At 51.1% G+C, this 57,671-nt stretch carries 45 protein-coding genes and 1 tRNA gene (1 of these 46 running past the window's edge); 13 read left to right on the top strand and 33 right to left on the bottom strand.

Annotated elements, in window-relative coordinates:
• Nucleotides 1-235: the 3' end of an RNA 2'-phosphotransferase gene (locus tag HY774_09585; GenBank protein MBI4748731.1), read on the top strand. It extends 317 nt beyond the left edge of the window; the window shows 235 of its 552 coding nt (coding positions 318-552); its start codon lies beyond the left edge, outside the window; it ends in the stop codon at nucleotides 233-235.
• 276 nt (nucleotides 236-511) lie between these two features.
• Here HY774_09585 and HY774_09580 read toward each other — a convergent pair whose 3' ends face one another.
• The 7 genes from HY774_09580 to HY774_09550 form a co-directional block, all read right to left on the bottom strand.
• Nucleotides 512-1,294, bottom strand: a complete 783-nt coding sequence (locus tag HY774_09580) for a hypothetical protein (protein MBI4748730.1) — start codon at nucleotides 1,292-1,294, stop codon at nucleotides 512-514.
• 183 nt (nucleotides 1,295-1,477) lie between these two features.
• Entirely contained in the window at nucleotides 1,478-1,789 is a 312-nt protein-coding gene (locus tag HY774_09575) for an SCP2 sterol-binding domain-containing protein (protein ID MBI4748729.1), read from the bottom strand.
• Between the two features lie 26 nt (nucleotides 1,790-1,815).
• Complete coding sequence (gene moaA, locus HY774_09570) at nucleotides 1,816-2,859, bottom strand: GTP 3',8-cyclase MoaA (GenBank protein ID MBI4748728.1); 1,044 nt, start codon at nucleotides 2,857-2,859, stop codon at nucleotides 1,816-1,818.
• Nucleotides 2,860-2,879: 20 nt separating this feature from the next.
• Nucleotides 2,880-3,512 (bottom strand): GTP cyclohydrolase II, encoded by a 633-nt coding sequence (gene ribA, locus HY774_09565; protein ID MBI4748727.1) that lies wholly within the window; start codon nucleotides 3,510-3,512, stop codon nucleotides 2,880-2,882.
• A 297-nt stretch (nucleotides 3,513-3,809) separates the two neighbouring features.
• Nucleotides 3,810-3,886: transfer RNA gene (locus HY774_09560), tRNA-Val, on the bottom strand.
• A 99-nt stretch (nucleotides 3,887-3,985) separates the two neighbouring features.
• Complete coding sequence (locus HY774_09555) at nucleotides 3,986-4,576, bottom strand: hypothetical protein (GenBank protein MBI4748726.1); 591 nt, start codon at nucleotides 4,574-4,576, stop codon at nucleotides 3,986-3,988.
• Nucleotides 4,577-4,727: 151 nt separating this feature from the next.
• The gene (locus HY774_09550) at nucleotides 4,728-5,345 is read right to left on the bottom strand and encodes a hypothetical protein (GenBank protein MBI4748725.1); all 618 of its coding nucleotides are present in this window, start codon (nucleotides 5,343-5,345) and stop codon (nucleotides 4,728-4,730) included.
• A gap of 286 nt (nucleotides 5,346-5,631) precedes the next feature.
• Between HY774_09550 and HY774_09545 the strand changes: the two genes are divergently transcribed.
• Complete coding sequence (locus HY774_09545; protein ID MBI4748724.1) at nucleotides 5,632-7,053, top strand: insulinase family protein; 1,422 nt, start codon at nucleotides 5,632-5,634, stop codon at nucleotides 7,051-7,053.
• Between the two features lie 142 nt (nucleotides 7,054-7,195).
• Nucleotides 7,196-8,395, top strand: a complete 1,200-nt coding sequence (gene lepB / locus HY774_09540; GenBank protein MBI4748723.1) for a signal peptidase I — start codon at nucleotides 7,196-7,198, stop codon at nucleotides 8,393-8,395.
• Nucleotides 8,396-8,449: 54 nt separating this feature from the next.
• Here the strand turns inward: lepB and HY774_09535 are convergent, their stop codons facing one another.
• On the bottom strand, nucleotides 8,450-9,199 hold the full coding sequence (locus HY774_09535) for an enoyl-CoA hydratase/isomerase family protein (GenBank protein MBI4748722.1): 750 nt from the start codon (nucleotides 9,197-9,199) through the stop codon (nucleotides 8,450-8,452).
• 112 nt (nucleotides 9,200-9,311) lie between these two features.
• Nucleotides 9,312-10,862 carry a PDZ domain-containing protein gene (locus HY774_09530; protein ID MBI4748721.1) on the bottom strand — a complete coding sequence of 517 codons (1,551 nt, stop codon included), beginning with the start codon at nucleotides 10,860-10,862 and terminating at the stop codon, nucleotides 9,312-9,314.
• Between the two features lie 287 nt (nucleotides 10,863-11,149).
• Between HY774_09530 and HY774_09525 the strand changes: the two genes are divergently transcribed.
• The 4 genes from HY774_09525 (at nucleotide 11,150) to HY774_09510 (ending at nucleotide 15,247) form a co-directional block, all read left to right on the top strand.
• Entirely contained in the window at nucleotides 11,150-11,524 is a 375-nt protein-coding gene (locus tag HY774_09525) for a 6-carboxytetrahydropterin synthase (protein ID MBI4748720.1), read from the top strand.
• Between the two features lie 87 nt (nucleotides 11,525-11,611).
• Nucleotides 11,612-12,151: a hypothetical protein gene (locus tag HY774_09520; protein MBI4748719.1), complete on the top strand. Its 540-nt coding sequence runs from the start codon at nucleotides 11,612-11,614 to the stop codon at nucleotides 12,149-12,151.
• A gap of 159 nt (nucleotides 12,152-12,310) precedes the next feature.
• The gene (locus HY774_09515; GenBank protein MBI4748718.1) at nucleotides 12,311-13,915 is read left to right on the top strand and encodes an FAD-dependent thymidylate synthase; all 1,605 of its coding nucleotides are present in this window, start codon (nucleotides 12,311-12,313) and stop codon (nucleotides 13,913-13,915) included.
• Between the two features lie 162 nt (nucleotides 13,916-14,077).
• Complete coding sequence (locus HY774_09510; GenBank protein MBI4748717.1) at nucleotides 14,078-15,247, top strand: DUF1343 domain-containing protein; 1,170 nt, start codon at nucleotides 14,078-14,080, stop codon at nucleotides 15,245-15,247.
• 51 nt (nucleotides 15,248-15,298) lie between these two features.
• Here the strand turns inward: HY774_09510 and HY774_09505 are convergent, their stop codons facing one another.
• Complete coding sequence (locus HY774_09505; protein MBI4748716.1) at nucleotides 15,299-15,979, bottom strand: Uma2 family endonuclease; 681 nt, start codon at nucleotides 15,977-15,979, stop codon at nucleotides 15,299-15,301.
• Nucleotides 15,980-16,196: 217 nt separating this feature from the next.
• Here HY774_09505 and HY774_09500 point away from each other — a divergent pair, with 217 nt between their 5' ends.
• Complete coding sequence (locus HY774_09500) at nucleotides 16,197-17,096, top strand: FHA domain-containing protein (protein ID MBI4748715.1); 900 nt, start codon at nucleotides 16,197-16,199, stop codon at nucleotides 17,094-17,096.
• 220 nt (nucleotides 17,097-17,316) lie between these two features.
• Here HY774_09500 and HY774_09495 read toward each other — a convergent pair whose 3' ends face one another.
• The 4 genes from HY774_09495 to HY774_09480 all read right to left on the bottom strand — a co-directional run bounded on the left by HY774_09495 (nucleotide 17,317) and on the right by HY774_09480 (nucleotide 21,400).
• The gene (locus HY774_09495; GenBank protein ID MBI4748714.1) at nucleotides 17,317-19,245 is read right to left on the bottom strand and encodes a hypothetical protein; all 1,929 of its coding nucleotides are present in this window, start codon (nucleotides 19,243-19,245) and stop codon (nucleotides 17,317-17,319) included.
• Nucleotides 19,246-19,310: 65 nt separating this feature from the next.
• Complete coding sequence (locus HY774_09490; GenBank protein ID MBI4748713.1) at nucleotides 19,311-20,336, bottom strand: SPFH/Band 7/PHB domain protein; 1,026 nt, start codon at nucleotides 20,334-20,336, stop codon at nucleotides 19,311-19,313.
• 62 nt (nucleotides 20,337-20,398) lie between these two features.
• Complete coding sequence (locus HY774_09485) at nucleotides 20,399-20,881, bottom strand: NfeD family protein (protein ID MBI4748712.1); 483 nt, start codon at nucleotides 20,879-20,881, stop codon at nucleotides 20,399-20,401.
• 186 nt (nucleotides 20,882-21,067) lie between these two features.
• Nucleotides 21,068-21,400 carry a hypothetical protein gene (locus HY774_09480; protein ID MBI4748711.1) on the bottom strand — a complete coding sequence of 111 codons (333 nt, stop codon included), beginning with the start codon at nucleotides 21,398-21,400 and terminating at the stop codon, nucleotides 21,068-21,070.
• A 566-nt stretch (nucleotides 21,401-21,966) separates the two neighbouring features.
• Here HY774_09480 and HY774_09475 point away from each other — a divergent pair.
• Nucleotides 21,967-22,332, top strand: a complete 366-nt coding sequence (locus HY774_09475) for a zinc-ribbon domain containing protein (protein MBI4748710.1) — start codon at nucleotides 21,967-21,969, stop codon at nucleotides 22,330-22,332.
• Nucleotides 22,333-22,728: 396 nt separating this feature from the next.
• Here the strand turns inward: HY774_09475 and HY774_09470 are convergent, their stop codons facing one another.
• The 7 genes from HY774_09470 to HY774_09440 all read right to left on the bottom strand — a co-directional run bounded on the left by HY774_09470 (nucleotide 22,729) and on the right by HY774_09440 (nucleotide 29,564).
• Entirely contained in the window at nucleotides 22,729-23,799 is a 1,071-nt protein-coding gene (locus HY774_09470; GenBank protein ID MBI4748709.1) for a PAS domain-containing protein, read from the bottom strand.
• A gap of 23 nt (nucleotides 23,800-23,822) precedes the next feature.
• Entirely contained in the window at nucleotides 23,823-24,527 is a 705-nt protein-coding gene (locus HY774_09465; protein MBI4748708.1) for a response regulator transcription factor, read from the bottom strand.
• Between the two features lie 153 nt (nucleotides 24,528-24,680).
• Nucleotides 24,681-25,391, bottom strand: coding sequence for a phosphate signaling complex protein PhoU (phoU, locus tag HY774_09460; GenBank protein ID MBI4748707.1), 711 nt, complete (start codon nucleotides 25,389-25,391; stop codon nucleotides 24,681-24,683).
• Between the two features lie 273 nt (nucleotides 25,392-25,664).
• On the bottom strand, nucleotides 25,665-25,886 hold the full coding sequence (locus HY774_09455; protein MBI4748706.1) for a hypothetical protein: 222 nt from the start codon (nucleotides 25,884-25,886) through the stop codon (nucleotides 25,665-25,667).
• Nucleotides 25,887-26,028: 142 nt separating this feature from the next.
• The gene (locus HY774_09450; GenBank protein MBI4748705.1) at nucleotides 26,029-27,498 is read right to left on the bottom strand and encodes a HAMP domain-containing protein; all 1,470 of its coding nucleotides are present in this window, start codon (nucleotides 27,496-27,498) and stop codon (nucleotides 26,029-26,031) included.
• A gap of 315 nt (nucleotides 27,499-27,813) precedes the next feature.
• Nucleotides 27,814-28,347, bottom strand: a complete 534-nt coding sequence (locus HY774_09445; protein MBI4748704.1) for a hypothetical protein — start codon at nucleotides 28,345-28,347, stop codon at nucleotides 27,814-27,816.
• Nucleotides 28,348-28,388: 41 nt separating this feature from the next.
• Nucleotides 28,389-29,564: an IscS subfamily cysteine desulfurase gene (locus HY774_09440; protein MBI4748703.1), complete on the bottom strand. Its 1,176-nt coding sequence runs from the start codon at nucleotides 29,562-29,564 to the stop codon at nucleotides 28,389-28,391.
• A gap of 305 nt (nucleotides 29,565-29,869) precedes the next feature.
• Here HY774_09440 and HY774_09435 point away from each other — a divergent pair, with 305 nt between their 5' ends.
• Complete coding sequence (locus HY774_09435; GenBank protein ID MBI4748702.1) at nucleotides 29,870-33,148, top strand: PD40 domain-containing protein; 3,279 nt, start codon at nucleotides 29,870-29,872, stop codon at nucleotides 33,146-33,148.
• Nucleotides 33,149-33,370: 222 nt separating this feature from the next.
• On the opposite strand, the gene HY774_09430 is transcribed toward HY774_09435, so the two are convergent.
• Together HY774_09430 and HY774_09425 are read right to left on the bottom strand one after the other, a co-directional pair.
• Nucleotides 33,371-33,736, bottom strand: a complete 366-nt coding sequence (locus HY774_09430) for a hypothetical protein (GenBank protein ID MBI4748701.1) — start codon at nucleotides 33,734-33,736, stop codon at nucleotides 33,371-33,373.
• A gap of 335 nt (nucleotides 33,737-34,071) precedes the next feature.
• Nucleotides 34,072-34,647, bottom strand: coding sequence for a plasmid pRiA4b ORF-3 family protein (locus tag HY774_09425; GenBank protein MBI4748700.1), 576 nt, complete (start codon nucleotides 34,645-34,647; stop codon nucleotides 34,072-34,074).
• Between the two features lie 247 nt (nucleotides 34,648-34,894).
• On the opposite strand from HY774_09425, the gene HY774_09420 reads away from it, so the two are divergent.
• From HY774_09420 to HY774_09410, 3 genes are all read left to right on the top strand, one after another.
• The gene (locus tag HY774_09420) at nucleotides 34,895-36,328 is read left to right on the top strand and encodes a cation:proton antiporter (protein ID MBI4748699.1); all 1,434 of its coding nucleotides are present in this window, start codon (nucleotides 34,895-34,897) and stop codon (nucleotides 36,326-36,328) included.
• A gap of 289 nt (nucleotides 36,329-36,617) precedes the next feature.
• Nucleotides 36,618-37,034: a hypothetical protein gene (locus HY774_09415; protein ID MBI4748698.1), complete on the top strand. Its 417-nt coding sequence runs from the start codon at nucleotides 36,618-36,620 to the stop codon at nucleotides 37,032-37,034.
• 187 nt (nucleotides 37,035-37,221) lie between these two features.
• Nucleotides 37,222-37,668 (top strand): SRPBCC family protein, encoded by a 447-nt coding sequence (locus HY774_09410; GenBank protein ID MBI4748697.1) that lies wholly within the window; start codon nucleotides 37,222-37,224, stop codon nucleotides 37,666-37,668.
• 13 nt (nucleotides 37,669-37,681) lie between these two features.
• Here HY774_09410 and HY774_09405 read toward each other — a convergent pair whose 3' ends face one another.
• The 10 genes from HY774_09405 to HY774_09360 form a co-directional block, all read right to left on the bottom strand.
• Nucleotides 37,682-38,386 carry an SDR family oxidoreductase gene (locus tag HY774_09405; GenBank protein MBI4748696.1) on the bottom strand — a complete coding sequence of 235 codons (705 nt, stop codon included), beginning with the start codon at nucleotides 38,384-38,386 and terminating at the stop codon, nucleotides 37,682-37,684.
• A 50-nt stretch (nucleotides 38,387-38,436) separates the two neighbouring features.
• Entirely contained in the window at nucleotides 38,437-39,843 is a 1,407-nt protein-coding gene (locus HY774_09400) for an FAD-binding oxidoreductase (protein ID MBI4748695.1), read from the bottom strand.
• Nucleotides 39,844-40,005: 162 nt separating this feature from the next.
• Nucleotides 40,006-40,416: a thioredoxin family protein gene (locus HY774_09395; protein MBI4748694.1), complete on the bottom strand. Its 411-nt coding sequence runs from the start codon at nucleotides 40,414-40,416 to the stop codon at nucleotides 40,006-40,008.
• 269 nt (nucleotides 40,417-40,685) lie between these two features.
• The gene (locus HY774_09390) at nucleotides 40,686-41,171 is read right to left on the bottom strand and encodes a hypothetical protein (protein ID MBI4748693.1); all 486 of its coding nucleotides are present in this window, start codon (nucleotides 41,169-41,171) and stop codon (nucleotides 40,686-40,688) included.
• Nucleotides 41,172-41,294: 123 nt separating this feature from the next.
• Entirely contained in the window at nucleotides 41,295-43,394 is a 2,100-nt protein-coding gene (locus HY774_09385) for a molybdopterin oxidoreductase family protein (protein MBI4748692.1), read from the bottom strand.
• A 12-nt stretch (nucleotides 43,395-43,406) separates the two neighbouring features.
• Nucleotides 43,407-44,909 (bottom strand): glycerol kinase GlpK, encoded by a 1,503-nt coding sequence (gene glpK / locus HY774_09380; GenBank protein MBI4748691.1) that lies wholly within the window; start codon nucleotides 44,907-44,909, stop codon nucleotides 43,407-43,409.
• Between the two features lie 456 nt (nucleotides 44,910-45,365).
• Nucleotides 45,366-49,010 carry a TonB-dependent receptor gene (locus tag HY774_09375; GenBank protein MBI4748690.1) on the bottom strand — a complete coding sequence of 1,215 codons (3,645 nt, stop codon included), beginning with the start codon at nucleotides 49,008-49,010 and terminating at the stop codon, nucleotides 45,366-45,368.
• A gap of 429 nt (nucleotides 49,011-49,439) precedes the next feature.
• On the bottom strand, nucleotides 49,440-50,846 hold the full coding sequence (locus tag HY774_09370; protein MBI4748689.1) for an alkaline phosphatase family protein: 1,407 nt from the start codon (nucleotides 50,844-50,846) through the stop codon (nucleotides 49,440-49,442).
• Nucleotides 50,847-50,976: 130 nt separating this feature from the next.
• Nucleotides 50,977-54,156 carry a TonB-dependent receptor gene (locus HY774_09365; protein MBI4748688.1) on the bottom strand — a complete coding sequence of 1,060 codons (3,180 nt, stop codon included), beginning with the start codon at nucleotides 54,154-54,156 and terminating at the stop codon, nucleotides 50,977-50,979.
• 705 nt (nucleotides 54,157-54,861) lie between these two features.
• Nucleotides 54,862-57,285 carry a hypothetical protein gene (locus tag HY774_09360; protein MBI4748687.1) on the bottom strand — a complete coding sequence of 808 codons (2,424 nt, stop codon included), beginning with the start codon at nucleotides 57,283-57,285 and terminating at the stop codon, nucleotides 54,862-54,864.
• Nucleotides 57,286-57,671 lie beyond the last annotated feature (386 nt).

Raw genomic sequence — 57,671 nt, 5'->3', positions numbered from 1 at the left:
AACGGTTGAACTGATTCTCCGAGATGGACTTTTGAAAATGAATCGCCACCACGTGCATCTCTCAGCCGGGATTGAAACCGCCCGGCTGGTTGGCAGTCGGCACGGGAAACCGGTGGTCTTTGAAGTCGCCGCCGAAGTGATGTATCAAGATGGATTTGTTTTTTTCTGCTCAGCCAATGGGGTTTGGCTGGTTGAAACCGTGCCGCCACAGTATCTGACCCAACTCAAGAATTAAGCTGAATAAATATTCCTCCAAAAATAAAAAGCCGCGGCAAGGAATCACATCTTGCCGCGGAACCACTTGAGAGAGGAGGAATGTACACTATGCCGAGAACAGAAGAAGCCGAAACATCATTCACCAGAAAGGGTCTGCGTCAGGTGTTTGGGCAGCAACTTTTCACGTCACCCTCTCAAACGCGACTAACCTTGAAAAGTTCCAAATCTGCTCCATTTTTTTTCGATATTTTTCCAGTTGAATTATTGAACATTCAAAATATTGAAAAATTTAGACTTAACTTCCCTCCAGCGAACCTCGCAACTGTCTGATCTGTGATCTTACCGACTGAATCTGAGTTGGAATTTGGGACCAAACCCAGGCTACGACTTTATCGGTTGGATACCGCCCCTCACGGTTGTATTCGGTCAATTTCAACTCCGGATAGGTATTCAGCACCAGTACCATTTCAGGAGACTCACCCGATAGTGATTTTCGTTGATCGGCACCAATGCGCATGGCCCAAATCGGTGAGACCATTTCATAGCTGTCAGTAATTTTCCGCATGGCCGTAAAGAGCGATTGTTGCTCGGAAAATTCAGAATGTTTGGCAATGAACGATTCAACCGCCACCTTGGCTTCAGTCACCTTCTGAGTGTATTCACGATAAGTCAGCGCCTGGTCCCCCGTGGCATCAGTCAGCGCTGACAATTTTGCCACCACTGAAATAGCTGATTCTGCATCACTTATAAAACTGAAATCAATTTTTGGTTTGGGTGGTTCGCCAATGGCCAAAATGGCAATGCGTTCAATCGCCACTGGAATTTTATCGCCTACCGCATTTTCATAGGTCAGCTCACGGGAATCAATTTTGACAAATTTACCAGTGATTTGCCCGCCATCGGTCAATGTGATTTGAATTTCCTTCCCAGCAATCGGAGATGAAGGCTCACTGACCGCTTTCTTGGGTGGACGACGTCCTTTTTGGGCTAAAACAGTTGAACGATCAGATGGTACGCCCACCAAAACAGCGACTACGCCCAAACAGAGGAAGAAAGAAAAAGCACGCGTTCTATACATAAAGTCCCCAGACAGATAAATGAAACATAATCGAACAGGATCAAAGAGCGAGTGAGTAACAAGGAAATCCTCCCAGGTTCTGTGTTCAACCCGGTGACCCGCTCTTTGGTCCAGAACTGGCAATAAACTTTGGAATACTTTAAGAAGAAGTGAAGAGAGGTTTTGAACTTGCAGGAGGTTGCTTTAGTCAAACGCTTCCAGGAATGCTTTCAAGGCACTCGGATCATTTGACTTGACGCGCCCTGACATAAAATCGCCCATCCCTGGCGTGTGTTCGCGATTCCACATTTTGACAAAGAGTTCCGGTGATGTTTTGAGCACGCAATCAGCCTGCTCAATGGTTTTCCCGGCTTCGACAACACATTTCTTGGGACCCAGAGTGACGGTCCACTTCTCATCGCCAAGCGAAAAATAAAATGACTTTTCTTCTTTGAAAGCGCCCTTTTTATAGGCGCTTTTCATTGTCTTAAAAATCTCACCGACCGTTTGAGCCATAATCCCCCTCCAAAAAATTGCCCAGGCTAGCCACCAATACAGGACATCGTCCGGTCTGGTGGTACAAAATCCGGTTGGTTAATCCGATGGCCGGCTTCTTTGAGCCGAACCGCTTCGCGAATGAGTTCAATCAATTCCTGACGGGTTGCCCCGCGACGTAATGGTGCGCGTAAGTCATACTCAGTCAGCGAAAAAAGGCAAGTGCGAAGTTTTCCGTCAGCGGTTAATCGGATCCGGCTGCAGGCGCCGCAGAAGGGTTCAGTAACCGGAGCAATGATTCCGATTTCACCCTGGGAACCATCTGCAAATCGAAACCGTCGAGCCGTTTCGCTGGCATCTTGTCCTGGCAATGCAATCAGCGGAAATCGGGTGTGGATCCGTTGATAAACTTCCTGTCCTGGGACCACTTTTGTTCGATCCCATTCGCCAGGCCCATCGAGCGGCATGTATTCGATAAAGCGCACGGAGATGCCCCACTCACGGGCAAAAACGGCAAAATTTTCGATTTCACCATCATTAAAGCCCCGAATGAGTACCGCGTTGACCTTCACTGGTGAGAGTCCAGCCCGTTGGGCAACATCTATGGCTTCAAGGACGCGGGGCAGTGCATTGACTTTGGTCAGGGATTGAAATCCCTTGGGATTGAGTGAATCGAGGCTGATGGTGACTCGCTTGAGACCGGCTCGGACCAGATCAGGGGTAAATTCTTTCAAAAAGAACCCATTGGTGGTCAAAGCCAGATCTTCGATTGGCTTGAGTTTGGCCAAATCTTGAATGAGGTTGACCACCCCACGGCGCAAGAGCGCTTCCCCACCAGTCACTCGAATCTTGGTAATTCCAAGTTCCACCAGAATCGAAGCCAGTTCGAGAATTTCCTCAAACGACAGGATTTCAGACTTGGGCTTCCAGGCCAGTCCCTCCGACGGCATACAGTAGGTACATCGAAAATTACACCGGTCGGTCACGGAGATGCGCACATCATGGATAACCCGCCCATGGCTATCCCGGAGGATGCCAGACCGGGCTTGGGTCGCTGAAGTAGAATTGAGCACTGGCAGTGGACGGAGCATAGGCAATCACAGGTCGTGGTTTAAACCAAGTTCAACAAATGGCCCATTTTTTCTTTTTTGGTCTTGAGGTAATTCACAGCCGGGGCACCCGGTTCAGAAGCAACTTCAATCGGAACACGTTCGACGACTTGCAGGCCAAATCTCCGCAACGCATTGATTTTCTGCGGGTTATTTGACATCAGGCGAATCTGGTGAAATCCAAGCTGTTTCAGGATTTCAGCACATTGGGAATATTCGCGGGAATCAACTTCAAGCCCCAACTGGACGTTGGCTTCGATAGTGTCGGCGCCTTGATCCTGAAGGGCGTACGCGCGAATCTTGTTCAAAATTCCAATGCCGCGACCTTCCTGGTGTTGATACACAATGGCGCCATGGCCAGCTTCAGCGATCATTTCCATGGCCCGTTTTAATTGGCGGCCACAATCGCATTTGATCGAATGAAACACATCGCCCGTCAGGCATTGCGAGTGAATGCGCACCAGGCTGGCTTGATGAGGGGTCGGGTTTCCTTTCAATAAAACAACAAATTCTTCGTCACTGATCAGGCTTCGGAAGCCAGCGATCCGAAACGTACCCATTTCCGTCGGCAGGTTTGCTTCAGCAACAAATTCAACGGTTGAGTAACTGTGCGGACTATCTATTTTTGCACTCATGCTTTCTCTCCAAACTACTATTCAAGAAGCTTTTAGCCACTTCAATCAGCCAAAAGTGTAAAGGGGGTTCAGTCCTGGATAGTAAGGTTGATACTGGTGGAGCGCAAGCAAAGTATTCCAACCCGCTGGTATCAGGGAGGTTAAGAATATTGAGTTCGTTTTTTTGGAGGAAAAAAGAAAGACTTTCAGGGAAAAAGCAGTGGCAAAGAAATTGCCCGAAAGGTGATGTTCAAGCGGGTAATCAACGCGATTGAGAAGTGGTCAACGGGGAGACTACAACCAGGAGAAGGATGGGTGTGGTGGGCGGTACAGGACTCGAACCTGTGACCTCTCGCGTGTGAAGCGAGCGCTCTACCAACTGAGACTAACCGCCCATGAGTGAAGGACGCGCATAGTACCAAAGGGACTTCAGGCCGTCAATCAAAAAATCAGCCCGTCCCTACCCACCAGCACGACCTTCTGGCTTGATTCCCTTATTTGGTATTTCGTTGGGGCTGGGAATATGGGACTTGAAGATGCTGAGTGGTGTGCTCAGTAAACATGCCCGGTGTATAAAGCGGCGTTGAAGCGCCAGCCGGCAATTGATGATTCATCCCGCCGGGAACCACCGACACTGGAGACGGGGTCATTTCCTGAGTTGGGTTCCCTTGTTGAATCACAATCACCTGAGGTAAATCGGGCTTCCGCAACGCAATCTTGGTATAGAGCAGCAAAAATATCCCAAATAAAAAAACAGGGATTCCCAAGAGAGCCAGTTCACCTGTATCAAACATAAACTCTCCCAGAATGGCCAGTGTCGGAATCAAAAAAGGGCCGCCAAGTGTCAGAGCCCAGGCAATTTTCATGAGCTTTTGGCGGGCTCGCTCCTGCTCCATGTAAGGAAGTGATGGAATTTCAGTCAAGGAAATCGGTTGATGGACCGTGGCCTGTGGAAAGTTGGGGGAAGTTGTCGGCGCCATGGCGACTTGATTGGGAATCATCATCGCTGATGGTGGTGGCGCCGGCATGTAGGGGGCTGGAACACCTGGCCCCGGCCCCGGAGCACTGAGCACTTGAGAAACCATACTCAGGTTGGTACCACAGGTTTTACAAAACTTTTGATCAGCAAGCTGAGGTTGGGTTCCACAGTTCGGGCAGTACATAAAAAACCTCTGATTCCATCAAGTAATCCGCACGCATTTGGACTTGAAAATATGATCTGAAAGGTTCCATCACTTACTGAGTATCTCGTGGAGATGATGGATACGGCACTTTAAGCTGATGTGTGGTATGCTCCGTGACGCTTGGTGACTGGTAAAAGTATGAATCAACCGATGCCGGCGGGAGTTGTCCAGGTTGCGCCCTGACTGGACCTGGACCTGCCTGGGGAACCTGATTGGGATTCAAATTTCCAGTCATCTGCGGCGATTGAACCACAATCACTGGCGGCATTTGGGCTGGTTTCAAAATAAATCGGGTATATAGCACCAGAAAAATCCCCGCCAGACAAATCAACGCCCCAATTCCATCCAAAGCTGAAATTGCCCGCCCAAGCGGGTTAATGATATGCGCAATGGCATCACCCAAGGTATCTAAAAAGATGGCAAATAGCAGGCCACCGCCAACCATCATCCAGCCAAGTTTTCGCAATTTTTGACGTTTCAGTTCTTCTTCAACAAAGGGCAATGAGGAGAGATTGGCAAGTGGAATCGGTCCCATTGGATTGGTATGCGGCGCCACTGGCGGTGATGGATAGAGAGGCAAACCCGGTGCATTTCCTGGCATCCCGCCATAGGGCGAGACAGGAGCCGAAGTGACCTGAGGCGGTGTTCGGAGTGCCTGTGAAACAACCATTAAGTTTGTCCCACAAATCTTGCAAAATTTTTGATCTGCAAGCTGCGGTTCAGTCCCACAGTTTGGGCAAAACATAGCTAAAACTCACACAGACCTGTCTCTTCAAACCTTGAAGTTGACGACTGAAGAGGAAATTCGTTGAGAGAGAAGAGAGTTAGAGGAGCGTTCGTCCAGAGTATCATAAAACATGAGTTGACGCTTCTCTTTTTTCATCGTTAGACTTTGGAGGATCAGGCCCTCTACAGGCCGGAAATCAACCCCGCCCTAAACGTTAAGGAGTTATAGATTGTTTCACTTACAGAAGTTTCTCGCACGTCTGGTTTTGATCCTGGTGGTGGTGTTCAGCGGTGCAGCTTCCGCATCGGCCCAATCGGCCCCCCAGCCAGAAGCCCCTTCCTCAGACCCGATTCCAGTGACCCAGCGTGAGTTATTGTTAAATGACTTACCGATTGTTGTGGCATCGCGTCCTGGCAAAAGTCAGGTCACAATTACGGCTCTGGTTAAAATCGGAGCCACCTTTGATCGGGCTGGGAAAGCCGGATTGGCGGCACTGACGGCCCAAAGCCTGCTCGCTGGATCAAAAAACCGGGATGGATCACCCGTAACGGTCATTCAGCTCAAGGATGAGCTTGAAAGTGTCGGCGGTCAGATATCCATTGCCACCAGTTGGGATGACACCCGACTGACCATCACGGGCCCGGCTCGCAATGTGACCACCTTGATTGAAATTCTGGGTCGGCTGGTCACGCTCCCCAGTTTTTCAGAAGATGAATTCAATAAAATCAAACAAGCTCAGATCGCAGCTCGCGAAACGTCATCTCCTCAGGATCAGGCTGACGCTCGCTTTGCCCAGGACCTGTATGGCGGACATCCCTATCACCATGTGCTTGACGGCACACCTGAAAGTCTGCGCAGCATTTCCCGGTTTGATGTGATTGATTTCCATAAACGGCATTACCTGTCAAATAATGCGGCCCTGGTGATCGTTGGCGATGTCACCATGGCGCAAATTCTGCGCTCGGCTCGTCAAAGCTTTGGAGTTTGGATTAAAGGCAAACCGGCGCCCTACACGTTTCTCCCTCCCAATGAATTTCAAGGCACGAAAATTGTTTTTCATCCCAACCCGACCCAATCTCAGGTTCAAATTCGGGCCGGCGCCTTTACGGGATCAACATTTAATGGTTTGCTGCACTGGAAGTTGGTTGACAAACTCTTGAAAACACAATGGTCACCGGATGCAGCCCTGGCTGAAACCCGCCACCTCCCAGATAGCCCCTGGATGGTTCGGTTGACCGCCTCGCCTGACCAGGTGGTTTCGACCATTGAAACATTGCAAAAAACCCTGAAAAATCTCCGGGAACCACCGCTTCCAGCCGACACATTGAACACTGCAAAAGAAGCAGTTCTCAAAGACTATCAGATGAATTTTCAAAGCAATGCGAGCATTGCCAATCTTCTGATTGACATGGAGCGCTATCAGATTGGTCGCCGGTCACTGGCGGAATGGCCACAACAACTCCAGGCACTGCCAGTTGCGGATCTTCAGCCGTATCTGGACTGCCTGGGTGGAAAACAACTGCTGGTCGTGGTACAGGGTGGAAAGCCAGAGCTGGCTGAAAAACTCCGGGCTCTCGGTACCGTCGAGGTCGTGTCACCATCATCAACCTCAACGGCAAAACCATCAGCGCCACAACCTGAAGCAAAATAAACATTTTTTGCCAGGATCAAGTATAGTGAACACTCAACCGTGCATCTTTCCCGGCACACCATACAAGCTTAAATTTTGACGAAGCGAGGACCGATCAAGAAGATTGATGTTTGAAAACCATATCTTCGAGTCATAACCAACTATGCAAGACCAGGAACTGTCACTTACGTGGGAACCCCAAGAAAAAAGCCACCCAGTTGAAGACTCTCTCCCACTGGTGCTGCGAACCGAACCTGTCATCAATGAAATGGCTGATTCGGAACTTCAGGTGATGGCTCATCCATTGCCTGCTGTTGAAGCGACCAAGGAAGTCATTGAAGTTCAGGCAGATCGTGAAACCGTTCCAGTCACGGAAATGGTGGATCTCGTACCGACACTTGAGACTGAGGATCATCAGCCAGCCAAGGTAGAGACAGTGGTTCACGGTGAACCATCAACCGAGGTGGTCACCGAAGTTGAACAACCCGCATCTGAGGCAGTTCTGGCCTCATCGTTTGCAGAAGATCCACCTGCGACCCTTTCAGATGATCTCTTCCCTCACCCCGTCTCCAAAACAGTGGTATCCGAAGAACCTCCCCCACTCAGCCGACTCTACCGTCCGATTTATACCGTTGACCGTTTTCATCCACAATCGGGATTACTGGTTGAAGATGACGAGCAAATTACCGTCACGATTCCCAATCCGGTCCGCTCAACCGAGCCAGCAGGGGTGTTTGACCGGCTGGTAACCGGAGTTGGGTTGACAACTCCGGACCGGGCTCGTCACTGGATTCGTGAAGGCATTCTCCTGAGCCGCGACCTGCTTTTTGCCATTGCCGCGATTGTGGTCATTTTCTGCTATGTGCTTCAGCCGGTGAAGGTTGAAGGCACCAGCATGCTGCCTCACCTGCACGACGGACAACGTATTTTTATCAATAAATTTATCTATAAACTGGAACCAATTGAACGCGGCGATATTGTGGTGTTTTGGTACCCGATGGATCCAGAGAAGTCATTTATCAAGCGTGTCATTGGATTGCCTGGGGATGAACTCAAATTGCTGGGTGGGAAACTCTATATCAATGGCAAACTGGTCTCAGAACCTTATCTTTCGGCTGAATTTACTAAAAACGGAATTTTCAATCGGACCTGGGAAGTTGAGCCATATCACTACTTTGTGATGGGTGATAATCGTGATGCGAGCAACGATAGCCGGTCGTGGGGATCAGTTCCGGAGATGTATATCTATGGCAAGGCGGTGTATCGCTACTGGCCATTTGATGAGGCCGGCAAACTCCTCAGCGATGACGAAGTCCATGATTTGAGAGATATTCCACATCGCTTGCCAACCGGGCTTGATTAAAGTCAGATTTGAGTCAGTTTGATTTTTCCCAAAAACAAACCGGGCCGAAGTGAATCAACTTCGGCCCGGTTTCTGTCTTCGGCTAAAAGCTGCCTCCGCTCGCCAGAGGTCCCAGGTTCGGGCTTCAGCCACATTTGCCTGCGGCACTGGAAGATGCGCCACCTGGTATGCCAGTTCTTTGGCCATGGCCGCGAAATTGGATGGACTGACAGCAATCGTTTCAGCCATGGCACAGGCACGGTCCAAAATTTCCGCCGAAGAGTAAAGCTGGTTAACCAACCCCCACGCCAAAGCGGTTTGCCCGCTTATCGTTTCAGCCGCCGCCAGAATTCGGCTCGCCGCTGTTTCACCAATTGTTTGCGGTAACCGTGAGGTTCCCCCAAATCCAGTGATGATCCCCAATTTGGCGCCAGGGTGGGCAAATTGGGACCGATCCGTTGCCAGTCGAATATCACAGGCCAGTGCCAGATCCAGCCCACCTCCCAGACAAAACCCATCAATCGCCGCAATATAAAGCTGTGAAGATTCGCGCATTCGGCGAAAAAGGGATTGGCCCAGAGTGGCATAGGAGGGCGCATTTTCAGGTGTTACGTGCTGTAATTCGCGGATACTGGCGCCAACCGCAAACGACCGGGCAGGCACGCCAGTTATGACAACGGCGGCCAGATCCGTTCTCAACTGCCAGAGCTTGGTGTGGTGATGCAGGGCTTCCAGGGTTTGGAGTTCCAGGCGATGCAACCCCTCATTCCCAGTCAACCGCAAAACCAGATAGCCAGTGTGTTCGATGATTTTGAGTTCGGCCATAGAGAGGGATGGGGCTTGGGGCTGAGGGTATGAAACCCGGTTCTTCAGCCCCAAGCCCGTTTTCTTCAGCCCTCAGCCCTCAGCCCCAAGCCCGAAGTTTTCAGCCCTGGTTTTAAAAGTTCACCGTCAAAAACAACATGGTGGCGCGTCCACCAACCACTCGCTCCACCTGGAGCACGGCGGTGCTGCTGGCAGGGAGTTCTTTCACAATTCGGATCAGGTCGTCAGTATTGGCCACTGGTTGGCGATTGATCGTGTGAACAACATCTCCGCGCTGTAATCCACTTTCATCAGCCGGGCTCCCCGGAGTGACCGATTGAATCAAAGCACCGTTGGCAATCCGCAACTTCATTTGTTGCGCCATTTCAGCGGTCACAGGCGTTGAAGAAACGCCAAGTTTGGCTTCCTTCCCTGGGGAATCAGGTGTGATCCCACGCGCCATCTGGTCATCATCCGGACGTTCAGCCAGTTTCACTTTGGCCGATTGTTCTTTTCCGTCACGCAGGAACTTGACCTCAACGTCACGACCGACTTCGGCATCGGCCACCTGACTGGTTAAATCACGCCCAGACTTAATCGGCTTTCCATTAAATTCAACAATAAAATCGCCTGACTTGAGACCAGCTTGAGCAGCGGGTGAATTGTCCGCCACCAGATCCTGAATCAACGCCCCTTCGGCATCAGGTAATCCAATGGCTTTTGCTTCGTCCTCTGTCAGGACGCGCGGATAGAGACTCACCCCCAGCCAGCCGCGCTGGACACGGCCTGTGGTCATGAGTTTCCGGGCAATCTTGGTTACCAAATCAGACGGAATGGCAAACCCGACCCCTTGATTTCCACCAGACTCAGTAAAAATCATCGTGTTCATGCCAATCACTTCACCGCGCAAATTGATCAATGGTCCGCCTGAGTTGCCAGGATTGATTGACGCATCGGTTTGAATATAGCGGCTGTATTGTGAACCTTGTGGTAAATCACGTCCGGTGGCACTGACAATGCCCGCCGTAATGGTCTGCTCTAAACCAAATGGAGAGCCTATCGCAATCACCCAGTCGCCCTGCTCCATGCTATTGACTTTGGCGGCTTCTTCTTCAGGTGAACTGAGCGCAACGTGTGGTAACGATTCTTTCGGGTTGATTTTGATGACGGCAACATCCGTGTTGGCATCAGCGCCGATGAGCTTTGCCGTGTACGTTTTGCCATCAGAGAGCCGAACTTCAATTTTCTCAGCTTTGCCGACCACATGGTTGTTGGTGATGATGTAGCCGTCTTCACTCACGATAAAACCAGAACCGGTGCCCCGGCGCAGCGGTTGGGCGCCATCTTCATCAAGATCAGGAAATCCAGGAATCGCCGGATGGTTTTTCCCGAACCGAAACATCGAAGCCGTATCAACTTTTTCCGTGACATTCAAACTCACGACCGCCGGCTTTAAGCGTCGGCTGACGGTTCGAAAAACATTTGAAAGCTCGGTTGGAGAATTGATCGGCGGAAGATCGGAGGGCGACTGGGCACCAACTGAAAAGAGGCTGCTGCTTTTGAAGTGAGCCCCATTTCCTGCCCGGGTGGTTACCATGTGATAGCTCACCACTCCGGCAAAAACCAGAATGAGAGCCAGAACGCCATGAAGGGTTTGTCGAAGTATTTTGCGATCAGAACTCATAGCTTTTTGTTTTCTCCTCGAAGTTGGATAGTCCTGCAACACCAAGCCTCAAGGCTCGTGATGGGTCAATATTCAATTGGAATGAATGTGAAACAAGTCAAATGTGAGGCGTTGCCAAAGACAACTGCCATAACGGTTTCAAGCCACCAGGGTTCGCCGGGAAAACCGCAGTGGATAGACTTTCGAGTGAATTTTCATTATTGTACCCGTTTCCGAGTTCAATCAAGCTCACATTCCATCCAAATCACTCAACCGCACTGCATTTTTCTGCGGAATTATAAGCATCTATGTTTGAAGTAATTATCGAGGCTTCTTTTTCAGCCGCGCACCGATTGCGTGGTGAAGAAAATGCCGAACCGCTCCACGGCCATAACTGGCGCATTGAAGTTCACGTGCGTGGCCCAAAACTTGACGATAAACACATGCTGGTGGACTTTCGTGATGTCCGGGCAGCCACGCAAAAAGTCATGGAATACCTGGATCACAAGTACCTGAATGATTTACCGCCGTTTGCCAACGAAATGAACCCATCAACCGAAAACATTGCGGTGTTTGTGCTGCACGAGGTGGCTGCCCAGATCAATACTGACCGCTACAAAGTCTGTAAAGTTCGGGCCTGGGAAACGCCAAACACGTCGGCATCCTACGAAGTGGCTTATTGACCTCCGACACGATATCAGCAACAGCCTGTTCATTCTGTAACTGTTACCTCAAAAGAATTTTCCATCAATAAACTTCTGGAGGCACCGATGAGATTTCGATCATCCTGGGCAGGCGGAGTTTTTTTGCTGATGACCACAATCGGGATTGGATTGTCTCAGGGAAGCGTTCAAACCGGTGCTGCCGTGTGCAGCCAACCGGATGCACTCTGTCCAACGGGAGGAGGAAGGTTCGACCCGTGGGATCTGGCATTCCCGCTTCCGAAAAACCTGAAGTGGCAGACGGCTTACTATTCAGCGCCTTTTTTTGCAATTTTGCTCAAGAGCATCAAAGCTGAGCCTGATGACGGCCCTGGAAGCGATAAACCCTGTGCTGGGTATTTCAAAGAAGACGAACGTCAACGGGTACAGCGGCTCTTTCAAGATCGCAAAGTGTTTGCTTCTCGCTATGGATGTTCTGAGTTTCTCACCGGTTACACAAACGTGAACGCTGAGTACAACTTTCTGGCAGTGTACGGAGGGAAAACTCAGGCTGAAGCTGAAAAGATGCTGGCTCGCGTCAGAGCAACGGGTCAGTTTCCAGACGCCAACATCCGTAAAATGCAGGCGATCTATGACAATGGCGATTGATACCAGACTGGGAGCGCCGGCATCCTGCCGGCAACTGATTAGAAATTAATCATTTAGTGCCGGCAAGATGCCGGTGCTCCCAGGAAATATTTATCTAAAAACTATTTAAGCCATTTTCCTCCAATCATTTAGAACCTCTACCATCCCTCGGATTGCCAGGTGCGCGACAACAAGCACCTCCATTCGGTTTTTATGCACCCAGTTTCCCAACGTACTTCGGCTTTTCTCTCGCCAGCTCCGGCAGTCAGCCTGGAAAAAGCATTTCCGACACCATTCAAAAACGTGGTGGCTACGGCACGGACCTGTTATTCAAGCAAAGGGATTATCCGGGACGAAGACATTACCTCAGGGTTTGAGCCGCTTGCCCAGAGCATCTATCAGGCTGGCCACCATACGACCTATCAGCACGCTCATTTTCAGTTTGCGATGGTCAATATTTCGCGCCAGTTCATCTGGAGCTTTTTGCATTCGCATCCTTTTTACAACAGCGAGCAAGTCAGCCAGCGCTATGTCGCCGTCAAACCCGGATCATTTGCCATTCCGGCGCTGACAGGTGAAGCACTCACGCGGTACACCACGGCGATTGACGAACAGATGGCCGCCTATGAGCACCTGACCGAACTCCTGATGCCGGTAGTGGCCCGCGAGTACAACAAGCTGTTTACCAAGCACAACACGGCTGACAAAAAAATCCAGGCCAAGCTCCGCAAACGCGCGTTGGAAGCCGCCCGCTATGTGCTTCCGGTGGCGACATTTGCCTACATGTACCACACCGTCAGCGGCATCACGCTACTACGCTATTACCGGCTCTGCGAGCAATTTGATGCTCCGACCGAACAACGCGAAGTGGCCACGGCGATGGTTCAGGCGCTCCTGGCCCACGACCCGCTCTATAAAACTGTGCTCGAAGAACCGATTCCACTGGAAGAGACACCTGAATTTCAATTCTTCGAAAGCCACCACACAGCCACTCAATCGGCATCTCGCCAGCAGTTTTTGACCGAATTTGATCAGAGCCTGGATGGATACACGGCCAAACTCATTGATTACAAGCCCAATAATGAGAGTATTTTAGCCGCATCCGTCCGTGAAGTGCTCGGCCTTCCATCCTCAGTCCTGAATGATAGCGATGCAATTGAACTGGTGCTGAGCCCGACTCAAAATCGGTTGCTTGGCGAATCACTCAACCTGGCGACAATGTCGAAACTTGGCCGGACACTGGTTCATCCGCATTACACGTTCCGCAAAAAATTGAGCCACACGGCGGATTCTCAGGATCAACGCCACCGGATGACCCCAGCCTCACGACCAGTCCTGGCAGCACACTTCACGGGTGAACCTGATTACATCACCCCGGAACTCATCAAACAGGAACCCCATATCGAACAGTTTTATCACGACACGATGGCGCGCTCGTGGGAACGAATCCACCAACTCAAAGCTCACGGCGTCTCAGACGAATTTGCCCTCTATCTGCTCCCAAATGCAGTTTCCGTGCGCTTTACGGAATCTTCTGACCTCGCCAACCTCCATCACAAACACCGGATGCGGCTGTGTTATCTGGCTCAGGAAGAAATCTGGCGCGCATCGGTTGAAGAAGCCCGACAGGTCCGGCAAGTCAACCCACACATCGGCTCGCACCTGCTGCCTCCCTGTACCCAGCGGCTTCAGGCCCGCTCTAAACCAATCTGCCCGGAAGGTGATCGCTTCTGTGGCGTGCGGGTGTGGAAACTGGACCTTGACGAATACCAGCGAGTGTTTTAACAGGGTTCGGGGTTTCGGGGTTCAGGGTTTGAAAACAGAGTTCTGGAAAAACAACCAAAAGGACGAAAAGGACAAAAAAGACCTAAAATCGAAGACCCGGAACCCCGAACCCCGAACCCCGAACCCGGAACCCGGAACCCCGAACCCGGAACCCTAACTCTTATGCAAACTGGACTTGAACGAATTTTTGACCATCATCTGGACTGGTTGCGTGGAAAACGCGTTGGATTGATTGTCCATCCGGCGTCGGTTGACCTGTGTTACCAGCACGCGGCTGACCTCTTTCACGCCCGCCCGGAATTTGAACTTACGGCGCTGTTTGGCCCCCAACACGGTATTCGTGGTGAAACCCAGGACAACATGATCGAATGGGAAGGCTGGCCGAAAGACAGCCGAATTGGTGCTCCGGTCTATAGTCTGTATGGGAAAGCGCGCAAACCAACACCGGAAATGCTTGAGAATGTAGATGTTCTGGTGTTTGACGTTCAGGATGTCGGCACGCGGGTCTATACGTTTATCTACACCATGGCCCTGGCCATGGAAACCGCGAAGGAAAAAGGAATTCCCTTTGTCGTCCTTGACCGCCCCAACCCAATCAATGGACGCGACCTCGAAGGACCAATCCTGGATCCAGCCTACGCCTCATTTGTCGGGATGTATCCGATTCCCATGCGCCACGGCATGACGATTGGAGAACTGGCACGACTCTTTAACCACATCGGCAACATTGGGTGTGAACTCTATGTCTCTGAAATGGCTGGTTGGAATCGAACACTCTGGATTGATAAAACCTGGCAGCCGTGGGTGATGCCCTCCCCCAATATGCCAACCCTTGATACAGCAACGGTTTACCCAGGTATGGTGATGTTTGAAGGCACCAATGTTTCTGAAGGTCGTGGCACAACCCGCCCCTTTGAAATCATTGGAGCGCCGTTTATTGATCCGTATCAACTCACTGACCATCTGAATTCGCTGGGGTTGGCCGGTGCTTACTTCCGCCCGATGTTTTTCCAGCCGACGTTTCACAAATTTGTTGGTGAAATCTGCGGTGGACTGCAGATTCACATTCAGAATCGGGCCAGCTTGCGGTCGTTTCAGATTGCAGTTGAAATCCTCAAAGCCCTGCATCGCTTTTATCCGGAACACTTTGCGTGGCGACAATCGCCCTACGAGTATGTTTTTGACAAGTGCGCCTTTGACATCATCGTGGGAAACAACACGCTCCGACAGCAAATTGAAGCCAATCTTCCCTGGGAAGAAATCAGCGCGACGTGGCAGGATGAAGTGGAAACGTTTATTGAACTGCGGCGGGAATTTCTTTTATATGAATAAGTTAGACAGTAAAAAAAACCACTGAATAACATTCCTTTTAGGACCAGTGCCTCACATTTGATCAGGATCAACACCTAACGCGCGCAGTCGTTCAGCTAATAGCTCAGCCCGTTGTCGTTCAGTTTCAGCCATCTGAACCGCCTGTTCTTTCTCGTGTCGGGCTTGATCACGCTCAAGAAAAAGTTCCTGAACCGTCAAAAACCGTTCGCCATCTGGTCGGTACAAAACAAGTTGCGGGTGATTTACCTCAAATCGGATCCCCAACCGTGGACTCACCCAACCGTCAGGGTTTGGCTGCAAATGAAGCCGGTTATCACGTCGAACCCAGACTTCGAGCACATTTCCCTGTGGATTGTAGACATAATATTCCTCAACTCCATACTGCTCATAAAACAATCGCTTTTTCTGCATCTCAAGGTAAGTATTGCTCGGCGAAAGGATCTCAAACACAACGGCTGGGGCAACGTTATTTTCTTCCCATTGACGATAGCTTCCCCGGTCTCCTTTGGGGCGTCCGAATGCAACCATGACATCTGGAGCCTGGACGATGTAAGAATTCGCCTCAACCGGATACCAAAACAAATCGCTGGCGACATAATCGGGCAGCATCGCATTGAGGTTTTCCTTGATCGTGACAATCCACCGATATTGCACATCGTTTTCGGCCATTGGTTTCCCATCACTTTCTGGGTAGATTATTTCCGCAGGTTCTTTGTGGGCGAGAATGGACATACAGATCACCTCTCTGATTTCTGGCCAAGACAATATATTACAAAGTTGTACAAATTTTCAACCGGTGAATATTTCTCAGTGTAGCAGTTCAAAGCTTATAATCCAGCAACATAGAAAAATTGCTTGTACAAAGAAGCACTGGTTTGGAATCATGGGAACTTCCTGACTCCTGATCATTGACCACCAACGAATATCAACTGACTCACTCGAAAAACCTATGGCATTCAAAGACATCATTGGCAAATTGCGTGGCTGGATTGACGATGAAGAAGACGTCGAGGTAGCAGAGAAACGCCGGGCACCAAGCCGGTGGGAAGAATTCCTGGTCACGGTGGCGCGTGGCATCGAAGAAGTCATGCAGGCTGAGATGTTTACGCCGCCGGGGGAACCAACCTACATTCCACCGGAATACATCGTGTTTTTGAGCAAGGAAGATGATGCCGACTGGCAAGGCGAAAAACGCCGTGGGTTCGAACGTGGCCTGCACACCGTGATTGCCGAACGGGCTCGCGAACTGGTCGGAAGTGGTCGGCTCCAAACTCAAACCATCGCGCTTGAATTGCGAGTTGATCCAAATCTGGAAAAGGGGAAATTTCGCGTCCAGCCCGTCTGGGATTCAACTCCGGAAATGACCCAGGTCAAACCTCGGACACCACCGAAACCGGCACCAGCACCGCCTTCCCCGACTATTCCAAAAACCGACGCCCTCGATGAAGGTGCCACCGTAGTCAAGCCCCGAGGACAACCGGCTGGGTTGGTGGATGATGAAGCCACGGTTGTCCGTCCTCGGACAGCGCTTTTTTCAATCACGGTGCTCCACGCCGGACACCACCAGTCATCAACTCCGTGTTATAAAACTAAAGTCGGAATTGGGCGTGGATCACAAGAAGATGTTCGGTTGACTGGAGATATGGAGATTAGCCGCTCACACCTGGAATTAGAGCGCACTGACGATGGCAGGTTTTATATCACCTGTTTAGGCCGCAACCCGGTGATTATTGGCGGAAAAGAAGTTCAAACTGATAAGCGGGCTGAAGTAACTCCGGGTGAGCCAATTTACCTGTGTAGCTTTACCCTGCAGATTGATCTGCCGGCAACCCAGCCGCTCAAGAATTAAGTACCTTGTCATAAGTTTCCTGAGATATTGGATTTGGTAAGTGCTTGATTTTTTTCCGTGGTTTCCGTGGTTTCCGTGGTTAAAATGTCTGGAAATTTTCGGTAAGGTACTTAAGAATTAAGAAAAAATTGGTTCCTGGTTTTTGGTGTTTCTTCGAAAGTATTGATTTCTAACCACTAACCACTAACCACTAGGGATTCTCTTCATTCTTCATTCTTCATTATCCCTTTGGTTTCACTTTGGGTGCAGGCGGTGCCGCTGGTGAGAACCGATAGCGAATCACTTCGGTCAGCGCCCGGTCCTTTTGGTTGGATTCCAGGGTGATGTCTTCCACATACCCGGCCACATTGATCAGCGAATTCAAATTTGAACTGAAAAACGGATTTGGTCCGCTGGCGACGTCTCCGGTCTCTTCATCTCCCATTTCGGTCGCAGTATCTGATGGCACAAACTCAAGCTGCTGCATCAAGCGGCGGTAGGCTTCACGACCAGCACCAAGTCGAACAATGGCAAACCGGTCAGCCGTTTTGGTCTCAGGGAGCAGTGCCGGCTGGCTCTTCGCCTGGAATTTAGCGGCAATTGCGGCACAGAACTCAGGCCGGCTGGCAAAAATCACATAATTCCCCACCTGTTGATAAGCCCCACCCTGTTGCACCAGATCGGTTGGAGGCACCCGCACCCCATTGGCAAGCGCCTTCCACTGAAATGAGGCGGCTGTTCCAGGCACGACCAGTCGGCCACCCAAAACCTGAAGCGCGGCGGCCTCAAACCGCGAAGCGTCAAAGGAACTGCCACACTCCACCACAATCGCCTGGTTGATTTGCATAAAGGGCCCACCACTGCTTTCCGGCTTTACATTCCCAAGTTGAACAAAACTTGTCGGTTTAGCCCGGTTCAGGATCTCAGCCAGGTCTTTTTCAAACTGACTGTCAAGCTGCTGCTGGAAGGAGGGAACCGTCAATTTGGCTTTGGTTCCGGTCAATGTTGAAGCCGGGTCATCAACGTCCTGATCAAATCGCTGGTCCAGAAACCGATACCGCTCAAGCTGGTTGGCATCAGACGAATTTGACTCTTCAGAATAACTTGACGGAGAAAATGACAGATTTGAGGGTTCAATCGGTGGTCGAAGCGGTGGGAAGATCAACTTTGCCAGATGTGTGGTGAGTTGGGCTTGCTGAGTGGCTGAAGTAACCGCTGAGGCAGAAACTGACTGCGTCTCATCCGGGACAAACTGCAACAATCCAACCAGGTTAACGGCTCCAGTTTGAGGTGCAGATTGTTTCGCAGCCTCATCTGCCAGCACCACCCAACGCCGCTCCCAGATGCCTCCAGAAGCAAACTCAAGGTCGGCCAGACTGGTGTTCACCTGACTCAAGTTGGCTTGCTTCCCTTGAACCCAGTACGTGCCGAAAAACCGCTGGTCGCGCAGACGCGGTGCATCAACCCAGAGCGTCATATCGTGCGGCGTAAAATCCTGGGCAACCGCCAGCACGGGCGACATACTGACGGCCAGATGATCCGTGGCATCGGTGGCATTTCGGTTGATCAAATTATCCAGCGTCCGCTGCATCAGTGGCTCAGTGGTGGTAAGGATCAACTTCCCATCAGAAGCCGAGAAACACAATCCCTGCCGCAACCGTCCACCGTCGGTTGCCAGCTCCTGGACAAAGTATTCAAAGTTGCCGCGCCGATGCGAATCAAATCGAGGCGATTGTTTAAAGAGCATCGTCGCCGTGGCCTGGGCAAGCGGAAGTTCACTGATGTAAACCAGCTCGACCTTTCCCATATCGTACAGCGTTGCCGCCGATTGACCGCCAGCCATTGAAATGGCCTGATCTTCGGTAAACTCAATCCCGGCACCCTGTTCAAACTCCCGAAGTCGTTCCTGGAGTTCAAGATAGAGCCGCGATTGGGTAAATGCCCGATAGCTGGGTGAGTTGAAATAGTTCTCTTTGGTCTTGGAATCCTGCCAGGTTTTGAGCAATCCGGCCAAATCTTTTGTTTGAACATAGGCCAGTGCGCCACGTGGCATCAGGCGGGCAAACGGAAGCTTATCGGCAGCGGCCAACTGTCCTCGATCTGAAGCCAGCGCCAGCAGACTCACCAGGACAATTCCCCACAATGACCAGCGAAGAAATGATTTCGACATAACGATACCCCACATTTAACAGACGAACACACCAGGGATGTGCCCATTTCAACTCATGTCCCAACTTATCGCTCAACCAGTTGCTTGGTCCGCGCCGGAGGCAAAATTTGCTGGGTAGGAATAGCTGTTCCTTCTTGTGGCTGAGTCTCTTGAAACAGTTCTTTAAAGGCACCGATTGAGGAAAACAACTGTGATGTCTCAACCGGCATAAAGATGACTTTGCTGTTTTGACCGGCTGACATTTCACGCAGGGATTCGATATAGCGCCCCATAATCAGATATTGCGCCGGGTTTGACTGACCGCCCAGGGCACTCGCCACCTGACGTAACGCCTCGGCTTCGGCTTCAACCGCACGCAACCGGGCCTGGGCGGCCCCTTCAGCCCGTAGAATCTGCATTTGTTTGTCGCCTTCAGCGCGGGTAATTGACGCCTGTTTCTCACCTTCGGCACGGGTAATGGCCGCCTGTTTTTCACCTTCGGCCTGGAGCACAACGGCACGCCGGTTTCGTTCAGCCGTCATTTGTTTTTCCATGGTGATGCGGACATCATCTGGCGGATTGATATTGCGGACTTCCACCCGTGTCACTTTGACGCCCCATTTGTGGGTGGCATCGTCCATTACCATGCGCAGCCGGTTATTGATGGTGTCACGCGATGAAAGGGTATGATCCAGATCCATTTCTCCCATCACATTGCGCAAGGCCGTGGTGGTGAGCTGCATAATGCCGCCGGTCAAATCCGCGACTTCATATACGGCTTTGACCGGGTCGGTCACCTGCCAGTAAATCACTGAATCAACCCCAACGGTGACGTTGTCGCGAGTGATGACGGGCTGCATGGGGAGATCGGTGAATTGTTCGCGCAAATCAATCAGTGTCACTCCAGGTCGGAATCCCGCCCAGTACATCCCCCGAGGTCGTTCGATAAACGGCATGACCAGATGCAGACCACTATCAGCCAGCTTTTGGAATGTTCCCAACCGCTCAATGATCATCACACTCATCTGCGGGACGATATATACTGACTTAGCAAGAGTTACCAAAATGCCAATGACAATAATTGCGAGGAAAAACAGAAGCAGTCCTTCCATGAGAAATCCCCCTTTCAGATGTACCTTTCACCAAGCAAAGGCTTATCTGTTTTGAGCAGAGTTTATTTTTCCAACTCGCGCCACGATGGTTCACGACGGGGCTTGCGCACATAGAGACTATTGCCGTCCACACGAGCAATCTCGACCTCTTCACCTTCCTGGAGGAGATCAATGTCCTCTTCAGGGATCGCCTTCCAAATCGAGCCGTAGACCTTGATTTCCCCTTCTCTGAGGGCCCCCTGACTGGGCGTCACCACCACTCCACGCTGGCCAGGTAAACTACCCGTGCCAACTCTGAGCGAAGAGCGATCAGTATCCGTAACCAGATATTTCAAAAAGATCGTGCGCGAAGCTGCCGTCAAGACAATGGAGGTAAATAAGAAAACAAGGGTTTGCAACCCAAGACCACCAACTCCTGCCAGTGCCAGGAGCGCAGCCAGAATCGCCCCAATTCCAAACCAGAGCAGCACAAACCCTGTGGTAAAGATCTCAGCCACAATAAAGGCGACGGCCAGAAGTGCCCAAACCACCCATAAATATTCCATAAGCGGATGATACTGTGTTGGGTTGAAATGATCCTGGTTTGTTGTCAGTTGTCAGTTGTTGATAAACCCAGATTGTTCAACAGGTTGATTGACTGTGAATCAGAACAGATCAGTTGCAATTGAGCTTGAGTCGCAATGGTGAATTGCCGGCTTCATTATGCCTACCAAATTCAAGGCACGTCAAACCTAAAGAAGGGCGGAACTCCGTTGCAGAAAGGTTGCTTGAGCTTGACAGTTTCCGCCCGGATGGGCGACGGAGAGTAGCCGGTGGTTTGCCGCTTTGGGCACACCACCGGATCTTCGGTCTGATTCTGTTCGCGCCCGGATGGGCGCTGGAAAATTGTGCCGGTCAGATATTCTCAATTCTGTAAACCCGTTGAGATTTTGATCCAGCGCCCATCCGGGCGCGAACCTGCCGGGGCTTGGATTCCGGAGGGTGCGCCTCAAAGCAGGTTGCCCACCGGCTACTTTCCACCGCCCATCCGGGCGAAAACCGACCTTTCCGCAACGGAGTTTCATGATGTCTCAGTCCTCAGGCTCAGGGCTGAAAACTTCGGGCTGAAGAATTGGTTTTATTTCATCCCTCATCCTTCATCCCTTCCTTTGCCCCAAGCCCCAAGCCCTGGTTTTTTTAGTTCAGAACACTAGAAAAATTCATTTTTCTTCAAATCTCAAGTGTTACACTAGGTCATCAAGACTAAATATCGAGAAAAAAAGGCGTTACTCTTCACAGCCTCTTTCTTATTGAAAAATCAATTAGTTGCGGCCCATGACAGGTCAAACCAGGGAAAAGCGCCAGACAAAATGCTTGACAATCACTTTAACTTCGGATACATAAATGATTGTCAACAGACACCTTTTCACTCTTTAGTAATCCAACACAAATCGAGCCAGGGGGAATCGGAAAGGTATTCAGACGGGGGTCTGAATGCTTCGGTCGAGGTCTGCCTGTTTTTTGTTTTCAGACAGGTTTCAGATGGCGATCCGGGGACGAAGTCTGCCCGTTTGCACGTGTCTACACCCTGCTCTGCACTTATCGTGTGAGCAAAAGCGCCTTATAGTCATTAGAGGAGTCGAAGAACATTATGGAAGAGATCAAAGAGTACGAAGATAAATCAATTCAGTGCGTCGAATGTGGAAGTGATTTTGTATTTACGGCTGGTGAGCAATTGTTTTTTGCGGATAAAGGACTGAAAAATACCCCCAAACGCTGCAAGTGTTGCAAAATCAAGAAAAACGAACGCTTTAATGCCTTGCTTTCCGCCATGAGCACCGATGGTAGCCGTCCTCGGATTCAGGTGGCGGTCGAATGTGCTCAATGCAGTGTCAAAACGACGGTTCCCTTCCTGCCAACGCAGGGCCGTCCCGTTTATTGCCGTGACTGTTTTTTGAAGATGCAACCGGTCGAACTGACCCCAGTTGCGCAGTTAGCCACCCATCCTGCGGCATAAACCTGCCCAGGTTAACCGTTCTCCTCTCAACTCGGGTGACATTCTTTTGCAGTTCACCCACCGATCTTTACAAGCGGGCACGCCAAGGTAATCAAAAGGCACAATGGGTCCAGGTCGAACACGGGGTTCTTCTCCTAAGGGGTTCATCAAGGCTACGTGGTGCAAGTTAACTCTATTGAAGGGAGAGGCGTGCAGAAATGATATTGCAGCCATAGGCTGTGTGAACGCGATGAGCGACTCACACAGCCTTTTTTCATGGTTGGGGCTGAAGAAAGCGGGCTGAAAAAACCAGGGCTTGGGGCTTGGGGCTGAAGAACTCAGGCTGAAGAACTCGGACTGAAGAATAAACTTTTCGAAAAAGCACCAGCACTTTCTTCATTCTTCATTCTCAATTCTTCACGCCTGTGGCGGGCACAACAACTTGATATGAAATGAAGTTCCTTCGTTGGGAGTGCTTTCGACCGAGATGTCGCCATGGTTGGTGTGAACCAGGTGTTTCACAATTGCCAGCCCCAGCCCCGTACCACCAGTTTCCTGTGAACGTGATTTATCAACCCGGTACAGGCGCTCAAAAATCCTGGGCAGATGGTGGGCGTCCATCCCAATCCCGGTATCCTTCACAGTGATGACCACATGCTCCGGGTCTTCCAACCGGGCACTCAGGGTGATGCTTCCTTTCGGACGATTAAACCGGATGGCATTCACAATGAGATTCATCAGAACTTGTTCCAGGCTTTTGGTATCGGCAAAGACTCGAATACCGGCAGGTACAGCGTTGGTGAACGTCAAATTTTGTTCCTCAACTTCGGCGGAAACCAGTGTGGCCAGATTTTCGACAAAAGCTTTGAGATCAACATCCGTCAATGTAATTGAAACCTCGCCACCTTCAATCGCCGAAAGATCGGCAATATCTTTGACCAGATTCAACATGCGTTTGCCGTGCTTGTTGATGATCTGAAGAAACTCGACATTGTAATCAATGTCATAAATCGCCCCATCGAGGAGTGTTTCCACATACACCAGAATGGAAGTCAACGGAGTGCGCAGTTCGTGTGACAGATTGGCAAAAAATTCGCGTCGGACACGTTCTAATTTCACCAACTGGGAAATATCGGAAAATACACCAATGGCGCCGTTTACTGTATTTCCTGGGGCTAATAACAGTGGAGTTGCTCGAAAGCTATATGTGCGGGTCTGGCTGTTGAGAAATTCGACTTCACCTTCAAACGGGGTGCCATCCTGAAGAACCTTGCGAAACCCCTGATGAATGGTTTTGTTGCGGGTGGCATCAACCAGGCGGAGGAGCCGCCCGGACGCATCCTGCAACCGGAGTTTAAAAATCTCAGAGGCCGCCTGGTTATAGAGAACAATATTGGTATCCTGGTCAATAACCAGAATGCCTTCGCGAAGTGACCCGAGCACCGCCTGCATTAAGGCTGGTGAATACTGGTTTGGTGGCGATTCCATGATAGGTGTGGGTGGGTGGGAAATCAGGTTGCGGCGACGATTGGCTTGCGAACTTCAACAAAGCGATAGCCAATCCCAACTGCCGTTTCAATATAGCCTTCAATGCCCAGCTTTTGTCGCAACCGTCGGATGTGAACATCCAGGGTTCGGGTTTCGCCGTCGTAGTCAATCCCCCAGACGCGATCCAACAGATATTCACGCGTCAGGACACGACCTTTGCTTTGAGCCAGCAACTTCAACAATCCAAATTCCTTGCGTGTCAAATTAACTTCCTGTCCACTACACCGGACAATGAAATGCGCGTAATCAATAAAGAGCGTTCCATCGTCGTAGACTGGTGCGGTGGATTCACCTTCGCTTCGGCGTAAGACGGCATAGACACGGGCGATCAACTCACGGACACTGAATGGTTTGGTGATGTAATCATCCGCCCCAAGACTGAGCCCATGCACCTTGTCGGTTTCGTCCATGCGGGCTGTCAACATAATGATTGGAATTTGGGAGGTCGTTTCTTCGCGGCGCAACCGGCGGCAGATTTCAAAGCCGTTCATCAAAGGCAGGTTGATGTCGAGAATGATCAGGCTGGGTGGATGCTCCAGCACGCTCCGTAACCCGGTTTCCCCGGTTGAAGCAATTCGTACCTGAAACCCGCCTTCTCGTTCCAGGTTATACCGAATGGATTGAGCTATATCCAGGTCATCTTCAATGACAACAATGTTTTTTTTCATAGGTACTTCCAAAATTACAACTGGCTGATTGGGGGGTTATCTGCGGCTACGATGGTTGTCGGCAAACACAACAAGCCGTGAATTCACTTCCTGAAACCCCATAAAACACCAGGCTTTCCAGGTATTCACACGCCAACCTGGTCGCCATCCCCCTTACCAGGCCAGGTTCAATCCGCTGTTTTCCGACTCATCCCCAGAGAGTCGAAGATTATTGCAATGCTTGATGTTGCTGCCTTCGACCATATACACCACCTGTTCACAGATGTTGGTGACATAGTCGGCAATGCGCTCCAGATGCTTGATCACAAACAGCAGTTCAGCCGCCCGGACGACACAGGAAGCATCGTTAGACATAAACAGCAGGAGTTCATCAAAAATGCGGCGATAGAGCCGATCAACTTCCTTGTCATTCAAAATGATACTTCGCGCCCGTTTCGCATCGTGTTGGGCCATCGCATCCAGGGCATCAATCAGCATGTGGTGAACGATGTCAGCCATACGGGGGAGATCAATATAGGGCTTGAGTTGAGGCTCATTGTTGAGCTTGAGCGTATGCCGGGCGATATTGACGGCATGATCGGCGATTCTTTCCACCATTGGTGTCGCCCGGACAATACTCACGATGAACCGTAAATCATCATCCGAAGAATTCCGAAACCGCAACAGGTCAACACACATCTGATCAATTTCGGATTCGATGGTGTCAATTTCGTCATCTTCATCAATCACCAGTCGGGCCAGTCCAGAATCTCGATGAACAAGTGCCTGCGTGGCCTGGGCAATAGCCACTTCAGCCTGGCCGCCAAACAGAAGAAACTTATCGCGCAACTGGTTTAATTCGGCTTGCGTCACGTAGGTATTCATTGGGGGGGAGGATCCTCAAAAAAGAAATTTGTTTAGAGTATACCAAAAGTGGCCGGGTGTCTGCCTTGGGCTAATACCACTTTCCGAACCCTAAAAATCGAACCTCCAAACCTGCCAGCCTGCAAACTGATGGATTGCCACGTGCCTGCTCGTTGTGAGTGATCTGATCGAAAAAATTGTGGTGGGGCACTTTGGTTGCAATCTAAGAAAGTCCTGTTACATCCATGTGACGAAGCGGGAAACCAAATGAAGAATGTGGTTAGTGGTTAGTGGTTAGTGATGCCAGTGAAGAGTTGAAAAAATGAGCGGATTTGAACCCGCGAAGCGGGTGGCAGGCTCGTAGCCCAGGGTGCAACCCTGGGAAAACGTCGCCTCCTCACCCCCGCCCGGCCAGCCGCCGCCTACGGCGGCGGCTGGCCGGGCGGGGAAATTTGGATTGGAGATGACCCGCAGCCGGTGGTGGCGCGTCCAAAGCGACGCTGACCACCGGCTCACCTTACTCCATCCCTTCAGGATGAAAACCAAAAAACACTTCAACCCTTCACTGGCATTAGTGATTAGTGGTTGGTTCTTGGTTCTTGGTTCTTGGTTCTTGGTTCTTGGAAGGTATTGATTTCTAACCACTAACCACTAATCACTAACCACTAGATGGGTTCTTCATTCCTGGAAGTACTACCTCGAAAACCGCCCCGTGTTCACTTTCCAATAATTTCAAGGTTCCATGATGGGCTTGAGCAATCCACCGACAAATAGACAACCCTAATCCAAACCCGCCTTGTTCGTTGCTTCCAGTATGGCAATGACGATAAAACCGGTCAAAGATTCGTTCCCGATCTTCCTTTGGAATACCAGGTCCTGTATCACAAATCACCACCCGAATCCGTGGTTGATGCAATGTATCTTCAGGCATAACCTCAACCTTGAGTTCGATTTGCCCACCAGGAGGAGTGTATTTGAGGGCATTATCCAGCAAATTGAGGAGCAATCTCCGTAACCACTGACGGTCTCCAGGAACCAGGGCTTTTCCGTCGGGCACGATCCGGCGTAACTGTTGTTCGCGAAGTTCCGCCAGCGGCGTGAAGGCATCAATAACTTCTTCACAGAGCACTCCCAAATCAATGGGACTTGATTCCAACGCCAGCTCGCCACTATCTGATCTGGCCAGTGTCAACAGATCATCAACCAGTTTGTTTAATCGCCGAGTTTCTTCAAGCAGGCTTTCAAGGGTTTGCTGGTAATCTTCCGCCGGTCGTTCTCGCTGCAAGGCAAGTTCAAGTTCGCTCCGCATAATCGCCAACGGCGTGCGAAATTCGTGTGACGCATCCGCCGTAAATTGACGCTGTCGTTCAAAAGCAACGTTGAGTCGGGTGATCATCTGATTAAATGTTTCGGCCAGGCGCGCCAGTTCATCGCCTGTTTTCGGCGTCTGAACCAGTTCCCGCAGGTTCCCTTCCCCAATTCGTTGAGCGGCACGGGTCAACTGATCAACCGGCCTGAGCGTCTGCCTCACAAGCAGCCACCCACCACTCCCCAACAACACCAGAATAATCGGGATACTGACGCCGACAACTTCTAAAACCGTGTTCTGGAGCCGGATCAACCCATCTAGCTCCTGCCCAACCGTAATAAATAATTCCAACTGGCCTTCGCTCCGAACAGCCAACGTTGCCAATCGCAGGCGATGACCGCGATCCAGTTCAATCGTTTCAAAATACGGAGTTGAAAGCCGACCCGCCTGCCGCCAGTTACCAAGGGGTCGGGAGGGTGATTTGCCAAGCAACGTCTGTTCTGACTGCTCCAGCACCTGTTGCGACACATTTCCGGTTTCATCTACAAACTGAATCAATTGTGGCGGGAGCACCAGCCCACCAGATTCGGGGGATGCGGGAACAGCCGGTGACTCAGCAAACTCAGTATCATTTTCCACGGTCGGGTTACCGCTGGCATTTGCCGCCAGGGCTTGAACATGAAATTGAAGCGATGAATCAACCAGATTCAGAAATGTTTGTGAGAGGAAAAAATAGAGCACACCTCCCAGGATCAGCAGCGCCGCTCCGACAATGCTCAAATACCAGAGGGTGAGTTTGGTTCGGATAGACCAGGACATAGGAAAACCCAGGAGAATGAAGTTAGTGGTTAGTGGTTAGTAATTGGTTCCTGGTTCTTCTTCGAAAGTACTGATTTCTAACCACTAATGCGAATGAAGAGTTGAAGCAGTTTTGGTTCTTAACCTACGAAGTAGGTGACGGCTCGTAGCCCAGGGCGAGTCTGCGAGCCCTGGTAAATGACCCACATCCGGTGGTGGCGCGTCCAAAGCCACGCTGACCACCGGCTCACCTTACTCCATCCCAACGGGGATGAGGACCAACCACCACTTCAACCCTTAACTGGCATCACTAACCACTAACCACTAACTTCATTCTCAATTCTTTCTTGTTCCTTGAAGCAGTTCTTCGGGTGAGACACTGGCGTCAGCCTGGGAAAGATCAATTTCAACAATTTTCCAATGACGGTCACTCATTTGCTCCATGCCGACAACCGTGGTTGAATCATCTTTTGGGTTGCGCAATGTGACCTGAGCGGTTTTGCCTTGCTGGTTGATCGAAGCCAGCGTCATTTTTCCAAAGGAAATTGACTCAGGGTGTGCCAGACGCTCGTCAATTTTTCGGCGGACAATGGATTCGGCCAGATCCAAAGCGGTGTCCCTTCCCATCAGAGGCAGGTAGCTTTTTATCGTGGGGCTCACTTTTTGTTCCACGGTATGTTCTACGACCCGTCGAACGTCAAAATGATGATAAAACTGGTCACGATCCTGTTCGCGCAATGCTTTTCGAAGCACATAGAGCGAATATACCGGTGTCCCGGTCGCATAATAGGCGGCTCCAGCCACGACGACCACAACGACCACAACAATGGCTATCAGGCTGAAAACAATAATCTTCCAGTAGTTCTTCATAGTTTGTGAAAGCGGTGTCAAGCCACCGCACTCCAACATTGCTACTTCGCACCTCTCGCCTTTTGGCGTTGACGTTCAACAAGTTCCGGCAAAACTTCAATCACGCGGTCAATTTCCGCTGATGTCGTGTAGCGGCTCAGGCTGAATCGAAGGCTGCTCCGGACCCGTTCCCTGGAAAATCCCATCGCGGCCAACACGTGGCTCGGTTCGGTTGATCCTGACGAACAGGCGGCCCCGGTCGAAACCGCAATTCCTTTTAAATCAAGCGCGATCAATAAACTTTCGGCATCAATCGTGTCAAAGCTCAGATTGATCAGATTTGGCAGGCGTGAATTGGGATCACCATTGACCTGAAGCCCAGGGATTTTTTCGATCAGAGATTGTTCCAGATGATCACGCAGGCAAGTAACTTCAGTTATTTCAGCGGCTTGCCGGGAAGCCAGTTCCGCAGCTTTCCCACATGCGACGATTCCGGCCACGTTTTCAGTTCCGGCCCGGCGATCCCGTTCGTGATGACCACCCAGTTGTTGAGCCGCGAGTCGCACGCCTTTTCGCAGGTATAGCGCGCCAACGCCTTTCGGTGCATGGATTTTATGGCCTGAAAGTGAGAGCAGATCCACACCGAGTTCTTTCACGTCAATCGGTACTTTTCCAGCCGCCTGAACGGCATCCACATGGAAATACAGGTGAGGGCGGTGTTCCTGTGCTTCGCGAACCAGTTTTCCAATCTCCGCAACAGGTTGCAGGGTTCCGACTTCATTATTGGCCATCATGATAGTCATTAGAATGGTGTCATCGGTGAGTGCCGCCCGAACATCCTCCAGCCGAATCAGTCCATGTTCATACACTGGAAGCCGCGTCACCCGAAACCCTCGGTTTTCCAGTGCCGCACAGGGGCCAAGCACGGCAGGGTGTTCAAAAACCGTGGTAATGATATGTTGTCCGGGTCTACCATAACTTTCCGCAATTCCCCGAATTGCCAGATTATTGGCTTCAGTGCCACCACTTAAAAAGATGATTTCAGAACTTTCAGCCGCACCGATCAGTATCGCGACCTGCCGCCTTGCCCGCTCAATCGCCGCACGGGCTTCCTGACCAAATGAATGCACTGATGATGCGTTCCCAAACGCCTGGGTCAGATACGGCAGCATCGCTTCGACAACTTCAGGGGCCACGGCAGTCGTGGCTGCATTATCAAGATAAATTTTTGGGGTCATAGGTTGAGAAGAGCGAGTAGCGAGTAGCGAGTCGTTCAAACCCACACTCAATCATGAGAAGAGCGAGGAGCAAGGAGTTCAAGTACACAATAGTGAATAGCATTCCTCAGATAAAGCAAATCCCATCTGCTTAGCTCACGCTAAAGAATAAAACTTTCTCCAATTGCATATTTCAAGAATGCTCTGGTGGGTGTAAAAGGTAGTAACGTACTACTCGCTACTCGCTACTCGCTACTCGCTTTCTCACAATTGATAACCGCTGCATTTTACAACTGAAGATTTTTCTTTTCTGGAGGCTTTACTTCATGCTTGGCAAACGTCTGGTTTGGCTTGCGTTCTTGTTTTTAGCCGGCACGTTTTGTGTGCACGCTGAAGAAGGACGGCTGCTTCGATATCCTGATGTACATCAGAATCAGGTTGTTTTTGTGTACTCCGGCGATTTGTGGATCGCCTCAACCCAGGGTGGTCCTGCCCGCCGATTGACCACTGACGAAGGTCAGGAACTCTTCCCAAAATTCTCTCCCGATGGAAAATATATTGCCTTTACAGGCGAATATGACGGCAATCGCGATGTGTATGTGATGCCGGCCACAGGTGGCGAACCCAAACGGCTGACGTACAGTCTCGATATGGATGCCCTGCCGGACCGCATGGGACCGGATAATCTGGTGTTGGGCTGGACGCCGGACAGCAAGCGCGTCTTGTTTCGTTCACGACGAACCAGCCTCAATGCCTGGACCGGACAACTCTACACGGTTGGTCTTGAAGGCGGCCTGCCGGAACAACTTCCCGTGCCACGCGGTGGCTATGCCTCGTTTTCCCCGGATGGCTCGAAAATTGCCTATAACCGGTTGTTCCGGGAGTTCCGCACCTGGAAGCGCTATCGTGGCGGTCAGGCTGACGATGTCTGGATTTATGATTTGAAAACCGGCGCGCTTGAAAACATTACCAACAACGAAGCTCAGGATGTGTTTCCGATGTGGAGCGGCAACAAAATCTATTTCTGGTCAGACCGCGACAAAACGACAAATCTGTTTGTGTATGACCTGACTTCAAAAGCGACGAAAAAGCTCACCAGTTTCACTGAATATGACGTGAAATTTCCATCGCTTGGCAAAGGCGCGATTGCCTTTGAAAATGCCGGGTATATCCACTTGCTTGATCTGGCAACCGAGCAATCCCGCAAGCTGACCATTGAACTCAACGACGACCGGAAATTGACCCGACCGGAGTTTATCAACCCACGAAACCTGATTGGAAACTACAGCCTGTCACCAGATGGCAAACGCGCCGTGATTACGGCACGGGGCGAGGTGTTTACCATTCCAGTCGAAAAGGGCAATACCCGGAATTTGACCAATAGCTCCGGTTCACGTGAAAAAGACGCAGCCTGGTCGCCTGATGGAAAATCCATTGCCTATATTTCAGATGCCACTGGTGAAGATGAAATTTATGTGATCCCGCAAGATGGCTCAGGACCAGCGGTTCAGGTGACCACGGGCGGCAATGTGACCCGTTACGGCCCATACTGGTCACCAGATAGCAAGAAACTCATTTTCTCAGACGCCACCCAGGCGCTGCACTACATTGATCTCGACACCAAAAAAATCACCCAGATTGACAGGGCCAAAGCGGGTGAGATTCGCGCCTACACCTGGTCGCCGGACAGCAAATGGATTTCCTATGCCCGCCCGGATGCCAGCGAATGGAATTCCAACGGTTTTTCAACTGTTCATCTGTACTCACTGGCGGAAAACAAATCCTATCCGGTCACCGATGCCTTTACTGACAGCGGCAGCCCGGCGTTTGATCCATCCGGGAAATATCTGTTTTTTGTCTCAAACCGTGATTTAAATGCCACGGTGGGCACCTTTGAATGGAATTATGCCTACCTGCGTACCTCACGCATTTTCGCGGTCACGCTCCAGGCAGATGCCCCGTCACCATTTGCGCCGGAAAGCGATGAAGTCAAAATCGGTGACAACGCCAAACCCTCGGATGCCAAAAGCAGCGACAAGCCAGCCGAAGCTCCCAAAGTACCAGATGTCAAAATTGATCTGGATGGAATCCAAAACCGGATGGTAGGGTTCCCCATGCCGCCAGGAAATTATGTCGGGTTGCTGACGGCCAAAAACCGGGTGTTTTATATCAACTTCCCCAACTACCAGATGACCGGGGCACCGACTGAGCGCACGACGCTCCGTATGTTTGAACTCGACAAGCGCAAGGAAACCGAAATCGCCGCCGTTGGCGGCTATGACCTTTCCGCCGACGGTGAAAAACTGATTTACCGGGCTGGCAACGGGCTCTTCTTGATTGATGCCAAAGGCCCGGCCAAACCTGGGGACGGTGCGGTCAACCTGGATGGCCTCCAAATGAAACTGGATCGTCGGGCCGAATGGAAACAAATTTTCAATGAAGCCTGGCGTCTGGAACGCGATTTCTTCTATTCACGAAATATGCATGGCGTGGATTGGAAGGCCATGCGTGACCGTTATGGAGCCATGCTTCCCAACGTTTCGCATCGGTCTGATTTGACCTACCTGATCGGTGAAATGATCGCGGAATTGAACGTTGGTCACGCCTATGTCGGTGGCGGGGATGCCCCCCGGAAAAAACAAGTCGGCATTGGACTCCTTGGCGCTGAATTTGAAACCGTGAATGGCCTGTATCGCTTGAAGAAAATTTATCAGGGCGAAAACTGGCGCGAAGAACGTCGCTCGCCATTGACCGAGCCCGGCATCAACGTCAAAGAAGGCGACTACATTCTGGCCATTGACGGAGCTGAGGTTCGCGTTCCAACCAATCCCTACGCCTTGCTTGAAAACAAAGTCGGCATCGTGGTGACCCTCAAAGTCAATTCCCAGCCCACGTTGCAGGGGGCTCGCGAGGTGAAGGTCCGCACGATTGAAAGTGAAACTGATCTGCGGTACTTCAATTGGGTTGAAAACAATCGGCGCTATGTCGAACAAAAAACCAATGGCCGCGTGGGCTATATTCACATTCCGAATATGGGTGGCGAAGGGTTGAATGAATTCGTCAAGTACTATTATCCGCAGGTTCGCAAAGAAGGACTGATTGTGGATGATCGCTACAACGGCGGCGGCAACGTGTCACAAATGATTCTGGAGCGATTGCGCCGGGTTTTAGGTGCGATGAATGCTCCACGTGATAGTGCCACAACGACCTATCCGACTGGCGTCTTTACCGGTCCGCTGGTGTGCCTCCTCAATGAGCTGTCAGCCTCGGACGGCGATATTTTCCCGGCGATGTTTCGACAATACAAGCTTGGAAAATTGATCGGGAAACGCAGTTGGGGTGGCGTGGTTGGCATCAACGGGCAAACACCGCTGGTTGATGGTGGGTATGTCACGATGCCGACCTCCGGCCAGTTTAATGTGGCCGGTCAATTTCATATCGAAGGCCACGGCGTTGACCCAGATATCGTCGTGGATAACCCGCCAATGGACGAATTCAACGGCAAGGATGCCCAGCTTGACCGGGCCATTGAAGAAGTCCTCAATGAAATGAAAACCAGACCGGCGGCGCTTCCAACTCGTCCGGCGGATCCAGTGAAGAACTAAACCCCAAAGTGTCAGGATACCAACTTCTGATCACTTTTAGGATCAGGATAGCTGAGACCCAGAGATAGGAGATAAAGAAACAAGGTGGACGTTCAAGAGAAAGATATCAAATTGGCCTTTCTGAATCTGAATTATTCCTCTTGAAAACTGTTTTTGAACCAGTTGTTTCTTCTGCTGTCTCTGTGTCTCTTTATCCAGAAGTGCCAGAGGCTCGCATCGCTTTCAGTTGTCGGGGTCAATCAGCTTGGGCAAGATTCCAGCAACTGTGATCATTGACGTAGTAGCTTGCAACACCAGGATCAACAGGAGCCACAGCCCGGCCCGGCTCTGGCCTCCTTTCGCCCACGCAAAACCCACAATTGCTCCATACAAGGGCCAGTGCAGTACCGCAACAATAACAGCAACCAGAAAAGCCATGGATGTGGCGAAATACAGGACAAAAATCGAACCTGGAAAGAAGATGGCGGCAAGACTGAGTTCACCTCTTATTCCCAGGTACAAAGTAGGAACGAGTAAAATGGCTCCAAGGAAACATCCAACACCGATACCAACTCCCATTCCAAGCCAGTATCTTTCATTTATTTCCACTGCACTTTCCTTTCTCTATACCTGATCTTTAGAAAAATCACTGCCTGCGAACGCTGGCAATGTGTTACAGATGATTCTGGAGCGAATGCGCTGGATGTTATACCATTTTGCAATCATATTCTCGATTTACTAGAAGGCTAAACCATTGAAATGATTGTAATTTTCTAAACTCTGAACCCGATACGCTGAACTCTAATTAGTATTAGGTGACATGAATGCGCTACGCGATAGTGCCACAACTTGCCCGGTGGACCCAGTGAAAAAATAGGGTTTCGGATTCAGGGTTTTCGAATAGGTCATCTGCTTGCTTATTCAAACCTTGAGCCTGGAACCCGCTACTGATCCTGGCCTCCAAATACCTGGGCCACGGCTTTCAGGTCAAATTCATTCGGGTCAAATTCATCACCAACCCATACCCGCATAGTCTCGTGTTCAGGGTTGTTTGGATCAGCCAGGATTTCAAGAAGGTTGGCATAGCCCCAAATCCCTCCGCAATCTTCAGGCGGGCAAGCCCGCTTCCCGGCAATACACCGTGGATATGACTGGTTTGGATCAACCGGAAGGATCTTTTCAACTTCAATGGTATGATCCCATCTGTCTCCGAAATCATACTCATAGCGAAATTTTCCTTTTTCCCCGCTGATATAATCAGAGAGTTTAATCCGCGCTTCATCCAGCACGTCATCCTCAAGTTCCGCAACGGAACCAATAAATTCATTGGCCACCACAAACTGGTGTAAATGCGAGTAAGTCCATCTCATGACAATCTGAATCACGTCATGGAGGTCGGCGAAGGTCATATTGTTGAGCACCTGAACCCTCCGCCAGATCGGTGGTTTGCTGCCACGGAGCGTGATTTTAAGTTGAAGCACTGATGGTACTGCTTTTTTGCGTGGTTGATTTTTCGTCATAAATTTCCAATCTCCATTTGAAGAAAAAACAGGAAAGGAACTGAACTCAGGGTCAGACCATATTTAACCGCTATCAAACCAGCAACACCTTTGGAAAACAACAGGCAAAAACGCTTCTCTGTATTGCGCAATTCGCGACTATCGGTTAGATAGCAAGCAACACCCCTCACCCAACCACGTCCCAACCAATCAATTCAGCACATTCCATTGGGCCACTCAAACCGCAGACATCCTGAGGAGGCATACAGTGAGTGTTTCATTTTTTCAGAAATTGGCTCAGTTTCAGAACGAGAAGCTTGCCCCAACCTGGCACGGTATTTTGACTCGGATTGGGTTTATTTTGCTGATTGTGGCTGTAATGGGGTATCTGCGAGCCGAGAGAATATTTACAGTTGATAAGAACCTCGGCGGCTATGCCATTGTCTCGCTTGGATTTATCTTACTGGCGGCTCATAATTTATCCATTGTTCTGGCCATTCTTGGGTTACCGCACGTCACCTCTTACATGTTGATTGGGATTGTTTGCGGTCCCTATTGCTTCAATCTTTTAGCTGAACCACTGGTGGCCGAATTAGGACTGGTCAACAACCTGGCGCTCAGCTTGATTGCCTTTATTGCTGGGGGCGAGTTGCGGCTTCGCACGCTCAGGGAACGCTGGAAATCAGTTCTCTATATCAGCATTTTCGAAACGCTGTGTGTGTTTGGTGGGTGCGCCATCGTCTTTTGGTTTCTGACAGCATATATCCCATTCACGGCTGGAACACCTGTTTCATTCAGATTGGCCATCACGTTACTGCTTGCGGGTTATATCATTGTCAACTCTCCGGCGGTTGTCATCGGCGTGATAAATGAATACCAATCCAAAGGCCCAGTGAGCCAAACTGTACTCGGCGTGGTCGTGGTCAAAGATATTATCGTGGTGCTGATTTTCAGCCTGACAATTGCCATTGCCAAAGCCCTGACATCAGAAACAGAACAGTTTGAAATGCTTCCCTTTGTCACCCACTTCGGATGGGAGATTGTCATCTCTAGCCTGATTGGGATTCTGGTCGGGGTTGTCGTTTCGATCTATTTGAAATACATCAAAACAGATCTGATTATTTTTACCGTTGGAATCGGGTTACTCTGCTATCAAACAGCGAAAGCACTCCAGCTCGATGGAATTCTGCTGTGCCTGGTCGCTGGATTTTATGTTGAAAACTTTACCCGGCAGGGAGATACATTCATTCAGAATATTGAGCACACACTTGGAGTAGTTTTTGCAATTTTCTTTTGCGTTGCCGGCGCCAAAATGAATATCGAAGCCTTGCAGTCGGTCTGGATTGTGGCCCTCATTATGGTTGGGGTTCGGCTGATTGCGCTTTACTGTGGGTGCTGGATCGGATCCAGACAATCAGTATCTTCACTTCGTGTCGAAAAATATGCCTGGCTTGGACTTATTTCACAGGCGGGAGTCGCCCTTGGCTTTGTCGTGGTGATCGAACAAACCTTTCCTAACTGGGGGCACAATCTGTCAACGATCATGTTGGGTCTCATTGCGATATTCCAGTTAATTGGGCCAGTTGCCTTCCGGTTTGCACTGGCTAAATCCAAAGAACTCGATCCCCAACGTGTAAGTGAAGACGAAACCCTGCTGCGGGAGTGGGATCGCTCCATTACCCCGGAAGACTTGATAAAGTAATCGGGGTTCGGGGTTCGGGGTTCGGGGTTCGGGGTTCGGGGTTCGGGGTTCGGGGTTCGGGGTTTTCGAAGGAGGACGCGGTTCAAAGCAACAGCGCCCTTACTTCACCCGGTCACCTTGTCACCCACTCACTTTGTCACCCACTCACCTTGTCACCCACTCACCTTGTCACCCAGTCATCTTGTCACCCAGTCACCTTGTCACCTTTCAGGTTCTTTTGGTTTAATCAGAAACTGCACCCAACCTGTTTCCCGCTTTTCAGCATTTCGCACTTCGGAGTCAGAAGCATATGTTTTATTTCCCGAGAATTTCTTTCACACCTGTGCTGTTTTCACTTGTGGTGGGCAGCCTCTTTTTTGCCTTCAGTAATTCCACCGCTTATGCCCAGGGTTCAGTTGGTATCGGCAAATTGCCACGGACGACCCCTGAGGTCCGGCGCACCCTCAAAACAAAATTGGTTGTCAAATCAGTCAACGCTGAGAAATATACCTTTCAGGCCAAAGATGAAATCACAAATGAAGAACTGACCTACAAGGTTTCTCGCTCGGCCAAAATCACGACGGAAAAGGGCTTTTTCCTCGCCCGCGGCAAAGAACTCTCGCTGGCCGACCTCACGCCTGGAACCCGGCTTGAAGTCAATTACCGCGAAAGCCTGCCAACTCAACTCACTGAAATCAAAGTTCTCAAACCCAAAGAGAAAGAGTGAAGAATGAAGAATTGAGAATGAAGAATGAAGAATTGAGAAAGTGGTTAGTTTTTGGTCCTTGATCCTTGGTCCTTGGCCCTTCGAAAGCATTGATTCCAAACCACTAACCACTTTCTTCATTCTCAATTCTTCATTCTCAATTCTTCATTCTCAATTCTTCATTCTTTTCCCCTTCCCCCTCACCATCATGGATATTTTTGAAGAACGCATCATCATTCGCGCCCTGCCGGACCAGATCATGCCCTACCTGATTGAACCGGAACTGATTGAACTTTGGTCGCCAACCGAAGTCAAAGTCACGCTGCTTTCCAGGCGAAAAACCGGGCCGGGAACAAAATTTCAATTTGAGTTTCTCGAACATGGCCTGGATCCAATTACCTATGTTGTGATTACTCAGACCCCAGCTTTGCTGGTCTGTTCGTTTGAAGGCCGCATGGTGGGAGAGGATCGGTGGGAGTTGACAAAACAGAAGGGGAATTCAACTGAACTGTATAACCGGATGGAGTTTCGGGCGCCTGACACTTTGACCTGGATTGGCTGGAAAGCGGCTGGACGGGCAATTGCCTTTCAGACAGCCCGCGAGAAAATGCCCTTGATCAAAGAAGTGATCGAAGAGGCCATTCAGGGCGACTAATCGCGGTGCTACATCACAATTTTAATCGCTTAAAGACAAATTCTGGAATGTGCTGAATGATGAGCATGATGTAGCGCCAGAAAAATGGCGTGTAGATCACATCCGCCCGGCCATCAATCGCCTTGCAAATATCACGGGCCACCCGACCCGGCGGCGCCACAATTGGCGGGAGCTTTAACCCGTATGTCATGGCAGTGTCAACAAATCCCGGCTTCACCGTAATCACGCGGACACCACTGTGAAAGAGCCGGTTGCGCAACCCCTGCAAATACAGACTCAAGGCGCCTTTGGCTGATCCATAGATGTAATTGCTCTGGCGACCACGATCTCCGGCCACGGATGACACCCCGACAATCACCCCTGAGTTGCGGGCTTCGAACGCATTGGCAAAATACCCAAGAATTGAAGCCGCCCCAGTATAATTTGCCGCAATCATCATTTCCGCCTGGTGAAAATCCTGTTCAGCTTCCTTTTGGTCAGTCATTGTACCAAAGAGCAGGATCACCCCTTCCAGAGTCGGGCCAGATTCAGTCAGAACCTTCTGAGCAAAAGATATATGGGATTTTAGATCCAGAGCGTCAAATGAAATAGCCCTCGCTTGAACCTCATACCGGATCGCAAGATCAGCGGCGGTTCGCTCCATGTCCTCCAAATCACGCCCAGCCAGATCGAGAGCATTTCCACGGCGCGCCAGTTCCTCAGCGACAGCCCGTGCCATCGCCGATGAAGCGCCTAAAATAAGGTATCTTTTATGAGATGATTGGGTAGTCAAAGTATCCGTCCTTGCTCGAAAGCGGCGTCAAGCCGCCGCACTCCACATAAGCCAACGCGGCGGGAAAGATCGGATGAAAAAATACCATCCGGGTCTACCTGATGCTTGATGCGCTTCCATTCGTCAAGTTTCGGATACATTTTGGCCAGATGCGCCGCCGACATCCGGGCATCTTTGCCCAGATAAATACGCCCGCCTTCAGCCACCACCAGTTCATCAAGCTGTTTGAGGGTGTCAAACATGCGCTGATTGCTGATTGGAATATCAAGCGCCAGCGTGTAGCCTGGCATGGGAAACGAGAGCAAGCCTTCCTGGGGGCCAAAGCGTTTGAGCACGGCCAGAAACGAAGCGATTTGCTGCTGGCTCAAAATTTCAAGCACCTTAAACATTCCCTGGCGGCTGGTTTCGAGTGGAAAAACGCATTGATATTGCAGGAAACCCCGTCGGCCATAAATCCGATTCCATTCCAGAACAAAATCCAGCGGGTAAAAATAGGTATCGTAGTCAGTAATGACACCCATCTTATTCTGCGGATGTTTGTGGTAATAGCCGAAATTGAACAACTTAACTGAAAGCGGATTGATTGCCCAGCCGGGAAAATCCATCGGGATGGTTAAGGCTGTTTTTTTGTGCAGTCGGAGTGGATCTTTCGCAAATTTCGCCGGTACCTGGTCACGTCGAGCGTGTTCACCGTGCATCAGGACGCTGCGCCCAATGGATTTCCCCGACGCGAGACAGTCAATCCAGCACACTGCATAGTGATACCGGTCGTCTTCGGATTCGCAGAGGTCCATGGTTTCCGCCAAATCACGAGTCTTGCGAAAATCAACGCTGATATAAGCTGATTCAATCCGCTGCAGTTGGATAGTCACGGTTAACAGGATTCCCGTCAGCCCCATTCCGCCAGCCGTGGCCCAAAACAACTCGCTGTTTTCAGCCGGCGTGCAGCGCACAATGTCACCCGATGCCAGCATCAGTTCGATTTCGTGGGTATGGCGCGAAATCGAGCCGTCCCGGTGATGGTTTTTCCCGTGCACATCACAGGCAAACGAGCCACCAAGGCTTGGAAATTTTGTTCCCGGCGTGACAGGTAAAAACCAGCCGCGTGGTACAAAAACGTCCAGAATGTCTTTCAATTGTACCCCGGCTTCACATGTGAGCAATCCGGTTTGATCGTCAAAGGCAAGTATTCGGTTGAGGCGCTCACTCACCATCACACGTTTCCCGGAATTGAGCGAGGCATCGCCATAGCTCCGACCATAGCCCCGTGCAATCAGGGCTTTGTCGTGCAGGTCCGCCAGAATAGCTGAGACTTCACGAACTCGCTCTGGCCGATAGACTTCAGAAGTTACCACCGGGTAGCGTCCCCAACCGGTGATCGAAAGCGATTTGAAAGAAGACATACAGTGAGGGCTCAGGGCTGAGGGCTTGGGGCTGAAAAAACCAGGGCTGAGGGCTTGGGGCTGAAGACTCGCAAGCTCGGGGCTGAAGAAACTGGGTTCAATACCCTGAGCCGAAGTCTTCTGCCCAATTTCTTCTGCCCCAAGCCCTGAGCCCGAGGATTTTCAATTCTTTTTCTGCAACACGTGATCGAGATCGGCTTTGAAGGCTTCGGCTGAACGACCACCTGTGGTGCCATAGAGAAAATTCCCGGTTGAATCCAGATAGAGCACAAACGGGAGCGACCGGGCGTGCGGCATGTGCTGCCGTCCAATGTGCATCACTTCCGGCTCGGGATGGTCACAATCTGACGCCACACAGACAAAGTGTTCATTGAGCACCGCCGCAATTGGTGGCTGAGGAAGCACTGTTTCAACCAGGGCAAAACAACTGCCACAGGCAAAGCGGCCAAACTCAATAAACACAAACTTTCCAGTTTCTTTGGCTTCCGCCAGGGCATCAGCCAGTTTGGTGTGCCAGCTCAGCGCTCCACGATCATCAAAATGCGGGTGAGGAGTTTTTTTAGGTGTGGACATTGACGGGGATTCCTCTTTTCAGGGGTCAGGGGTCAGGGGTCAGGGGCATACGCGCCAGGATAAGGGGTTTTAGGCCCGAAGGGTCGTCGTTTAATAGCCGTGGTGCGAAGCCCACGGTCACAGCCAGGACGAAACCCAAGCCCGACAAGAGCGTCATTCAATACCAACGGAAAGGACACAAGGTTTCTTATCCTGGCGCTTATGGGGTTCAGGGTTTTCTGAGGATTGTAATTTCCAACCCTCAGCTCCAGGTCCCAGCCCCGGTTTTCTCATCCTCGAAATGATTTCGCAATCACAGTCGTGATGGGGTCAAAGGTGCTTTTTTGGGTTTTGGGATACGTGATCCGAAAAGTTTTGAAGATACCACGTTTGAGCATGGTTTTTTGGTAAAAAATGGTTTCATCTTCAAAACCAGAAACCACGAACCAGTCAGTTTTCAACAGTTTATAGGTTACTGTGCGGTGCGGATGTGCTTCGGTCCGGCGCTGCTCGTCAAGAAAAACGTCCGTGAGCGTCTGGTCAAGCGCGTTGTGGCTACCATAGACGATCAATTCCGCCTTCCCATCTTTTGAAAGAAACCGCTGACCGTCGCCATTGGTGGCTTCGCCCTGTGGAAACAAGATTTTTGCTGGATATGAAATCGAATAGTCAAAGCGGGCGTTGTGATAGACCTTATATTGCAATTGCCCAGCCGATAACACCCCAGTGATCCCAGGTAGCAAAGTGAGCAGAATTCCGAGTATTAATTGCTTCATACACAAGTGTTCTTTGCTTTTGTAGGCAATCAGAACTTCACCACAGAGGACGCAGAAGGACAACGCCATTTTTTGAATTTCTCTGTGATCCTCTGTGATCCTCTGTGGTGAAAAATGAGGCTCCTAATCAAGCACTGCAACTTCAACCAGATTGTCATAAAACGTCGCACCTTCACCCATGTCAGTCACCGCCTGAGAGGTCGTGTAATTGACATTGCGGGCATCTGGGCTGAATTTGGCCCACCAGACACCAGGCGCCATCGCCACACCCGGTCGGGTGCGCTCTGTAACCTTGACCCGGACGCGAAACTCGCCCCGATCATTAAAGACCTTGACCATCATCCCGGTCTCAATCTGGCGGAGTCTGGCATCCCACGGGTGAATTTCGACCACGGGCTCTTTTTCAACCCGCTTGAGCGACTCCTGGTTTACAAACGTCGAGTTCAAGAAGTTATGGGCGGGAGGCGAAATCAGTGCCAGCGGAAAGCGTTCGGCCAAAACCGGGTTGCTCAACCGATCTTCACGTGGCGGCGTGTAGGATGGCAACGGATCATGTCCCTGGCGTTCAAGGCTTTCGGAATAAAATTCGCATTTTCCAGAGGGCGTGTGGAACCCACCTTTGGCAAACGGCAAAAACGGCTGGGGGATGTTTAATCGCACAAAACCTTCGCGGCGCAGTCGTTCCAGGGTAATACCTTCCAGAAATGGATGGTCGGAGGTGATGACCTGTGCGGCCAGTTGTTCATCGGATTCCTGGAGACAGTCGTCAGTGTACCCCATCCGGGTCGCCAGTTCGCGAAACACATCTGAATTGCACCGGGCTTCGGCATAGGCGGGAATCGCTGGCTCGTTGATCATTAAGTACAGGTGACCATAGGCTTTGTGAATGTCAAAGTGCTCTAACTGTGTGGTGGCGGGTAGCACAATATCGGCAAAGTCAGTGGTGTCGGTGAAAAATTGCTCGTGAACCACGGTGAACAGATCTTCCCGCCGGAAGCCTTCAAACACCTGCCCCTGATCAGGGGCCACCGCTGCCGGGTTCGAATTATAGACATAAACCGACTTCACCGGCGGGTCAAACCCGGCTGGCTGACCAAATTCATCCCGGTTGGTCAGTGCTTCGCCCAACCGACTCATATTGATCATGCGTGTTCCCGGCGGAATCAGGTCAGGCCGTTCAAGCGCCGGATAATTGAGCGGAAACGTTCCAGACGTACTGAGTAAAATCCCGCCGCCGACATCACGCCAGGCTCCAACCAGGGCCGGAAGACAGGTAATCGTTCGCATCGCCATTCCACCACCATAATGACGCTGAAGGCCATAATTCACCCGGATAGCTGCTGGTCGCGTGGTGGCGTATTCGCGGGCCAGGCGGACAATCGTCTCTTCCAGCAATCCGGTGATTTCGGCGACTTTTGAAGGCGGATACTCTTGAGCACGGGCTTTGAGTTGTTCAAACCCCAGCGTGTACTTTTCAACATACTCACGGTCTTCCAGGCCCTCGGCGATGATAACGTTCATCATTCCAAGCGCCAGGGCGGCGTCTGTTCCCGGCATAATTGCCAGATGTTCGGTTGAAGCGGCTGCCGTGCGGGTTTTGTAAGGGTCAATCGTGACAACCCGCGCTCCATTTTTGGAAGCCTTCAGAATCTGCGGCCAGAGATGGACATTCGAGGTCAGGGTGTTGCTGCCCCAAATCAGAATCAATTTGGCCTGTGAAAAACTCTCCGGGTCAGTTCCCATCGTGATGCCATTGGTGGCCCGATATCCAACCGAACCAGCAGTCGCGCAAATGGTTCGATCCAGGAGCGAGGCCCCCATCCGATGAAAGAACCGGCGGTCCATTCCCTGGCTCTGGACCAGCCCCATCGTTCCAGCATAGCTGTACGGCAAAATTGATTGTGGCCCATATTCGGCAATCAGGTTTTTCCAACGGCTGGTAATTTCCGTCAGGGCCTGGTCCCACGAAATCCGCTCAAATTTTCCTTCGCCTTTCTTCCCGACACGACGCATCGGGAAGGCCACCCGTTCCGGGTGATAGACGCGCTCCAGGTATTTCGAGACCTTGGCGCATAAAAATCCATTGGTGAAACTATGATCCGGGTTGGCTTCGACTTTTGTAGCCCGCTCACCGTCAACGGTCACCTGAATGGCACAGGTGTCAGGGCAGTCGTGAGGGCAGGCAGCGTGGATCACACGCAATCCATTGGTTTGAGTAGACATACATCGTTCCTGCTATTGTTTTTCAGTTAAGGTTCGAGCAACCGCCTGTTTCCAGGCCGAATAAGCGGTCTCGCGAGCGTCAGTCGCCAGTGAAGGTTCAAACATTCGATCCTTCTCCCAGAGCGAATGCAATTCCCCAAGGTCAGACCAGTATTCAACCGCCAGTCCAGCCAGATAAGCTGCACCAGCCGCAGTAGTCTCGGTTGATTTTGGACGAATGACCGGAACGTTGAGCATATCAGCCTGGAACTGCATCAGGAAATCATTGGACGCGGCACCACCATCAACCCGAAGCTGGGCAAAAGAAATTCCCGCATCGGCTGACATGGCTTCCAGCACATCGCGGGTCTGGTAGGCAATTGATTCCAACCCGGCACGAACCAGATGGGCACGGGTGGTACCACGGGTCAATCCGGTAATTGTCCCACGCGCTTGCTGGTCCCAGTATGGCGCACCCAACCCAACAAACGCCGGTACAAAATACACGCCGCCGGTATCAGTCACAGTTTGAGCTACCGCATCTGATTCAGCCGCATTTCCAATGATTTGCAGGCCATCCCGAAGCCACTGCATCACGGCACCAGCAATAAACACGCTTCCTTCCAGGGCATAGTTCAATTCCCCGGATTCACCTAATTTCCAGGCAACCGTTGTCAGCAGTGAATGGTTTGACGTCACGGCCTGGGTCCCGGTGTTCATCAACATAAAACAACCAGTGCCATAGGTGTTTTTGGCCAGTCCAGGATGGGTGCAAATCTGACCAAACAGAGCGGCTTGCTGGTCACCGGCAACGCCAGAGATCGGGATTCCTCCACCAAAGAGCTGTGGGTCAGTTTCCCCAATCACCAGGCTTGAAGGCACCACCGCAGGTAAAATCGCACGCGGAATATTGAAGAGATTGAGGAGCTCGTCGTCCCACTGCGCCGTGTGAATATTGAAGAGCATCGTCCGACTGGCATTGGAAACATCTGTGGCATGAACACGGCCTCCGGTCAAATTCCAGATCAACCAGCTATCCACCGTGCCAAAGAGCAGGTCTCCGGCTTCAGCTCGTTGGCGGGCCTGTGGAATGTGATCAAGCAGCCACTCAAGTTTACTGGCTGAAAAGTAGGCGTCCACAATCAACCCGGTTTTTTCCTGAATCAGTGCTCTGTGGCGGCTTTGCCTGAGAGAGTCGCATCGGTCCGCCGTGCGCCGGCACTGCCAGACAATCGCATTGTGGATCGGCTGGCCCGTTTTTCGATCCCAGACAATTGTTGTTTCTCGCTGATTGGTCACCCCAATCGCAGCAATATCGGCTGCCGTGAGATGATGGTGACGAAGCAAATCCCTGGCGGCTCCAAGTTGGGACGACCAGATATCATCTGGATGGTGCTCGACCCACCCCGGCTTTGGGTAAATCTGCTCAAATGGTCTCTGTGATATTCCAACCGGTTGCCCTTGCTGATGAAACAGAATCGCACGGGAACTGGTTGTGCCTTGATCAAGTGCCAGAATGTATTTTTGAGAACTCATAGGATAATACCATTGAGGGTTCAGGGTTCAGGGTTCGGGGTTTGGGGAAAACAATGAAAAGGACAAAAAGGACGAAAAGGACGAAAAGGACGAAAAGGACGAAAAGGACCTAAATCGAAGACCCGGAACCCGGACAAAATGACAAGGTGACAAGGTGACAAGGTGATTTTTTTCATCCCTCATCCCTCATCCCTCATCCCTTCTGAAAACCCGGAACCCGCCTATTCTTGGCATCCCGTGAACAGAAATCAACCCAAAAGAAAGATCATCCTTTCCATAGGAGCAGAAAAAAAGCCCGTTGGAGAAAACCAACGGGCTTCACATTTTTTGGAGACAACAAGTTATTTTTGTTTTGATGTTCTCGGTTTTTTTCCTCTCCAGTAGTCCCATTGTTGAATCAGGGCACAGGCCCCTTGAGCAATCGGCTCAAGGGGCCTTCACCCTGAACTCTCACAATTAGAAATTCAACTTCAGCGCAAACTGGACCACGCGTGGGTCAAAGGTTGAGGTGATGCGACCAAAATTGGTGCTGTTGATGTTCTGGTTACCAATGAAGAATTGGGTCCGGTTGAGCACGTTGAAGAATTCAGCTCGGAATTCAACATTGGTTGATTCAGTGATGCTGGTGCGCTTGATCACGCTGAAATCCCAAAAGAACTGGCTTGGACCATTAAAGGCCAACCGTTCGAGGGAGCCCACTGAACCCGCATTTGGATTGAAGAACACCTGACCGGCAAATGGAGAAGTTCCATCCGCCGCCACCGCCCGACCATCACGACCAATCACGGATGGGTTGATGAAGAAGATCCCGCGTTCATTCTGGAAAACGCCCAGCAGGTCTTTGAGTTGATCGTTGGTGAGTGAAGTGTCAGCCGTGTTGTTGGTGCCAGAGCGGCCACCACGGTTGAGCGTTCCACGACCTGACAGGAATGACAGGTTGTTTCCTGATTGATAGGTGATGATTGAGGTCACCTGGAAGCCTTCGACAAATTTCCGCAGAATGCGGTTTCCTGGGTTGAATTTCTTCCCTGGGCCAAACGGCAATTCATACAGGAAGTTGGTCTTGAAGGTGTGCGGAATATCAAAATCAGCCCGTGACCGTTCCAACTGTGGCTGTGCATTGTCAAGAAATGGACTAAAGCGGGTCTGGTTGTCGTTTCCGCCTGATGGTGACGTCGCAACATCCGTCAAGGATTTGCCCCAGGCATAGTTGGCCTGGACCTGGAGTCCCTGTGAGAAGCGGCGGCGGAATTCGATTTGCAGTGAGTGATAGTTTGAGAACCCATCATTTTGCAGCACGTCGGCCACAAAAATGTTCGGGTTTGGCGTGAATTGAACTGAACCATTCAATCCATTGAGAAAGTAGACCTGAGCCAGCGTACCGGCTTCACCACGCTGAATCAGCGGCTGAATCGTACCGGTGTTGGTCAGCAAGCCACCAGCCGTCAGGTTCGGGAACACCAGCAGTTGCTGGCTGCCCGCGATGTTCGGGTTAAACCGGGGATCAAACCGACCGGTTTGGGCCAATGCCAGGAAGCCATTGCTGCGTGCCCGCAGCACGTCTGCGGCAAAGCCGTTGGAGCGGACATCAAGCTGGTTATAGTCAATCCCGCGCACCAGATTGTCCGAGCGGTTGCCAACATAACGAATCGCCAGGCTCATGTTGGAACTGAGTTCACGTTCCAGGCTGACGTTCCACTGATGGTAGTATGGGGTCACCAGTTCTGGATCCACCAAAAACGCAGCCGAAGCTGGATCCAGATTGAAGTTGTCCAGGTAGCTACGTGGGACTTTAAATTCAGGGGTGGCCAGGGATGAACCGATCAAGTTTGAAGCATCTCGGTTCACAAATCCAAAGATTGCGGTATTGCTGACCCCAGCCTGCAAACCATCGTTTCCACTGGCGGCGTTGTCAGCCGCACGGATGATTTCGTCGTTGACATAGGTCAGTGAGTAACCGCCACGCAGCACCGTCTGACGGCCCAACCCTGGGATATCCCAGGCGACGCTCACGCTCGGTGCAAAGTTGTTGCGGTCCGGGCTGCTGTAAAATCCATCCACGAAATCATAGGTGCCGTTTGGATCGAGCACCGTTTCAATCGCACCCCGTCCATTGGTCACCGGCAACAGGGCCAGGTTGTTTTCTTCGCGGAGCGGTGTGTAGTAGTCATATCGCAGACCGGCATTGACTGTCAGGCGAGGGTGAACACGCCATGAATCGGTCACATAGGACGCATAGGAGCGGGTTTGGAAGTTGCGGACTTCGCCCGCACCAGGCACAAACCCTGAGTTCTGTGACGACACGTTAAAGGTCCGGGCAGAATTGGCCAGCACCCCAGCCACGTCAGCCAGCAACCCATTGGCGATTGACAACTGGAACGCATCAATCCCACCTGGGAAATCGCGTGAGGTCAAGGCATCAATTTCAGCATTGGCGCTAAAACCCAACCCAAAGGTTGGAGTGACACCGCCAAAGTTGAAGGATCGCACGCGCGTCCGGTCAAACTGACCACCAAAACGGATGAAGTGGTCGCCTTTGGTAAAAGCGGCGTTATCAATAAAGCTGAGCACGGTGGTGGTCCGGCCCTGTGGCTGGAACTGAACAATCGGATCCGTAAACAGGTTTGACACCGTGAAGAAATCAAATGGATCTTCGCTCGTGTTGAAGTTCACCGCGCTTCGGTTGCCGCCGATGCGGACTTCGTTATTGAGGTTGTTGTTGACCTGCCAGTTCCACGCCCCAACCGCAAAATTCACATTTGAATCAGTGCTGGCTTTTGGAATCTGGTTGATGCTGTCAATGTCGGTCCGGGCATCTTTTTCATTGGTGTAGTTATAGATACCTTCCAGACGATGACTGGCGTTGATGCTGTAATCAACACGTCCGCCGCCCACGTTGCGATTCCGGAAGTCTGACTGATTCAGACGGAACCCAGCCGTGTTGAGTCCATCTCCACCTTCAATGGTATTGGCACCAGGCAGGCGGGAGATGATGTTCTGCATAAATGGATCGGCTGACAGGTCGCGCAATCCGAGCACGTTGATCGTGCGCTGCTGGCCCTGGTTGTCACGATAGGTAAACACACCCTGGCGGGCATTGGGCAACAAGGTCGTGATCAGGCTGGGGTTCCCGGCGCGTTCACGGAAGCCTTCATAAAAACCAAAGAAAAACAGTTTGTCTTTGCCGTTGACGACTTTTGGAATCACGACTGGTCCGCTGAGCGTGAACCCAAACTGATTCCGGATCAATTTTGGCCGTTCAACCTTGTTGGCATTGTTGAAGAAGGTGTTGGCGCCCACAGCATCGTTGCGGTGGTATTCAAACACCGAACCGTGGAGTTCGTTCGTCCCTGACGGGGTCACGCCACGCACCGAAGATGAACCGGCGACTGAGGCGTCCGGGTTCTGGGTGATGACGGTGAATTCAGCCGTCTGGGCAACGCTCGTCCGGTTGGGCGAGAAGTCCAACGCATTCGCGCGGATGAAGTTGTCCTGAATGTTGATCCCATCCTGGGTCAGGGTTGAGGTTGATGTACGGAAGCCATTGATGACGGTTGTGGTGTTCCCGGACTGGTTCACACCAGCCTGCAACTGGATCAACGCCAGCGGGTTACGACCATCAAGCGGCAGTTCCTGCACTTGCTTCTGGTTCACGGTTGAAGCCAGTTCGGCGTTGGTGGTCTGCACCAGCGCTTCACCCGCTGTCACGGTGATGATGTTTTCGGCGACGCCAGGCTGGAGCACCAACACGGCGCCATATTCCTGACCGACGTCAATTTTCAGACCTTCCGTCTGCGTCTTTTGGAATCCTTCTGCTTCAGCAACCACGGTGTAGGTTGCAACCAGCAACTGCGGGAAAATCGCCACGCCCTTTTCATTGGTCGTGACGGTGATCGATTGTGTTGTCCCTTCATTGGTGGCAGTTACTGTCGCACCGGCGACAACCGCGTCAGTTGGATCCTTGACGGTTACCACCAGGCGGCCTGCAGTGGTCTGCGCTGAAGCCGCAAAGCTTGTTCCCAACAGGACTGGTAAACAAAGCAGCGTACTCACCAGCACAAACACACTCAGACACCTGCGTGTCAGATTCGTCGGATTCATAAACTTCTCCCTTCAAGTGTGAGGTGTTTCGACAGTTTTTTTTGTGTTCAGTTCGCTTTGAGATATGACCGATGAGAACCGGATTGGTTGTTGGCCATAGATATCCCGTTGAAAGCGGCAACTCCCGTGCCAGTTCCAACCAGTCTTTCCGACTTTGAAGGGAGGGCTTTTGAATTCAATACTTAGAATTCCCAAGACAGTTTTTTGAAGTTATTCAAATGAATCACTTTCCGGAAATCTTCCAAAAATCTGAATAAAAAATCCAAATTTTCCAATGACTTGCTGTTTTCCTATTTTTCTGAAAAAAAAGAAACCGACACTGTGGAAATCTCTTCCACTAGCATCGGTTTGTTTCCAGAAAATTGGATTTAATAGCCGTCAAAACTCAGAGCTCAGGGGTGAAGACTCAGAGATTGAAGCTCAAAATTTTCAATTTTTTGTCCTTTTGTCCTTTGTGTTCCGGTGTCCCTGAGGTGGATCAGGTGGAAAAACCAGTTCAGCCGCTGAAATGGTGTATTTCCATAACTCTTTTCCTTCGGTGTCAAGTGTCCTGAGCGTCATAACGCGCTCATCTTTCGTCCCGGTCACTTCCATCACACTGAAATTCTGCTGCTCAGTAACCCAGGTTCCAGGCACCCGAAGCGGGTTATTTTCTTCACCTGGATGCGGACCGCTCCCAGAGGTCAGCGGACTGGCCGTCAGGTCATAGAGTGGATAGAGGCCGGGTTCGACCCGTTTGATCAGTTCAGTATGGTGACGATCCCCAGAGATAAATAAAACCCCTTTGATTTTGGCGCGGCGCAGGAAATCAAAGAACCCGTTCATTTCCTGTGGGTATTTGCTAAATGACTCAAACTGGGTTGGGTTGTTCATCATCTGGTTGCCTCCGACGATCACCTTGAACGTGGCTTCGCTTGATGTCAGCCCGTCCATCAGCCATTTCATCTGGGCATCACCAAACATGACCTGGTCAGGGCCTTCCGGAAAGTTATTTGGCGCCCGGTAATAGCGATCATCGAGAAAGAAAAAATCAATATCTGAAAACTCAAACCGGCTGAAGACCCCAGGGGTTTCGGGTGTCCCATAGGCTTGATTAGCCCAGTAGTCCTTAAAGATCTGCAATGACACCGCCTTCCCACGAAAATTCCGGTCCCCATCGTTTGACCCATAATCGTGGTCATCCCAGATCGCATAATTATGGGTTGAGGCCAGCAGCGGTTGCATTTCCGCCGTGGCCCGCGTGTGGGCATACCGATATCGCATGCCGCCTTCAGTTGCCCAGTCGCCTTCACGGTAATAGGTATTGTCCCCAAGCCAGAGCATGGCATCCGGGTGGAGGGCGGCGATACTGGTGAAAATTTGGACTTTGCGGCCATATTCCTGGCCGGGGCGGTCATAGGGCGGGTCGTTGATATAGGCACAGGACCCCATGGCAATCCGAACGGCTGGCGGGTCGCCTCGCCATTTCCACATCCGCTGAGTCTGGAAGGTTGTCTGATAGAGCAAATCCACCCGCAACCCATCTAAATACACTTCATAGTCATATTTGGTGCCAAATTCGAGTTGAGAAATCACAAATCGGGCAATATGGTCACCAGCCGCTGTCGTTTCGATTTCCGAAGTCATCCGTGAGGAAGCCGGCTGGCCCTGCTTCCAAAACCGAATCTGAACCCGGGCAGACCGGATGGTTTGCAGCCAGATGACGGTTTCCGTTAATTCGCTATAGCCGAGCATTGGGCCTGATCGCAACCAGGGTTTGGGATTGGGAAGAATTTGTTGGGCACATACCGGGACCAGACCAAGACAGAGACACAAAACAACCAGTAGGTTTTTCATCCGTTTTTCTTTCTTTTTTTGAAGTTGCGGCAAGCAAAGAAAAGAGCGCCGCTTCTGGTTCCCCGGAAACGACGCTCTTGTGTCATTCACGCACAATTTGATATTTCCCCCGATAAGGAAAACATTCAAATTAGAACTGATAGCGGAGGCCCAACTGCATCTGGAACGGAGTTGACACGGTGTTCCCGGTCAACAAACGACCCAGCGTTGGTGAGGTTGGGATTTGATCGCGCACTTGCATGAAGTTGAGGTTGGTTGGTCCGCGGAACCCGCAGTCGTTGCCGATGGTGCCTGAGCAGAACTGCCGTTGGACTCCGGCATACTGCAAGTTCATGGCATTAAACAGGTTGAAGAATTCAACCGAGAACGTCAACTTGTGGGTTTCCAGGAAAGTGATGTGCTTCTGGACCCGCAGGTCAACGTTGTACCGGCGCAGGTTGCGGAACTGGTTTCGAAGGAATGGCTGATTTGGTCCGCTGTATGGACGGTCGTTATTGACCAGGTCACCGTTGAGGTCCGTTCCGGCAGTCGCATCAAACGGCGTACCGGACTGGAGGCGCACGGCGCTGGCCACATCAAAGCCGAACGGCAGGAAGATCACCGGGTTGGCCACAAACTGATGCCGGCGATCCAACTCGTTGTAGTTGTATTCCGGTTGCAGATTGAAGCTATCGGCATAGGTCACACCGCCGGCGCTGCGTTCGTTGTCGTCATCCGAGTAGTTAAAGCTCAACGTGTAGAACAGGTTGACCTGTCCCCACTTGCGCTGAACTTTGGAGCTCAACGTCAACGCACGATACAGTGACCGGGCTGACGAATCGCGGATTTGAATTTGATTGAGGGTTGGTTCCGGGCGTGGCCGGTTGCGCAGGTCATAGAACGGACGCAAGGCCGGATCAACCGAGCTGGGACGGACGGTTGGCGCCGGAATGTTCAAGTCGGCATTGCGCTCTAAATGGACGGTATTGACATACTGGAAGTCAGCACCGAACGTAACGCCCTGGGCCACTTCACGTTCAAAACCGATACCTGCCTGATAGGCACGTGGGTTTTCAAAGTTTGGCGACACCCCAATGACGCTCGCACCACGGGTTGGATCAACCGCCAATCCAAGGGCGGTCGCAATTTGCTGTGCCTGCTCTGGTGTCAGACGCGGCAGGCCATCAAGCGGGAAGTTGTTGAGGTCAATCCCGATCAATTTAAACTGCTTATACACCGTGTTGTTGGGATTCCCAGCAACAAACAACGGGAACAACAGGGAAACGTCACCGGGTTGGGCGCGGAAGTTGTTCATTGGTGACGCCAGCAAGAGCGCTGGAGTCCGGGCATAATAAATACCGCCGAAGGCCCGAATCACCGATTTGCCGTCATTGAATGGATCCCAGGCAAAGCCCAGGCGCGGCGCCCACTGATTGGTGGCATCCGGAATCTTGGTCGGATCAAAGCTTCCGAGTGGGAACTGGATGTTTTGCACCTTCTTGATCAGCGCTGTATTGTCGGCAAACGGGGTTGGGTTAAATTGACCTTCCCACCGCAATCCATAGTTCAGCGTGAAGTTGGGCCGAATCTTCCACGAATCCTGACCAAAGAAGGCGACTTCATTGGTGCTGAAATTCACCAGACCGTTTCCAATCTGGATGCGGTACTGGTCGTTGCTGGTGTCAAACCGGTTGCCGGATGGCGTGCCACCCGAAATCGTTTGCAGCAACAACGTCACGTCTGAGGTTCGTGAACCAAACACCCCAAACCGGTTGAAGCCGAAATCCTGATCCACAAACGTGTGGTTGTATTCACCACCGAATTTGAAGGTGTGGTTGCCTTTGGACCAGGTCAGGCTGTCGGCGAGCTGAAACCGCCAGTCAAACTGGGTCGTCGGAACAAAGCTGCGGGTGCCAAAGCTGCCAATTGCGACGTCAAAGCTTGGAATTTCAGCATTACCAATACGTGGCCGGCGCTCACGTGAGTACTGAGCCCGCATTTCGTTGACCAGTGTCGGGTTCAAGAAGCTCGTCAACTGCCCGGCGACGGTGTTGATCCGGTCACCTTCCGTTCCGTTGCTGGTCAGCGCCCGGTTGGTGTTTGGCAACAACGCTTCACCGGTGGCAATGGCGTTTTGCGCATCATTGTTGCTGTAGTTATAGCGCACATTGAAGCGATGGCTTGAGTTGACTTCATAGTCAAACCGCCCCAGAAGAGCAATCGCATCATTGGTTTGCTGGAATGCGCCTTCCTGCGATTTAAAGAAATCAAACCCGGCCTGGGTGCTGGCATTCGGAATGAAGTTCTGCAACAGCGGGAAGAGCACCCGCCGTGGCTGGCGCAACCGCTGTTGTTCATATGACCCAAAGAAGAACGCCTTGTTTTGAATGATCGGTCCACCAAATGAACCACCCCACTGCTGCAGGGTCGGGACTGAATCAAAGGCGATATCATCGCGCGGGTTGGTTGGATTCCCGACCCTGATGGTGTCAAAGAACTCATTGGACCGGGCCAGTTCTTTATGGCGCAACAGGTAAAAGGCCGTGCCGTGGTATTCGTTCGTTCCTGATTTGGTCACAGCATTGACCAGACCGCCGGTTGAACGACCGAATTCGGCTGAGTAGCCCGCCGCCACCACCTGGAATTCCTTGATGGATTCCTGCGGAATGGTAAAGGCTGAGTTTGAACGTTCACCGCCGCGCAACCCACCAAAAAACGGGTTGTTGTTGTCGGCCCCGTCAATGGCGATGTTGGCATTGATCCCGCGCTGGCCGGCCAGTGAAATCTGACCGCGCTGAGAATCAACCTGGGCTGAAGGAGTCAGCGTCACGAAATCCTGAAACCGGCGGCCCAGAATCGGCAGATTCTGAATCGCGATTTCGTTCTGCACCGCGTCAGCTTCGCTGCGGCTGGTTTGAACCTGAATCGCACCGGCTGAAACCGTGATGACTTCGCTGGCACCTTGCGCGCCAAGGGTCAAAGGCACGTCCGCTTGACGTCCGACCACCACGACCACACCTTCCGCCGTCACTGCCGCAAAGCCGCTGGCTTCCGCCGTCACGGTGTAGGTCCCAGTTGGCAGCAACACCAACCGATACAGGCCGTCTTCGTTCGTTGTTGCGGTCTGTTCGAGTCCAGTCTGGGTGTTGGTGACTTTGATGGTGGCGCCGGCAATGGCGCTTCCCGTTGAGTCAACTACCCGACCTGAAATATTTCCGGTACTGGCCTGAGACTGCGCCCAGGCACCGGTCGTCATACAACCAACGACCACCAGGGTCAGCGCCAGGGCGCTGACCACTCGGGTCCCGGTTTGTTTAAGTAGTTCCCACATGTGTACCTCCCAGTTACTACAATTCACAAAAACACAAAAAGAATCAATGGGTTAGGCCAGTTGAGAGTCAGTAGTCAGTAGTTCGTCAGGTTGATTCCCCATGACTTACCAGACATCCCGCTTCTGCTGAGAAGATGAGTTCAAACTGACATCACCGCATTGAGATATGAGGAATTATGAAGGATGAATTATGAATTATGAAGAGGCTATCTATTTGATCCAAATAGTTTTAGCTATCTCATAATTCATAACTCATCCTTCATAATTGAGATACGTCAGGCAAAAGCAATGAGCGAGGTTTCCCAATCAACTTCGCGGGTGAATGGGTGCCACGCTTCATCTGTGACCAGGACAAAGTCCGGCCCCACGACCGAAACTCTGCCTCAAACTCCACTCTGTGGTGGACGAGAAAGTATTGAGAATATGCCAGAGTATGAATGACGGCCTGTAAACGACGAATCAGCTAAGTATTTGATATTCAATCAGATACAGAATTCATGATTCATCGTTCATAGTTCATGGTTTCACAGAGACGGCTTTGACCAACCCCGAACCACAGAACGTGGCCAGGGTTGGTCAAGAGAAGATATGAAAGATCGTTCAAGCACAAGAGCGTGACCTTAGGCGAAGTGGGTTACGCGAGTGTTACGGTGTTGGAAAGGGATGGAGACATACCACACCAACTAACCACGAAATTTACCTGAATCATCTAATTTGGATTGGAACAATATCGAATCCAAAGCTTTGAGTATTCTCTACATTCCGAATTTCAACGATCAAAAAACCTGGTCCAGATGGGGCATCCTCTGGAAGAGTCCGTTCGAGATTAAAGGCGGGTGAGTTTAAACTGACAATACTTCCCAAAACGGTTTGTGATTGACTTGAGCCTGAACTGAATGAAACCCGAACTGCAAGCGTTCTTGGTAAAGTGGCAATTTTCGCCCGAACACACCCACTAACACTAACCTTTCCGCCACTATCTACCGTGGAAGGGCTTGAGGTTGCATTGACAGCCACAGAATTCAAGTTGAGACCAGAACGTGTCCCTTGCCCAAGTACAGTCCCGTTCTGGTCTCTCGCTTCAATTCTTAACACTCCATTGGATGTTAAGAGGTTCGGCGTTGATGGAATGGTCCAAGTTGCTGCTGGTTGAGCTCCATTTGAAGAAACTTGAATTGGCACGTTGTTGAAGGTTAAGGCAAATGAGGCAATTTGTTGATTGGCTTGTCCAACCATCCAGGTAATGTTCACTGTATCATTGAGGGCCAGGTTGGTACTATCGCCAACGCAGTCTGAACCCTGGACACGAAGTTGGATGTTGCTAATGAGTGAGTCTCCACCACCATCTGGTGTAGCCTCAACAAATTTGATGCTTCGAACAACACCAGCGACATCCCCATCTAACGTCCTTACTTCAATGGAACCAACGACTCCCTCTCTTGCAAAGCTAATAAATTGCCCCAATGTGCCTGAAAAGGAAGTTTCTCCGATAACCTCGGCAAAACGAATTGGGAGCCTCCCATCTGGGATAAAAGAGAGTGAAAATCCAGAGGTTGGACAAGGACCAACATAACTCCAGCTAATCATGGCTTCTTTTTCCCTATCCGCAACTAAAGTACCGCCTTCCATCGGAGCAGAAATGTCAATCCGACTTGGCTCATTGAGTGGGTTTCCTGTGCCAATAATCGCTTCGCCAGTTCCTTCAACACTGGTCGCCTTTAACTTTAGTCGGCCAAATCCAGGGAAGAACTGAGGCACTTTCCAGGTAAAGCTCCGGACTGAGCCATCGAGGACTGCAATTTGCAGGTCACGTCGGTTTGGATCAGTCAAACCGCACTCTATATCAAATCCTCGGTTGCCCTGGGCAAAGGAAAGTTCCTGCTGCTGGATCGGGCATTTATCATCGTTGATAACTTCCCAGGAAATGTTGATTTCGTCGCCTGACTTGAACAGCGAGTCCCCAGCCGGGGTTTTAAACTGGATACGCGGCGGTCTGGGGCCATCACCCACCGTGGAAAACGGAGCCGAAAAAATCCCAATATCACTCACAAAAACGGTGTTGGGTGCCCCAATCGCGTCATCAAACCGGCCTCGCTTCCCGCGCTGCTTTTTCGCTTTTACCCGAAGCACCTGTGAACCACGCGGGTCACCCGGCGTCGGTGTCGGCTGTAACTCAATCAAGTCTTTAAATGGCGAGAGATTTTTGTTGTTGAGGTTGACCAGCGTCCGCGAAGTAAAATTGTCGCCGTAAATAAACACCGTCGAGCAAAAATACTCTAAGGCTTTGATAATTGGCCGGTTACGGATGGCAAACGGGGTGCGGGTAATGGATTCACCTGTATTGCCTGAGGTATCACGAGCCGTAATGCGCAACGAAACGGTTTCGGAAACCACGGTCGGCCCCGGAATCCAGTCAAACGACCGGCGGTCACCAGCCAGACCAGTTGCAATCACCAGCGGGAAGGTGGTGGTTTGTCCGGTTTTAGGCACCAGGGTGGCGGCAATATCAAAGCTGGCCAGTGCCGTTTCGTCCACGGCAGTCCATTCAATTTTGATCGGCTTGCTCACGCTGGGTGCATCATTGGCCTTGCCATCATTGGGGAAAATTGACTTGGACGGGTCGGCGCCGTCAGGCGAAATAATCGCCACCGAAGGCGGTAGTTGATCGCTCGACCCCGTCACGCTCACCCGCCCGCTGGTGGCATTGCCGCGATTTCCGGCACCGTCAACGGCTTCAACCCGAACCCGCCCACGCGTGGTGCGCAGGGTCGAGGGGACACGCCATTCAAACTGAGTGACGGTCCCATCCAGGTTTGCGGCAATCGAGAGGTCAAAGGTCAATCCGTCATCCGATGAAAAGGAAATATTTTGCTGATCAACCCGGACATTATCGGTTGACTGCCACACGACTGTGAAAATGAGCCCGGAGCGAATAACTTCGCCATCCACCGGAGACCGCAGCACAACCGTCGGCGGCTGAGTATCGGCATCCTGGCGTGGCACAGGCGACGAAGCCGAAGAAGCCCGCCAACCAAAGCCGGCGATTCCCAAACAAGTAAGAATAAAAAACCAGGTAATGAAGCGCAGGGCGTGAGATCGGCGGGATGCTGCTGGATTCACAGTCATCATAAGATCGTTTCTCCAAAATAGGCAGACACAAAGGCTAAGGAGGGACAATTCAGTCAACACCCCTGGTGCCAAAGGTGTTTCGTGTGGTGGTCTGCCGCTTTAAGGAATTCCGGTTGTGGAATTTTTGAAGTTTTCCCGGGCTGAGAAAATAAGAAGACGCGCTTTGAATAACAAAAAAGCGAAGTTGAGTCAACGCACAGATGGATTCAGGTCCTTTTTTGACAGTTGAATCGAAGAAAGTTGGTGTTGACCAGGGAACGAATGAGAACAAAGGTCAGGGTTCAGGGTTCAGGGTTCAGGGTTCAGGGTTCAGGGTTCAGGGTTCAGGGTTCAGGGTTCAGGGTTCAGGGTTCAGGGTTCAGGGTTCAGGGTTCAGGGTTCAGGGT

The sequence above is a fragment of the Acidobacteriota bacterium genome (genome assembly GCA_016208495.1).
In the GTDB taxonomy this organism is placed as follows: Bacteria; Acidobacteriota; Blastocatellia; order Chloracidobacteriales; family Chloracidobacteriaceae; genus JACQXX01.
This window is presented reverse-complemented; position numbering and strand designations above follow the sequence as displayed.

Coding starts and splice junctions, on each gene's coding strand:
- HY774_09530 (MBI4748721.1), bottom strand. CDS start 10,862: ATGAGTTCTGATCGCAAAATACTTCGACAAACCCTTCATGGCGTTCTG.
- HY774_09465 (MBI4748708.1), bottom strand. CDS start 24,527: ATGAAAAAAAACATTGTTGTCATTGAAGATGACCTGGATATAGCTCAA.
- HY774_09385 (MBI4748692.1), bottom strand. CDS start 43,394: ATGTCTACTCAAACCAATGGATTGCGTGTGATCCACGCTGCCTGCCCT.
- HY774_09470 (MBI4748709.1), bottom strand. CDS start 23,799: ATGGAATCGCCACCAAACCAGTATTCACCAGCCTTAATGCAGGCGGTG.
- HY774_09510 (MBI4748717.1), top strand. CDS start 14,078: ATGCAAACTGGACTTGAACGAATTTTTGACCATCATCTGGACTGGTTG.
- HY774_09415 (MBI4748698.1), top strand. CDS start 36,618: ATGTTTTATTTCCCGAGAATTTCTTTCACACCTGTGCTGTTTTCACTT.
- lepB (MBI4748723.1), top strand. CDS start 7,196: ATGCAAGACCAGGAACTGTCACTTACGTGGGAACCCCAAGAAAAAAGC.
- HY774_09495 (MBI4748714.1), bottom strand. CDS start 19,245: ATGTCGAAATCATTTCTTCGCTGGTCATTGTGGGGAATTGTCCTGGTG.
- HY774_09365 (MBI4748688.1), bottom strand. CDS start 54,156: ATGTGGGAACTACTTAAACAAACCGGGACCCGAGTGGTCAGCGCCCTG.
- HY774_09505 (MBI4748716.1), bottom strand. CDS start 15,979: ATGTCCATTCTCGCCCACAAAGAACCTGCGGAAATAATCTACCCAGAA.
- HY774_09550 (MBI4748725.1), bottom strand. CDS start 5,345: ATGGTTGTTTCACAGGCACTCCGAACACCGCCTCAGGTCACTTCGGCT.
- HY774_09450 (MBI4748705.1), bottom strand. CDS start 27,498: ATGTCCTGGTCTATCCGAACCAAACTCACCCTCTGGTATTTGAGCATT.
- HY774_09525 (MBI4748720.1), top strand. CDS start 11,150: ATGTTTGAAGTAATTATCGAGGCTTCTTTTTCAGCCGCGCACCGATTG.
- HY774_09435 (MBI4748702.1), top strand. CDS start 29,870: ATGCTTGGCAAACGTCTGGTTTGGCTTGCGTTCTTGTTTTTAGCCGGC.
- HY774_09425 (MBI4748700.1), bottom strand. CDS start 34,647: ATGACGAAAAATCAACCACGCAAAAAAGCAGTACCATCAGTGCTTCAA.
- HY774_09390 (MBI4748693.1), bottom strand. CDS start 41,171: ATGAAGCAATTAATACTCGGAATTCTGCTCACTTTGCTACCTGGGATC.
- HY774_09400 (MBI4748695.1), bottom strand. CDS start 39,843: ATGTCTTCTTTCAAATCGCTTTCGATCACCGGTTGGGGACGCTACCCG.
- phoU (MBI4748707.1), bottom strand. CDS start 25,391: ATGAATACCTACGTGACGCAAGCCGAATTAAACCAGTTGCGCGATAAG.
- moaA (MBI4748728.1), bottom strand. CDS start 2,859: ATGCTCCGTCCACTGCCAGTGCTCAATTCTACTTCAGCGACCCAAGCC.
- HY774_09555 (MBI4748726.1), bottom strand. CDS start 4,576: ATGGTTTCTCAAGTGCTCAGTGCTCCGGGGCCGGGGCCAGGTGTTCCA.
- HY774_09360 (MBI4748687.1), bottom strand. CDS start 57,285: ATGATGACTGTGAATCCAGCAGCATCCCGCCGATCTCACGCCCTGCGC.
- HY774_09445 (MBI4748704.1), bottom strand. CDS start 28,347: ATGAAGAACTACTGGAAGATTATTGTTTTCAGCCTGATAGCCATTGTT.
- HY774_09475 (MBI4748710.1), top strand. CDS start 21,967: ATGGAAGAGATCAAAGAGTACGAAGATAAATCAATTCAGTGCGTCGAA.
- HY774_09405 (MBI4748696.1), bottom strand. CDS start 38,386: ATGGCACGGGCTGTCGCTGAGGAACTGGCGCGCCGTGGAAATGCTCTC.
- HY774_09370 (MBI4748689.1), bottom strand. CDS start 50,846: ATGAAAAACCTACTGGTTGTTTTGTGTCTCTGTCTTGGTCTGGTCCCG.
- HY774_09500 (MBI4748715.1), top strand. CDS start 16,197: ATGGCATTCAAAGACATCATTGGCAAATTGCGTGGCTGGATTGACGAT.
- HY774_09440 (MBI4748703.1), bottom strand. CDS start 29,564: ATGACCCCAAAAATTTATCTTGATAATGCAGCCACGACTGCCGTGGCC.
- HY774_09520 (MBI4748719.1), top strand. CDS start 11,612: ATGAGATTTCGATCATCCTGGGCAGGCGGAGTTTTTTTGCTGATGACC.
- HY774_09395 (MBI4748694.1), bottom strand. CDS start 40,416: ATGTCCACACCTAAAAAAACTCCTCACCCGCATTTTGATGATCGTGGA.
- HY774_09580 (MBI4748730.1), bottom strand. CDS start 1,294: ATGTATAGAACGCGTGCTTTTTCTTTCTTCCTCTGTTTGGGCGTAGTC.
- HY774_09375 (MBI4748690.1), bottom strand. CDS start 49,010: ATGAATCCGACGAATCTGACACGCAGGTGTCTGAGTGTGTTTGTGCTG.
- HY774_09485 (MBI4748712.1), bottom strand. CDS start 20,881: ATGGAATATTTATGGGTGGTTTGGGCACTTCTGGCCGTCGCCTTTATT.
- HY774_09535 (MBI4748722.1), bottom strand. CDS start 9,199: ATGGCCGAACTCAAAATCATCGAACACACTGGCTATCTGGTTTTGCGG.
- HY774_09410 (MBI4748697.1), top strand. CDS start 37,222: ATGGATATTTTTGAAGAACGCATCATCATTCGCGCCCTGCCGGACCAG.
- ribA (MBI4748727.1), bottom strand. CDS start 3,512: ATGAGTGCAAAAATAGATAGTCCGCACAGTTACTCAACCGTTGAATTT.
- HY774_09480 (MBI4748711.1), bottom strand. CDS start 21,400: ATGAAACTCCGTTGCGGAAAGGTCGGTTTTCGCCCGGATGGGCGGTGG.
- HY774_09575 (MBI4748729.1), bottom strand. CDS start 1,789: ATGGCTCAAACGGTCGGTGAGATTTTTAAGACAATGAAAAGCGCCTAT.
- glpK (MBI4748691.1), bottom strand. CDS start 44,909: ATGAGTTCTCAAAAATACATTCTGGCACTTGATCAAGGCACAACCAGT.
- HY774_09490 (MBI4748713.1), bottom strand. CDS start 20,336: ATGGAAGGACTGCTTCTGTTTTTCCTCGCAATTATTGTCATTGGCATT.